The sequence below is a fragment of the Alcanivorax sp. MD8A genome (genome assembly GCF_002888555.1).
GTDB lineage: Bacteria > Pseudomonadota > Gammaproteobacteria > Pseudomonadales > Alcanivoracaceae > Alcanivorax.
On sequence record NZ_AQOQ01000009.1, the window covers coordinates 1 to 56,989 of the forward strand.

Sequence of the window (56,989 nt, forward strand, 5' to 3'; positions counted from 1 at the left end):
GGCCGCACCCGGAATCCGGGCGCGGCCTCATGCGTTGAAGTCACACCACTGTCGCTTATCGCGACACTGTTAACTATTCACTGTTAACTCCAAAAGGCGCGGATGCCTGCGACGCCCACTGCGCCATGCTCACGGGCAAGGCAGATGTCCTCCGGCCCCACCCCTCCCAGCATGTAGCAGGCAAGGGGCAACCCGGAGGCCCATTGGCCCGCTCTCTCCCAGCCCAGAGCGGGCTGGTCTGGATGGGTCGTTGTCGGGTTAACGGGTGAAATCAGTGCGCTATCCAGACCCAGGCTGACCGCTTTATCCAGCGCCTGCTGATCATGGCAAGCCGCCGAGACCACACCGGAAAAGTCGGGACGGCGGGAGCAATCCATCAGCACACTGGCCGGCAGATGCAGACCGAACACACCCTCCGGCATTCCCCCTGCCATACCGAGGGGAGAATCTGCCCGCAACCAGACGCGCACCCCGGCACGACGACAGGTCTCCAGAATGCGCTCGCGGGCAGGATGCTGACTCCAGCCGCGCAAATAGAGGCCGGTTTGCATACTGTCCAGACGCTCGATACCTGTCAGCAACGTATTCAGCTCAATAGTATCGGGCACAATGGCAAGGCACGGGGGGAGCAGAATTGCCGTCACCACTGGCTGGTTAGCCGCCGGAAACGACAGATCTGCCAGGTCACTCAAGGCAAACCAGGCAACTTGCTGCCCTTCCTTGCCCGTGGGCACTCCTCGCCACCCGGTCACATCCCTAAAATGCAGGGTCACGTGCAAATCAGGGTACTGATGCGCAATGGTCATAAAAGGAGAAGAGAGGGACGACTCCATGCCCAGCTCCTCATAGAGCTCACGAGCCAACGCCTCATCAAGCCGCTCCCCCGGCTCCACTTTGCCACCCGGGAATTCCCAGCGGCCGCCCTGATGCTTGTGGTCCGGACGCTTGCTGAGACAGATACGCCCATCTTCGCCACGGATAATGGCGGCAACAACGGTAATGGCGGGGGTAGGTTCAGTGCTCATTTGTCTGGGTCCATTCGCTCTGGCAGCAGCCGGGTTAATGTCGGAGCGTGCTTGCACGCGAAGCAGTGGACTGGCCGGCCCAGGCAAATTCACTCTCGCTTGCAAGCAAGCCCCTACAGGGCGATGAAGCCACAGCCTCTAGGTTCGGTATTCCGCGTTGATCTTCACATAGTCATAGCTGAAGTCACAGGTCCAGACCGTGCATTCGGCCTCACCGGCATTGAGTTCAGCACGGATGGAAATGTCAGGCTGGGCCATGACGGCCGCCCCTTTGGCCTCCTGATAGTCCTCCGCTACGCCCCCCTGCTCGACCAGCAACACATCACCCAGCCACACACTCACCTTACTAACGTCCAAGGCAGCAATGGGAGCGCGGCCAATGGCCGCCAGAATCCTGCCCCAGTTAGGATCCGATGCAAACAGGGCGGTCTTGACGAGCGGAGAATGGGCGATAGTTTCCGCCACGATACGGGCATCCGCTTCGCTATCTGCCCCCGCCACCGTAATGGCCACAAACTTGGTAGCACCTTCACCGTCGCGTACCAGCGCCTGGGCAAGCTCGACGAAGACCTCTTCCAGTGCATTGAACAACAACTGACTGCTGGCATTCAGCTCGGTGATTTCCGGCATCTGTGCCTTTGCCGTGCTGATCAACATGCAGGCATCGTTGGTGGAGGTATCACCGTCTACCGTGACCCGATTGAAAGATTTGTCCGCCAATGCCTTTACCCACTGGTCCAACAGCGGCTTGGCGATGGGAGCGTCTGTGGCAATGTAGCCCAACATGGTCGCCATATTCGGCTTGATCATGCCCGACCCCTTCGACATGCCGGTCACGGTCACAGGAACACCCGCCATCTCCACCCGGCGGCTGGCCACTTTCGGGTAGGTGTCGGTAGTCATGATGCCTTCTGACGCTCGGCCCCAATGGTGTTCATCCAGGTCGGCCAAGGCCATTGGTAACCCTTTCTCGAACGCCGGCAGCGGGAACTGCTCGCCAATCACTCCGGTGGAGTACGGCAGGATTTCGTCTTCCGCACAACCCGCTGCTTGCGCCAGCAATCGACAGCTGGCCAGGCAGTTTTCCATACCCTTCTGGCCGGTGCCCGCATTGGCGTAGCCCGTATTGATCATCAAATACCGTGGTGTGGTTGTTGCCAGTCGCTGCCTGGCCACCTGCACCGGTGCGGCGCAGAAACGATTCAGGGTGAACACCCCGCTGACACGGGAACCTTCCGCCAGTTCCAGCACAACCAGATCCTTACGGTTGGCTTTCTTGATGCCCGCTTCCACGGCCGCAAGCCGGATACCGGGAACAGGTAACCACTCAGTCTGTGTCATAACCCTTTCCTCAAAAAAACAGCTGCGAGCTACCAGCCTCCAGCTGCCAGACCAAAACAAAGAAAAGCACCGGCATTACCGGTGCTTTTGTCTTTACTCACAGCTGAAAGCTCATAGCTCGAAGCTGATTTATTCAATCCTGCCGTGACACTGCTTGTATTTCTTGCCAGACCCGCAGGGGCACGGCTCGTTACGACCTACCTTGCGACCGTCACGGACGACGGTTTTGGGTTGCTGGGCCTCGCCCTCACCCGCGGCCCCGGCCGTTCCATCAGTACCCGGCTCGGCCACCGCCTGCATTTTCATTTTTTCTGCCTGACGCTGGGCCTCTTCCTGGCGCTGCTGCTCCATACGTTCCAGCTCATCATCACGGCGCACCTGGAAACTGTGTAACACGCGAATCAGCTCGTGCTGAATCTGGTTTAGCAGGGTCTGGAAGAGCTCAAACGCTTCTTTCTTGTACTCCTGCTTGGGATTCTTCTGGGCGTAACCGCGCAAATGAATCCCCTGACGCAAGTGATCCATGCTGGCCAGATGTTCTTTCCAGTGCCGATCCAGAATCTGCAGCATTAGATGCTTTTCGATACGACGCAAGTCCTCGACGCCGATCTCCGCCGCTTTACGTTCATAGTCCTCTTCCAGATTCTCCACCAGCTTCTCGACCACCCCATCGATATGGAGCTGGTTGTCCTCATTCAACCATTGGCCGACCGGTGCATGACTCTGGAATTCGGCTTCGAGCATTTTTTCGAGACCAGGGATGTCCCACTGATCCTCCACGGAGCCCGGCGCCATATAATTGTGCACCACTTCCTGAACCACATCGTAACGGATGCCTTTCACGGAGTTGGTCAGGTCATCCGTCTCGAGAATCTGGTCACGCTGGCTGTAAATAACCTGACGCTGATCGTTGGCCACATCGTCGTATTCCAGCAGATTTTTGCGGATGTCAAAGTTGCGACCTTCCACTTTACGCTGCGCATTTTCGATTGCACGCGTCACCCAGCGGTGCTCAATGGCTTCACCGTTTTCCAGGCCCAGCGAACGCATCATGCCGCGGATGCGATCCGAGGCGAAGATACGCATCAGGTCATCTTCCATGGACAGGAAGAAACGGGTGTAACCCGGATCACCCTGACGGCCAGCACGCCCGCGCAGCTGGTTATCGATACGGCGGGATTCATGACGCTCGGTGCCAATGATGTGCAGACCACCTGCTTCCATCACCTTGTCATGGTTGGCCTGCCACTCTGCACGGATCTTTTCGGCCTGGGACTCGGACGGCTCATCCATGTGTTTGATCTGCTCTTCCGGGTTACCCCCAAGCATGATGTCGGTACCCCGGCCAGCCATGTTGGTGGCGATCGTCACCGCACCAGGGCGGCCCGCCTGGGCAATAATCTGGGCTTCACGCTGGTGGAACTTGGCGTTAAGGACTTCGTGATGAATCTTGTCCTGCTTGAGCCGCTTGGAGAGATACTCCGAGGCCTCAATCGTGGCAGTGCCCACCAGCACTGGTGCACCTTTCTCTACCGCCGTTTTGATCTCCTCAACGATGGCGTCGAATTTTTCCTGCAGGCTCAGATACACCAGGTCATTGGCATCCACCCGCACCATCGGCTTGTTGGTGGGGATAACCACCACATCCATGCCGTAAATCTGGCGGAATTCCAGCGCTTCGGTATCTGCCGTACCGGTCATGCCGCCCAGCTTGTTATACAAACGGAAGTAGTTCTGGAAGGTGGTGGACGCCAGCGTCTGGTTTTCCTGCTGAATGTTCACCCCTTCCTTGGCTTCGATCGCCTGATGAATACCCTCTGACCAGCGGCGGCCTGGCATGGTACGGCCTGTATGCTCGTCCACAATCACAATCTGGCCGCCCTGAACAATGTAGTCCCGGTCGACATGGAACAAGGCATGGGCTTTCAGTGCCGCATGCACATGGTGCAGCAGGGCAAGATTATGGGCTGCGTAAAGGCTCTCACCTTCTTCCAAAAGGCCATTGCTGACCAACAGGGCTTCGATCTTCTGATGGCCATCTTCGGTCAGTTCCACCTGCCGCTGTTTCTCATCGACGAAATAATCGCCTTCGTCTTCCTCTGTCTGCCCTTTCAGATTTGGCATCAACTTGTTGATGGCCATGTACAGCTCGGAGGAATCCGACGCCGGGCCGGAGATGATCAGCGGTGTACGCGCTTCATCAATAAGAATGGAATCCACCTCATCGACAATGGCGTAATTCAACCCACGCTGAACCCGGTCTTCCAACCGGAAAGCCATATTGTCACGCAGGTAATCGAACCCGTACTCGTTATTGGTGCCGTAGGTTATGTCGGAATTATAGGCGACACGCTTCTGCTCGGAGGGCTGCTGGGACAAGATCACCCCAACCGACAGACCCAGGAACTCATAGAGCGGACGCATCCAGTTGGCATCCCGCTCGGCCAGGTAATCATTCACCGTCACCACGTGAACACCATGGCCGGACAAGGCGTTAAGATATGCTGGCAGGGTCGCGGTCAGGGTTTTACCCTCACCGGTGCGCATTTCAGAAATTCGCCCTTCATGGAGGGAAATCCCTCCCATCATCTGAACGTCGAAGTGACGCATGCCCATGACCCGGGTTGAAGCCTCACGGACCACCGCAAATGCTTCAGGCAGCAACTCATCCAGAGTCCTGCCTTGCTGGAAGGCGTCGCGGAATTCTGTTGTTTTGTGCTGTAACTCGCCGTCAGTCAGATTCGCCAGCGCTTCCCCATGGCTACCGATCGCTTCCACCAGCTTCGCCATGCGCTTGAGTTCACGATCATTCTTGGTGCCGATAATTTTTTTTACGATGGTACCCAGCATAAAACTTCCGATTCAGTAAACAGTCAGGCCACTCCGTCACGTGCGGGAAAAACCGCCAGAACGAATTGTCGCGCACGCACGACCCCAGCGGACACGAGACGGACTCAGGCAAGGGAGCCATTCTAAACACAATAGTTTGGAGAGATAAGGTGGTATTCACGGTTATCAAGGCCTGCCCATGAAAAACGGCCCCTAAGGGGCCGTTTTCGCTGTCATTTCAGCGTCTTGCACGATAAATATAGGGCTGAGGGTTAACCTGGGCGCCATTTTTCAACACTTCGTAGTGCACATGCGGCCCTGTTGATCGTCCGGAATTACCGACTTTGGCAATGGTGTCCCCGGTCCTGACGATTTCCCCGGACTCAACCACCAGTTCCGCAGCATGCCCATAACGGGTGGTAATGCCGTTACCGTGGTTGATCTCCACCATTTTACCGTAACCAGATCGCTCGCCGGAAAATGTCACTACACCGGAGCCAGTGGCAATGATGGGAGTTCCCACCTTGCCTGCAAAGTCCACCCCCTTGTGCCAGGCCACACGACCTGTGAAGGGATCTGAGCGGCGACCAAAGCGGCTGGACATCCAGCCTTTACTAAGAGGGCGACCGGACAACCAGGTCTGGTCTTCAATCTGCTTGTCAGCGAGCAGATCTTCCAGGATCTCCAACTGACGTTCGCGCCGCTCCAGGGTTGCCGTCATCTGGTCCACAGCCTCCATAAAGGAAGGCAGCTCATAGCTGGCACCTTCATCCGCAGACTCCGGACCACCCAGCCCGGGGATGGTACTGAAATCGAACTCGTCGCTGCCCACATCGGCCACTTCTACAAGCCGCTCGCCCAGCGCATCGAGACGCACCAGCCGCGCCTGGGCCTGGGCCAGTTTCAGGGTCAGGGCGCGAAACTGCTCCTGGCTCAGCTGATCCAGATCCGCCAGCGCCAGCTGTTGCTCATGGAGCTGTTCGGCAAAACGCTCGGTCATCACCGGGGTGAATTCGGGCTGATCGCTGACATGATAGATGAGTTGGTAAGTGCCCACTGCCACCAGTACCGGTAACAGCAGAAACACCCCCGCCAACATCCACGGCCAATGGCGGGGGACAGGCAGGGTACGCGAATGGCCGCGCTTGCTGTTAAGGACTATGATATTCATAAATTCGTGTAACGCACCGGTAAAAAGCCGCTTATTTCGACTAAATTCAAATAGTTACGCCCAACTCTTTATAATCTTTTTTACAATTGGCAGGCTAGTCTAAGTAAAAGCCATGAGCAAGACAACTTCGCCCAAAGCCCTCCTCTCACTGCTCAGCGGTAACGCCACCCTGTCAGCACTGATGCGAGAGGCAAGAAAATCACCCTCCCAGGCCGAGCAAAACCCGCTCGATTGCCTACCCCCCGCCCTGCGCGAGCGGGTGACGCTGATCCGGGATCAACAGCGCTGGCTAGCGCTGGTAGAAACCAGCGCTACCGCCCAGCTGCTGCGATTCCATCTTCCTCGGCTCCAGCAGGCACTACCCGGCGAACAGGTAAAGATTGTCGTGGGCGGCAAACGTCAGCCCGGACTGTCTGCCCACACTTATGCAGGCAAGGCGCGTGCCAACATTCCCAGACTTAGCCAGGAAAGTGCCCGACACATTCAGGCTTTGGCTGACACTATCGAGGATGACGGCCTAAAGGCATCACTGGAGCGCCTGGCCAGCCGCGGAGAAAGCGACTAAACCGCCATTAAACTCGCGATCCAGGCTCACGTCCGTTTGAAAAATGCTGTCACCGTGTAAACGGTGAGGGTTGATGCGCTGAAATTGCGCTCCCGTCGTTGCGGGTAATGAACCTCCGGCATAGCGGAGAGAGGCCCGAAGGGTACCAGCCAGCGGCGGGAGAACCGCCGGCTGGTCACAGGGCTTCGACGTGTGGCGGCCTTATTCGGCTGCCAGCACCGGTCGCATGTAAGAGACAGGTGCGTCGGTGGCATCTTCGAAAGTGACCACCTCATAGGAGTCCTCCTGACGGAGAATTTCCCGCAGTAGCGCGTTGTTGAGGGCATGGCCGGACTTGTGGCCAATGAACTCGCCAATCAGGCTGTGCCCCAGCAGATACAGATCGCCAATGGCATCCAGCATCTTGTGCTTGACGAATTCGTCCTCGTAACGCAGACCGTCCTCGTTAAGGATCCGGTATTCATCCACCACAATCGCGTTGTCTACGCTGCCGCCCAGCGCCAGGTTCTGGCTGCGCAGGAATTCGATATCCCGCATGAAACCGAACGTTCGGGCCCGCGCCACTTCTTTTACGAACGAGGTCGTAGAGAAGTCGATGCTGGACACCTGGTTTCGGTCTTCAAATACCGGGTGATCGAATTCAATGGAGAAAGTCACCTTGAAGCCATCAAAGGGCACGAACGTTGCCGTCTTGTCCCCTTCCCGCACCGTCACTTCCTTCTTGATGCGGATAAACTTCTTGGCGGCTTCCTGTTCCTTGATACCGGCTGACTGCAGCAGGAAGACGAACGGACCGGCACTGCCATCCATGATCGGCATTTCCGGTGCGGAGAGTTCCACAAAGGCATTATCAATGCCCAGGCCCGCCATGGCGGACAGGAAATGCTCCACAGTACCGACTTTCACGCCATCCTGAACCAGGGTGGATGAGAGTGTGGTTTCGCCCACCGCATCGGCGGCGGCCTTGATCTCCACCACCGGCTCCAGGTCCACACGCCGGAACACGATGCCGGTATCAACCGGTGCCGGGCGCACAGTCATGTAAACCTTTTCGCCGGTGTGAAGGCCCACGCCAGTTGCGCGGATCACGTTTTTCAGTGTTCGTTGTCTGATCATCTGTCTGTCACACAGCTGCGGGTATCCTCGGGATACCGCTTTCCTCAACACAAAATTAGGGCGCAATTATACTGCAACTCCCTGATTTTGCACCAATGCCGCCAGACCGTTAGTCGGCCTGACGACGCAGGAAGGTCGGAATATCAATGAAATCCAGATCTTCCGCGGTGTTTACCGCCTGCTGGCCACGACCGCTGGCTGCCTGCTGAGCGGCGCGTTTGCGCTCCACAGCGGGACGATCCAGATCACTGTAGTCCACTCGACCATCAGCGGCGACAGGAGTCTGACGGCCACGCACCACTTTTAGTTCCTGCTGGGCAGCACCCAGACCGGTGGCGACGACAGTCACACTGATGTTATCGCCCATATCCGGGTCGATCGCGGTACCGATGATCACGTTGGCATCTTCACCGGCCAGCTCACTGACGATCTCGCCCACTTCAGAGAACTCGTCCAGCGCGATGGATTCGTTAGCGGTGATGTTGACCAGAATGCCACGGGCGCCGCGCAGGTCCACATCTTCCAGCAGCGGGCTGGAAATGGCCGCACGAGCTGCATCAGCTGCACGTTCCTCGCCACTGGCGGTACCGGAGCCCATCATCGCCGTACCCAGCTCGCTCATTACTGTACGAACGTCGGCGAAATCCACGTTGATCATCCCCGGACGCACGATCAGATCGGCAATCCCTTTCACCGCACCCTGGAGTACGTCGTTGGCCGCCTTGAAGGCATCCAGCAGGCTGGTGGAACCACCCAGAACAGACTGCAGTTTTTCGTTGGGGATGGTGATCAGGGAGTGAACATGCTCCTTGAGCTCCTCGATCCCTTCCTGCGCAGAGCGCATGCGCTTCTTGCCTTCGAAGGGGAACGGCTTGGTCACAACCGCCACGGTGAGGATACCCAGCTCCTTGGCGATTTCCGCCACGACCGGAGCGGCACCGGTACCCGTACCGCCGCCCATGCCAGCGGTCACAAAGACCATATCGGCACCGTCCAGCAGTTCGGCAATGCGATCGCGGTCTTCCAGCGCAGACTGACGACCGATTTCGGGGTTAGCACCCGCACCCAGACCCTTGGTCACCTGGCTTCCCAGCTGAATCACGGTCTTGGCTTGAGCATTACGCAGGGCCTGTGCATCGGTGTTGGCGCAGATGAAATCCACCCCCTCAACTCCGGAACGCACCATGTGGTCCACGGCATTACCGCCGCCACCACCGACACCTACCACTTTGATTACCGCGCCATGGGGCACGCTGTCTTCCAGTTTGAATTGCATGGTTGATCTCCCGTTTGTTGCTTCCCTGTTTACTTCATAACGTCACGTCGAATGTTCCGGTGGTGTTACCGCGGCCCGGAACCGCCGCTTGCGCTCATTGGCGGTGATGTCGCGTTTCCAACAACACCGCCTTAAAAATTGCCTTTAAACCAGTTCTTGAAGCGCTCCATCCAGTCCACCTGTCCGCCACCGGCCTGGGCGCGAGCACTGCCACCGTCTTTTTCCATACGCTGGCCGTACAGCAACAGGCCCACCGCCGTGGAATAGATCGGGTTACGCACCACATCGGTGAGCCCGGCGATCCCCTGGGGCGCCCCCAGGCGTACCGGCATATGGAAAATTTCTTCTGCCAGATCTACCGCACCTTCGATCTTGGAAGAGCCACCGGTGAGCACGATGCCGCCCGGGATCAGGTCCTCAAAACCGGAGCGGCGAATTTCCGCCTGCACCAGCGTGAACAACTCGTCGTAACGAGGCTCGACCACTTCGGCCAGATTCTGGCGGCTGAGGGTCCGTGGTGGACGGTCGCCAACGCTGGGCACCTTGATGGTTTCGTCGGCACCGGCCAGTTGGGTCAGCGCGCAGGCGTACTTGATCTTGATTTCGTCGGCATGCTGCTTGGGGGTACGCAGGGCCATGGCGATATCGTTGGTCACCTGGTCACCGGCAATCGGAATATTGGCGGTATGACGAATCGCCCCTTCGGTGAAGATGGCAATGTCTGTGGTGCCACCGCCGATATCCACAATACAGACACCCAGTTCACGCTCATCTTCCGTCAGCACCGCATGGGCACTGGCCAGCTGTTCGAGAATGATGTCGTCCACTTCCAGGTTGCAGCGACGCACACACTTCTCGATGTTCTGGGCCGCATTGACCGCACAGGTAACCAGATGCACCTTGGCTTCAAGACGCACGCCACTCATGCCAATGGGCTCACGGACACCTTCCTGATTGTCCACCACATATTCCTGTGGCAGCACATGCAGGGTCTTCTGGTCGGCCGGAATCGCTACCGCCTGGGCGGCATCAATGACCCGGTCGATATCAGCCTGAGCGACCTCACGATCACGAATGGCGACAATGCCGTGGGAGTTGAGGCTTCGCACATGAGAGCCGGCAATACCTGCGTAGACAGTGTGAATGTGACAGCCCGCCATCAGCTCTGCTTCTTCGACCGCGCGCTGAATGGAGCGCACCGTGGCCTCGATATCCACCACCACGCCTTTCTTCATGCCGCGAGAGGGCTGTGAGCCAATGCCGACGATTTCCATGGTGCCATCGGCAGATGTCTGCCCGACGATGGCCACCACCTTGGAGGTGCCAATGTCGAGACCGACAATCATGTTTTCCGTTTCTGTTGCCATGTCACCTAACTCCTAACTCTGCTCGCCCCAGGTCACCGCCATGCCATCTGCATAACGCAGATCCACGCGGGTGACGCGGCGACTGTCCGTGCTCAGCACACCCCGATAAAGCCGCACAAAGCGGCGAAGTTTGGTGGTGTACTGCTCACGGTCGACCACCAGTTGCATGTCATTATCCAGCGTCAGCCGCGCGGTCAGTCGTGCGTTGACGTCCATACTGCGAATGCCCAGATCCACATCCGCCAGCATCTTGCCCATGCTGTGATAGAAAGCCATGACTTCCTCCAGCCGTTGTTCAGGGCCATTCAGGTGTGGCAGGCCGCTCAGGTCGTACTGCTTGAGCGCCTTAAAGGGCTCCCCGCTATCCGACACCAACACGGTTTCGTTCCACACCGCCACCGGGCGCCGCTCTTCCACGGTCAACACCACGGTGTCGGGCCACTGGCGGCGCACTGACACGCCTTCTACCCAGCTCAGCCCCTGCGCCTGCTGGTAGATCTCTTCCAGCGGCACAGAAAAATAGTTTTCATCTCGCACCAGCGCCGCCAACGCGGTCTGGATCTGCTGCTGACGACGCACGTCTGTCACACCGTCAACGCCCACTTTGCGGATGGGATAACCATCCAGTGCGGCGGGCAGATAAATCACACCCAGCAACAGCACCACCGCCACACTGCCCACCAACATCCACGGCACCGCGGCAGACAATCGCTCCTGCAGCGGCACGCCCGCCTTTTTGGCAGGCTTGCGGCGAGCGCCACGGGGCGCCGGGGCATTTTTAGCCACCGGTCTGCTCCACCGCCAGCAGCAGGATCTCACCCACCAGGGCATCGAAATCACGGCCCGCCGCTTTCGCTGCCATGGGCACCAGGGAATGGTCTGTCATCCCCGGCACGGTATTCACTTCCAGCAACTGCCACTGGCCCTCGGCGTCGCGCATCACGTCCACACGGCCCCAGCCCCGGCAACCAGCCACACGGAAAGCGGTCAGCGCCAGCTGGCGGATGGCCTTTTCGTCAGCTTCGTCCAGCCCTGCCGGACAGAGGTATTCGGTGCTGTCAGACTGGTACTTGGCCTCGAAGTCATAAAAGGCATGGGGCGTCTTCAGACGAATGGCCGGCAACGCCTCATCGCCCAGCAGCGCCACGGTATACTCCGGGCCGTTTACCCAGGCCTCGACCAGCACATCAGAATCGAACTTGCCCGCTTCCTCGAGCGCGGCGGCCAGCTGTTCCGCGTTATCGGCCTTGGCCATGCCAATAGAAGAACCCTCATGGGCAGGCTTGATCATCAGCGGAAAACCCAGCTCCAACTCCTCACGACCGGCCACATAAAATGCCGGTGTCGGCAGCCCCGCGCCTTTCCACAATTGCTTGGTGCGCACCTTGTCCATGCCAATGGCCGAGGCCATTACCCCGGAGCCGGTGTAAGGGATGCCCAGGTGTTCGAGTACGCCCTGGATCACACCGTCTTCACCACCACGGCCATGCAGGGCAATAAAGGCGGCATCGAACCCCTTGAGGGTATCCACACTCTTGTCCGCAGGATCCACCAGCTCGGCAATCAACCCCAAGTTGCGCAACGCCTGATGCACGGCAGCACCACTTTTCAGTGACACCGGACGCTCGGCGGATTTGCCGCCTGCCAGTACCGCTACCCGGCCAATGCTGGCCAGTTGCTTCTTCAGCAGCACCTTATCCACGCTTGGCGCCTCCCTGTTCAGCCAGTTCCTTCGCAATGGCACCGACGTTGCCGGCCCCCTGAGTGACCAACAGATCACCATCACGAAGTTGGGTATTCAAAATAGTCGCCAATTTGGCCGGGTCATCGACAAACACCGGCTCGACCTGACCACGCTTGCGGATGCTGCGACACAGCGCCCGGGCATCAGCGCCAGGAATCGGATCTTCACCCGCGCCATACACTTCCAGCATCAGCAACACATCCACCCCGGACAGGACCTCCACGAAGTCCTCATAGAGATCCTGGGTGCGGGTATAGCGATGCGGCTGGAACAGCATGGCAAGACGACGGCCTGGCCAACCGGCACGAATCGCGTCAATGGTCACTCCAACCTCGCTGGGGTGATGACCGTAATCATCCACCAGGGTCGCGCTGCCACCGTCAAAGTGATATTCGCCCTGCACATCAAAGCGGCGCCCCACTCCCGAGAAATTATTCAGGCCACGAACGATAGCCTCGTCATCGGCGCCTTCGTCAGCCGACACCGCAATGGCCGCCAGGGCATTCAGCACATTGTGCTTGCCCGGCATGTTCAGAGAGATCTGCAGCGGCTCCCCTTCCTTTCGGATGACCCGGAATGTGGTCGTCATGCCTTGCTGCTGAACGTCTTCGGCACGCAGGTCCGCATCTTCGCTGAAGCCGTAACGAATCACCTGACGATTCACCCGTGGCAACAGTTTTCGCACCACGGGATCATCCACACACATCACCGCCACACCGTAAAACGGCAGATTGTGGAGGAATTCAACAAAGGTGTTTTCCAGTTGCGCGAAATCACCACCGTAGGTGTGCATGTGATCGGCTTCGATGTTGGTGACGATGGCGCTCATGGGCTGCAGGTGCAGGAAGCTGGCATCGGATTCGTCGGCTTCTGCCACCAGGTAGCGACTCTGGCCAAGACGGGCATTGGTCCCGGCACTGTTCAGGCGCCCGCCAATAACGAAGGTGGGATCAAGCCCGGCTTCTGCCATGATCGCCGCCGTCATGGACGTCGTCGTTGTCTTGCCGTGGGTGCCGGCGACGGCGATGCCATGGCGGAAACGCATCAGCTCCGCCAGCATCTGTGCACGCGGCACCACCGGCACTCGCCGGGCATGGGCCTCGGCCACTTCCACGTTCTCGGTGTTGACCGCCGTCGACGTCACTACCACGTCGGCACCATCAATATTCTCGGCTCGATGACCGATTTCGACGCGCACACCAAGGCTGCGCAGGCGAGCGACCACCGGCGATTCCTTGATGTCACTGCCACTGATGGCATAGCCCTGATTGGCCAGCACCTCAGCGATACCGCACATCCCTACACCACCGATACCCACAAAATGGATACCGCGAATTCGGCGCATCTCCGGCACCGTATGGATGTTGTCGTTATCGGCCATTGGCCACCTCCTCACACAGCGTGGCCGCGCGCTCGGCGCTATCGACCACGGCCTGCTCACGGGCTCGCTGTGCCATTTGCGACAGCGCACCCCGTTCTGCAACCGGTTTCAGTGTCGCGGCCAGGGTGGCCGCGCTCAGTTCCCGCTGGGGCAACAGCAGGGCCGCGCCCCGGTCTGACAACCAACGGGCGTTCAATGTCTGGTGGTCGTCCACTGCCGTGGGCAATGGAATGAACAGTGCCGCCACACCTGCAGCTGCCACCTCAGCCACCGTCAGGGCACCGGCGCGACAGATCACCAGATCCGCCCAGCCGTAGGCCTCTGCCATGTCATCAATAAACTCACTGACCTGGGCATTCATGCCCAGCGCGTCGTAAATCGGCGCGGCCTCGGCCGTGCGTCCCGCGCCACACTGATGGCGAACCTGAATATCGCGGCCCAGCACCGCCAACAGCAGTTCTGGCAGGTCTTGATTAAGCACCAAGGCTCCCTGACTGCCACCGACGATCAGTACCCGCAGGCCACCCTGATGCCGGGCATAGCGATTGACTGGTTCGGCAATGGCCGCAATGTCAGCCCGCACCGGGTTACCCACCCAGCACGCCTGCTTGCCAATGAACGCGCCATCGAACCCTTCCAGCGTGACGGTGGCCATTTTGGACAGCAGTCGATTGGTCAATCCCGGTACGGCGTTCTGCTCATGCACTACCACCGGCACCTTGCACAGTCTTGCCGCCAACCCACCAGGGCCACTGGCAAAACCGCCAAACCCCACCGCCAGCACAGGCTGGCGCTGACGAATAATCTGACGCGCCTGCAGCACCGCACGTAGCAGGTTGAACGGCGCCGTCAGCTTGCGCTTGAGACCACCACCGCGCAGACGCGATACCGACAACTCGGCAATGTCATAGCCATGTCGCCGCACCAGCTGGCCTTCCATTCCGTGCTCCGCTCCCAGCCAGAGAATGTCGAAGCCTCGCGCGCGCAACTGGTCTGCGACGGCAAGGGCAGGGAACACATGCCCCCCCGTGCCGCCAGCCATGATCAGGATGGTCCGACTCATCGCGCCGTCCTCCCTCTGGCTTTCAACTGTTCGGCTTCGGCCCCGGCCCGCAGGATCAACCCGATCATGGCGGCAGACACCAGCAGCGAAGAGCCGCCATAGCTGATAAAGGGCAGCGTTAGTCCCTTGGTCGGCAACATGCCCATGTTCACGCCCAGATTGATAAAGGCCTGGGAACAGAACACAAACGCACAGCCATAAACCAGGTAGGCGTGATACAGAAAACCGCGCTCTTCCAGCGAATGGCCCAGCCGGAAAACCCGCCAGCCCAGCAAGATAAAGCCGCTGATCAACGCGATATTTCCCAACAGCCCCAGTTCTTCTGCCATCACGGCATAAACGAAGTCGGTATGGGCTTCCGGCAGGTAAAACAGTTTCTGCACGCTGTTACCCAGCCCCACCCCTGTCAGGTGCCCACGGCCGAAGGCAATCAGGCTCTGGGTCAACTGATAACCCGCCCCGAACTGGTCAGACCAGGGATCGGTAAAGGTCATCAGGCGCGCCACACGGTAGGGTTCGGCCACGGCCACCAGCGCCCCCAGCCCCACCGCCATCAGACCAATCAGCAGAAAACGCAGGGTCGGCACGCCAGACAGGAACAACATGCCCATGGCGGTAATACCCAGCACCACCACTGCACCAAAGTCCGGTTCCAGCAGCAGCAACAGCATCAATACGCCCAACAGCCCCAGCGGCAGCAAAAACGCTTTCCACTCTGCCTCCAGCGCCGCCTTGCGTTCTGCCACGTAGCCAGCCATGTACAACACGAAGCACAGCTTCACGATTTCCGATGCCTGGATTGTTAGGCCCGGCAGGGCAATCCAGCGAGTCGACCCGTTCACGGTGCGTCCCAGCCCCGGGATAAACACCATCACCAGCACCACCAGCGCCACCGGCAGCATCACAAAACGCAGGCGCTCCAGCAGGGCCAGCGGGACCGCGTAATACACGAATGCGCCCACACCCAGCCCCAGGGCAAGGTAAATGCCATGGCGCAGGGCGTAATAGAACGGGTCACCGAGACGGGTTTCGGCAATCTGCAAGCTCGCGGAGGACACCATCACCAGACCGGCCAACGCCAGCAGGATCGCGGTCCACAGCAACGGTTTGTCGACCCCTTTGCTATCCAGTTTCAGGATCATGCGCTCAGTCATGGCACACCTCCCGAACCCGTGATGCGAAATCATCCCCACGTGCCGCGAAGCCACTGTACATATCGAACGAGGCGCAGGCGGGCGACAACAACACGGCATCACCGGGTTGGGCCAGAGCATGGGCCCGGGCCACGGCAGCCTGCATGTCAGCCACCAATTCACAGGGCGCCGCAGACATGCCTTCGGCCAGTACGTTTCGGTCTTCACCCATCAGCAAGGCAGCACGCAGATACTGACGAGCAGGTTCTGCCAGCGGCGAGAAATCCTGCCCTTTGCCCTGCCCGCCTCCGATCAGGATGACCTTGCCCTCAATGCTTTCGCCAATCCCTGTCAGCGCCGCCAGCGTGGCACCCACATTGGTCGCCTTGGAATCGTTGAACCAGCGCACGCCGCCAGTATCGGCAACCAGCTGACAACGGTGGGCCAGCCCGGTGAAGGTTTTTACCGTGGCCAATGCCTTGTCACGGTTCAGCGCCAGCGCATCGCTGATGGCCAACACCGCGAGGATATTCATGGCATTGTGATGGCCGGTGAGCGCCAGCTCCGACAATTCCAACAATGGCTCACCACGGCACAGCAACTGTCCGCTCTCACTATCGAGGCGGTAATCGGCTTCCGGGTGTGCACCAAAGGTCACTTGTCTCGGCACCGTCGCAGGCGGACGGGTTGCCGGATCATCCCGATTCCATACCGCCACCTGACACCCGTCGTAAATGCGCTGCTTGGCCGCCAGGTAATCGGCAAAGCTGGCATAGCGGTCCAGATGGTCCTGAGAGACGTTAAGAATGGTGGCCACATCGGCGCTCAGGCTGTAGGTGGTTTCCAGCTGGAAGCTGGACAACTCAAGCACATAGAGCCTGGCCTGATCACTCAACAGATCCAGTGCAGGCACACCCAGATTGCCGCCGATGCCGGGATTCATTCCACAGGCATCCGCGACCTGACCCAGCAACGTCGTCACGGTGCTCTTGGCATTGGAACCGGTAATCGCCACGACGGGCTCACTGGCAGCGCGCGCAAACAGCTCCACATCACCAATGACTTCCTTGCCAGCCACAACCTGCTCGGCGATGGCGGGCGTAGAGACCGCCACCCCGGGGCTGACAATCAACCGACGGGCCTTTTTCATCCAGCCGGCCTTGAAGCCGCCGGTGTGAATTTTCACCTCAGGGAAGTCGGCACGCAGGGCATCCAGACCCGCCGGCTCGGCACGGGTATCCAGCGCACGCACAGGCATCCCCTGATCCGTCAGATAACGGATCACGGAACGCCCGGATACGCCGAGGCCGATGACCAGATCGAAACCGTCTTTCGCCATATGCCTAACTCAAGCCCCTATCGGATCTTCAGGGTCGCCAGACCCACCAGTACAAGAATCACGGTGATGATCCAGAACCGCACAATAATCTTCGGCTCCGGCCACCCTTTCAGTTCAAAGTGGTGATGAATCGGCGCCATACGGAAAATCCGCCGGCCGGTAAGCTTGAACGAGCCCACCTGCAACATCACCGAGACCGTCTCCATCACAAACACACCGCCCATGATGAAGAGCACAATTTCCTGGCGGACGATCACCGCCATCACACCCAGCACGGCACCCAGTGCCAATGCCCCCACATCGCCCATGAACACCTGAGCGGGGTAGGCGTTGAACCACAGAAAACCCAGCCCGGCCCCACACAGTGCCGCAGAGATAATCACCAGCTCACCGGCACCGGCGACGTAGGGGATCTGCAGGTAGGTGGCAAATTCGGTATGCCCACCGGCATAGGCAAAGATGCCCAACGCACCACCCACCAGCACGGTAGGCATGATGGCCAGCCCATCCAGCCCGTCGGTAAGGTTCACCGCGTTGCTGGTGCCGTTGATCACAAAGTAAGTCAGCACGATGTAGAACCAGCCCATGTTGATGGCCACGTTCTTGAAGAACGGCACAATCAGCTGGGTTTCCACGGGGCTTTGGGCCGTAAAGAACAGCGCAAACGCCGCCCCCAGCGAACCCACTGATAACCACAGATACTTCCACCGGGCGGGCAGACCGCGCGGGTTCTTTTCCACCACCTTGCGCCAGTCATCTACCCAACCCACGGCACCAAAAATGAACAGCACCCCAAGGGTGATCCACACAAAGCGGTTGCTCAGATCCGCCCACAGCAACGTGGAAATGACAATGGCCACCAGAATCAGCGCCCCCCCCATGGTCGGGGTGCCGGCCTTGCTCAAGTGGCTCTTGGGACCATCCTCACGAATTGCCTGCCCGACCTGCTTTTCACGCAGCTTGCGGATCATGATCGGGCCTACCCAGAAGGCGATGAACAACGCCGTCAGCACGCTCAGGATGCCGCGCAGGGTGATGTACTGAACCACCAGAAAACCGTTATGGAACTGCGCCAGGTATTCAGCCAGCCAGAGCAACATCAGTGCGTCCCCTTTGTTTGTGTATGAGGGCCAGCGCCCAGTGTCAGTTGTTGCACCACCGCTTCCATGCCGGCCGTGCGCGAACCTTTCACCAACACGGTGCCGCCGTCTTGCAGCACCGGGGCACTCCAGTCCACCGCCTGTTGATGCTCATCGGCAATCAATGCCTGATCGCCAAATTCACTGGCCGCCGCTTGCGCGCCGCGCATGACGACCAGTCTGTCCAATCCTTTTTCACGGGCATACGCCCCCAACTCTGCGACCAGAGTGTCGGCCTGCGGCCCCAGCTCGCCCATGGCACCCAGCACCAGCATCCGTGGCGCCGGTTGACTGGCCAGCCAGTCGATTGCCGCACGCACCGAACCGGGATTGGCGTTGTAGGTATCGTCAACCAACATGCCCTGCGCTACCGGGTGCAGGTTCATACGCCCTGGCACCGGTTTGAGCGTAGCCAGCCGCGGCAGCACTTCGGCCAGCTCAACACCCAGCGCACGAACCGCTGCACATGCCATCAGGGCATTGTTGACCTGGTGGGCACCCGGCAGTGGCACAGTGACCGTTTCCCCCAGCGGTTGCAGGACAAATTCAGCACGGTCCTGATGCAGAACAATTTGTTCGGCATACAGGTCTGCCGCCCCGCGGGTGCTAATGCGAATCACATTGAGCCCGGCCTTGATGGCTTCGCCCGCAAAAAACTCGGCGAAGGAATCATCGTTGTTGATGATGGCCCGACCACCCGGCACACAGCCGCCAAAAATTTCCGCCTTGGCATTGGCAATGCCCTGCATGGAGCCAAATCCTTCCAGATGGGCACCGGTCACATTGGTCACCAGCACCACCTTCGGTTTGGTCAGTTGACTGGTCCAGGCGATTTCCCCCGGAGCATTGGCTCCCAGCTCAATCACTGCATAACGGTGCTCGGCCCGCAGCCGTAACAGGGTCAACGGCACACCAATGTCATTATTGAAGTTGCCCGCGGTGGCCAGGGTGTCGCTACCCAACATGGCAGCGGCCATTTCCTTGACCGTGGTTTTCCCGGCATTACCCGTCACCGCCAGGCGCTCGGCAGTAAATTGATCGGCATAACCACTGGCCAGACGGCCCAGCCCCTGACGGGTATCGGCTACCTGCACCGCAGAAGCAAAGACCTCCTGCTCACGATCAACCAGCGCCGCACTGGCACCGTTTGCCTGCGCTTGCATCAGGAAATCGTGGGCATCAAAGCGGTCGCCCTTGAGGGCAACGAACAAGCTGCCCGGGGTCATGTTGCGGGTATCCGTGACGACCGCGGGCACGATCAGGTCTTCACCCTGCAACCGGCCACCTGTCCACTGTGCTACCTGGGAAAGTCGCATCACTGCACACCCCCCGGTTTGCGGTAAGCGGCCAGCGCATCACGGGCCAGCAGGCGATCATCGGAAGGATGTCGCACGCCGTTAATTTCCTGATAATCCTCATGGCCCTTGCCGGCCACCAGAATCACATCCTGTGCAGAGGCTGCTGACACCACTTGCGCAATGGCCGCTGCCCGGTGGGTATTCTCTTTCACGCTGTCGGGGGCACGCAGTCCTGCGCGCATCTGATCAATGATGGTTTGAGGGTCTTCACTGCGTGGATTGTCGCTGGTAAGCATCACCGCATCGGCCAGGCGCTCCGCCACCGCCGCCATTTGCGGACGTTTGCCGCTATCCCGATCGCCACCGCAGCCCACAATGCAATGCAGCTTGCCATCGAAATGGGCGCGGCATGCCTGCAGGGCTTTTTCCAGGCCATCGGGAGTGTGTGCATAATCCACGATGACGGTCGGACCCTCATCGGCGGTCACAGGTTCCATACGTCCTGGCACCGGGGTAATTGCCGACAAGGCCCCGCCCAGTGCGGCAGCCTCGACACCCTGCCCATGCAGGATGCCCGCCACCGCCATGACATTGCTGAGATTGAATGGGCCAAACAGCGGCAGCGCAATCGAGACACTCTCGCCTCCCACCATCAGAGTGGCGTGCATACCGCTGTCGTTATAGGTCACGTCGTCGCAACGCACGGTAGCGCCCTGCTGGGCACCGTAGGTCACGCAGCGAACGCCATCGGCCAGGCAACCCACCAGTGAGCCCGCAGCATGATCATCGCAATTGATCACTGCCAACTTCACCCCGTCACGGGTGAACAGCACCGATTTGGCTGCCAGATAGGCTTCCATATCGCCGTGGTAATCCAGATGGTCACGGCTGAGATTACTGAACACCGCCGTCATGACCGGAGTGTTGCCAAGCCGCCCCTGGTCCAGAGCATGGGAAGAGACTTCCATGGCCACCGTATCAGCACCCGCGTCACGGGCGCTGGCCAGTGCGGCCTGCAGGGTCACAGGATCCGGGGTGGTGTGGCCGGTCTGCTGCTCTTTTCCCTTGAGCCCAACGCCAAGCGTGCCAACCAGGGCGCAACGGTGGCCCAGTGCATTCAAGGCATCACGCAGAAACCAGGTGATGCTGGTTTTGCCATTGGTGCCGGTCACCCCGGTAATTGACAGTCCTTTGGCCGGCTCACCGTACCAGCGCGCTGCCACATCACCCACCTTGTCAGCCAGCCCTGGCACCTGCACACAGGGCACCTGCTGCTCGAATGACAACGTAAAGGTATCGCCTTGTGCCAGCACCGCAGCGGCACCGGCGCGAATCGCCTCGGCGATATAACGGCGACCATCGCTGGCCACACCCGGCACGGCAATGAATGCATCACCAGAACCCACCCGACGGCTGTCGAGTTGCAGCCCGGAAACGACAACGCCTGCCGCATCGGCAGGCAGGGTGTAGTCAGGAAGCAGCTGCTGCAGACTCATCATGAACGGTCCTCCGGATCAGGACCGCCAGCCAACAGGCCTTCAGGCTTGTCTGGTGGAACATGCAGGGTACGCAGAACCCCACTCATGATGTTGGAGAAAGCGGGCGCCGCCACCAGCCCCCCGTAATAATCTTCACCGCGGGGGTCGTCGATCACCACCACCGTAACAATGCGCGGGTCCGTGGCGGGTGCCAGCCCGGCAAACAAGCCAATGTAATTATCGTCGGCATAACCGCCCGCGACGACCTTGTGTACAGTTCCGGTCTTACCAGCCACCTGATACCCGGGCACCTGCGCACGGCGCGCAGTCCCCACACGGCTTACCACGGTTTCCAGCATCTGCACCAATTGACGGGCTGTGGTCTTGCCCAGCACCTGTTCGCCCTGGGGAATGCCGTCAACCTTCTTCAGGGTCAGCGGCACTTTGACACCGTCATTTGCCAACACGGCATAAGCCTGGGCCAACTGAACTGCTGACACGCTCAGGCCATAGCCGTAGGAGAGCGCCGCGCGCTCCACATCCCGCCACTGACTGCGCAGCGGCAACAAGCCGTCACTCTCTCCGGGAAAGGAGATCCCGGTCGCGCGCCCAAAACCGAAGCGCTCCAGATAATCCGGCAAGGCTTGCTGGTCCATGGCCAACGCCAGCTTGCTGGTACCCACATTGGAGCTCTTGGTCAGCACGGTAGTGATATCGATGACCCCGTAATCCCGGTGATCACGAATCGTCTTGGACCCCACGCGCAGAGTACCCGGATGGGTGTTGATCGTAGTAGACGGCGTCACCATGCCCATTTCCAGGGCGGCGGCTACCGTAAACGGCTTCATGGTTGAACCCGGCTCGAACAAATCGGTTACCGCGCGATTACGCAGTGCTGCCGTATCCAGGTTGCCTCGGTTGTTGGGGTTGTAGGCTGGCTGGTTGACCATGGCGAGCACTTCACCGGTGCGCACATCCACCACCACCGCACTGCCGCCACGGGCCTTGTGTTTTTGCACGGCGCCCAGCAATTCGCGATAGGCCAAGTACTGCAGGCGCAAATCGATACTCAGGGTGATATCTTCACCGGGCTCTGCCGGCTCCAGCACCTCGATATCCTGGATGACACGCCCCAGCAGATCGCGGACCACCTTCTTGCGGCCACTATGACCGGACAGGTGGTCATCCATGGCCAACTCCGTCCCTTCCTGGCCTTCGTCATCGATGTTGGTGAACCCCACCACATGACTGCTGACTTCACCGGCAGGATAGTAACGGCGATATTCCGTCAGCGAGTGGATCCCGGGGATATTCAGGTCCAGTACCTGTTTGGCTGCTTCAGGTGCCAACCCGCGCTCCAGATAAACGAACTCGCGGCTCTCGTGCCGGCGCACCTTGCGGGCGAAGTCTTTCTGGGTGACCACACTGTTACCTGCAAGGCGCGACCACTGCTCCGGGTGCTCCAGCGCCTCCCGGGGGTTGGCCCACAGGGTCACCACCGGAGTACTCACGGCCAACGGGCGCCCGGCACGATCACGGATCACACCACGGTGCGCCGCCAACGGCTCAACCCGCAGGTTGCGGATGTCACCCTGATGCGCCAAGAAATCATGCTGAACAACTTGCAGGTCAACGGCCCGGGCCAGCAAAAGACAGGCACAGACCATCCAGAACCCCAGCACAAAGCGCCAGCGCATCCGGTGGTTAGGTTGCCGTGTCTTGCGGGCCTGTTTTTTCATGGCCGTATCAACACTCTCTCATCGGTCTTCGGTAACTTCATGCCCAGCTCTTCTCTGGCCAGGCGCTCAACCCGGGCATAGCTGCCCCAGGTGCTGTGCTCCAACAACAACTGACTCCACTGACTCTCAAGACGGGTCTGTTGTTGCTGTAATTTCTGGCTTTCGTCGGTCAGACGGCGTGCTTCGTGAACGCTGTAGCTCACCGCCAACGCGGATACCGCCACCGCCACAACCAGAAAGCGAATAACCCAGGGGGCTGTCACGCCACCTTCTCCGCCACCCGCAATACCGCACTACGCGAGCGAACATTCACTTTCAGCTCGCCCTTGCTGGCGCGTATGGCCTTGCCTACTGGCTCCAACCGCTGGGGCATTTCCTCACCCAACGGCAAACCGCCGCGCCCCTTGGGGGCCCGACCGGAATGATCGCGAATAAACAATTTCACGATCCTGTCTTCCAGAGAATGGAAGCTAATAATGGCGAGACGCCCGCCGATGGCGAGCGTCTCGAGGGACTGTTCGAGCACTTTGTTCAGCGCATCCAGTTCCCCGTTTATATGTATCCTTAATGCCTGAAAGCTGCGTGTCGCCGGATGCTTGCCGGGCTCGCCGCGCCCCAGCACCGACTCAATCAACTCCGCCAGCTGCAAGGTGCGAGTGATAGGCTGCTCGCCGCGCACCTCACAAATACGTCGTGCGATACGCCGCGATTTGCGCTCTTCACCGTAGCGATACAACACATCGGCAATCGCCTTTTCTTCTGCCCGTGCCAGCCATTGCGCGACACTTTCACCACTGGTGGGATCCATGCGCATATCCAGAGGACCATCGCGCAGGAAACTGAACCCCCGGGCGGCATCATCCAACTGCGGCGACGACACACCCAGGTCCAACAACAGACCATCAATCGGACGGCCCAACGCTGCCACCGCCTGCGGCAAACAGTCGAAGCGATTGGCGACAATCTGGAAACGGCTGTCTTCAGCCGCCAGCGCGTCACCGACCGCAATGGCCTGGGGATCACGATCGATACCCACCAGACGCCCCTTCGGGTCCAGCTTGGCCAGCAGCGCGCGGCTGTGCCCACCTCGTCCGAAGGTGCCGTCTACATAAGCTCCATCGCTGCGGCTGAACCACATTTCCAGCACCTCTTCCAGCATCACCGGCTGGTGTTCGTACTGCGTCCCTGTGTCGGTCATCAGAAGGACAGCTCCTGCACACTTTCCGGAAGGGCTTCCGGATCCAGCGTGCTGTCCTCTTCCAACCAGCTTTCCGCTTTCCAGATCTCAAAACGATGCATTTGGCCAATCAGCATGGCCTGCTTTTCCAGGCCGATGGCGGTGCGCAACTCCGGCGGCACCAGCAGGCGGCCATTGCTGTCCATATCAATTTCCACCGCCTGCCCCAGGAAACGTCGCTTGAGCTGGCGCACCTGCGGACTGGAGTCACGCTGGGCTGACAGCTTGCGAGCGGTTTCCATGAATTCGTCTCGTGGGTAGAGCGCCAGACATTCGTCATAGGGGTGACGAGTAAGCACAAGCTGGCCGCCGCAGGCTTCGTTCAACGAAGCACGGTAGCGGGTCGGCATGGTAAGCCGCCCCTTGGCATCCAGATTGAGTGATGTGCTCCCAGTAAACACTGGCTGTCCTCGGTCTCTTGGTTATGCGGTTCCTTCCCGGGCATCGGCGCTTTCGCCCCACTTCATGACACCCGCCAATCGAAATTTCCCACTTTTTCCCACTTTTCACCACATTGCGACACTCTAGGACTTCTGCAAACCCCAAGTCAAGCGAGAGACAGACAGCAAACGTAAAAGAATTTCCAGACAAATCAGCCTGTTAGACGAACAAGTCAGCCTTCAATGGCGAAATGGGAAGTGACGAATGGAAGGAGTTTCGAGACGAATCAGAGCGCTGGGGCGCGCAAGTGAGAAAGCACTTTAAGTGTTAGACAAATTAGTTATCACTAACAACGATTTAAATTCCATAAAAGACTAAAGAGCCGCCAGGGTAGAGCCCGGCAGGACTCTCGCCCACTCAAACCACCCTCAAATCCAGAGCACTCTCTGCCGGCAAGCGATAGTCATCTTCCGCCAGCAGATCCACTCCGCAATCCAGCTCTGCCAGCCAATCCAGAAATCGACCAACCTGCGCACCCGCAAAATAGCCCCCATGCTGCGGCACAATCTTGGCAGGCCCGAGCTTTCGCACCATGGAAACCCACAGCCGGCAGGCACGATTGCTTGCCATGTAGCGACGATGGAAGCCAGCCATACTGTGGATGTGATCCGAAAAATCGGTTACCTCACCTTCTTCTCCCCCCAGAGAGGCTCCAATATCGCCGGAAAACAGAATTCGACTGATCGGGTCATAAAAGCTGAAATTACCCACTGAATGAAGAAAATGCGCGGGCAGCACCCATAGCTCGCTGTCGCCGAACGGCAGCACCTTGCCTCTGTCTGCAATCCCGAGGATTCGCGACTGCAGCGCTTCGCCCATTTTACCAGTGACATAACTGGACGCCAGATGAGGCAAAAATCGCGACCACAGCCGGCTCACCACCACCTGACACCGGGTATGCATCAACCAGCGGGGAAGCGAAGCGATAATATCCGGGTCCTGATGGGAGGCGAGAATATACTCCAACCCCTCGAGCTTGATCAGTCGGCTCAAGGCGATATTCAACGGGGTGTAAGTCAGATCACCCCCGGGATCAATAAGCGCAGCACGCTCGTGGCGGCGAATACAAAACTGATTGGCCTGGACCCCCTCCCCCACCACGAGATCGGCAAATCGCAGCACCTCGTGCTCTCCCTCTTTAAACAGGATATCTACCTGAGCCATGCGCCGCTCCTCTGGTCTTTTCGCAAAGAGAGGCACCATAGCAAGGCGCCAACAAAGCGCCCTGACCCAGGTCAAACAGGTGAGAGTCCATAGCAAAGAGCCCGATACGCTTTCACGTATCGGGCTCTTCAAAAAAGGTGGATCGGTCGATAAGCCGGGTTCTGTCGTGGACAGTCATTCATCTGGGGCTGGCGTCGCCACCAGCCTCTAGCAACCTACCCGGATCCAGCGCGGGCCACGCCATAGGATCCCTATTTGGTCTTGCTCCGGGTGGGGTTTACCCTGCCACCACTGTTACCAGCGGCGCGGTGCGCTCTTACCGCACCTTTTCACCCTTACCTGATCACCCAAGGTGGAACAGGCGGTATCTTCTCTGTGGCACTAGCCGTAGCCACACCGTCACCAGTGTGGCCCCCAGGCGTTACCTGGCACCCTGCCCTGCGGAGCCCGGACTTTCCTCCAGCATCCCCTTCCTAGAAAGGCGCTGCCAGCGACTGTCTGACCGATCCGGAAGCGATTTTAATCAGTTAATAATTAATAGTGAATAATTAATAACTGCGCGATGCCGCTTTTCTGTCTCTGAAACGCAGGAGGCCGCGCCCAACAAGTAGGCGCGACCTCCTGTGTCCGAAACAATGACAGCCCAGATCGCGAACTATTAATTATTCATTATTAACTATTCATTGCCTCGAGAAGCGCATACACCGCCTGCCGTTTGAGCCCCGTGTGGGCCGCGAGGATCTTGGCCGCGCGGGAGGCCGGGAGTTCGGCAAGCAGCAGCTTGGCCAGCGCCTGGTCCCTGTCACTCCAGCCCGCCGTATCCGCTGCGGGAGAGAGCACCAGCACCAGCTCTCCGCGTTGCTGGTTGCTGTCCTGGCTGACCCATTCGCAAAGTTCGGAAACCGGTCCTCGACGAATCGTCTCGAATTGTTTGGTGAGCTCGCGGCACAGGGTAATTTCACGGTCTGGTTCCACAACGCCAGACAGGGCCTGCAAAAAACTCAATACACGGTGGGGCGCCTCATAGATGATGCTGGTCACCGTGGCGGCCGCCAACCGCTCGATCGCCTGCTGCCGCGGAGCTCCCTTGGAAGGCACAAAGCCTTCAAACACAAAGCGATCTGACGGCTGCCCTGCCGCCGCCAACGCTGCCAACAGCGCAGACGCCCCCGGCACCGGCACCACTGCAATACCCGCGTCCTGGCAAGCACGCACCAACCGGTAGCCGGGATCACTGACCAGCGGCGTTCCCGCATCACTGATCAACGCACCTTTTTCACCATTTTGCATTCGCTCAACAAGCTCGGCACTGCGCTGACTTTCATTGTGGTCATGACAGCTGATCAGTCGGTTACGAATACCCAGCTGTTCCAGCAAACGCTGGCTATGCCGCGTATCCTCTGCCGCTACCCAATCCACACTTTCAAGCACCGTGACGGCACGGCGGGTAATATCGTCAAGATGACCGATGGGTGTGCTCACCACATACAGGACAGAGTTCATAATTGTCGCGCTTCCTCGGAGTGGGTCGCTGGTGACCCCGGTACGAAGCGCCTACAATAGCCGCTCCATTCTGGTAATACGACTCTCAACATGATCAGAAAGCATTTCGTAGTACTGGTTGTTGCTGCAACCCTCGCCGGCTGTAATACCTCTCCGGTAGAGCCCCGACGCCCCGCCGCCGAACTACCGGCGGAACCGGCGGCGGCTGACATCGCCCCGGCACCGGAATCGCTTTCCGCGGCTCGCACACAATTGAGCGGCATGACCGCTGAGAATCGCATCACCACCACTCTGGCATGGGCCAGCGAGTACCTGCAGCAGGAACGCGCCGAAGACGCCAAACAGCTACTGGCGGAAATGAACCCGCAAACGCTGGAGCAAGAGCAACGCTTTCGTCTGATACTGCTACACGGCCGTGCCACACTGGCACTCCAGCAGCCCCAGGAAACACTGGCTCTTCTGGCCAAGCATCAGGATGACATTCTTCAATACCCCGCCGACCAGCAAGCCCAACTGGACCTGCTTCGCGCTGACGCGCTGGCCATGAGTGGCAAACTGGTCGACAGCCTGCAGCAACGGGTCGCCGCCCATCCACTGCTGAGCGACAAGGACCAGGAATACAACCACAACATGATCTGGCAGCTGCTCATGCAACTGCCCGCCACAGATCTGGCCAACGCCATCGACCAGAGCAGCGGCGACCTGCTGGGCTGGCTGACCCTGGCACAGCTCTACCGTGATCCTATTGCCGACCTTGATGCACAGGTCACCCGCCTCAATCAGTGGAGCGCGCAGTGGCGCACCCACCCGGCCGTCAACGATGTGCCGGTCATGCTCGAAGCCCTGGAAAAAGCCGCCAGCCAACGCCCCAGCCAGGTTGCCATTCTGCTACCGGCGAGTGGCCCACTGGAAACCGTGGGGGCCACGCTCAAACAGGGCATCATGACCGCCTACTACCAGCACAAGCAGGATAACCTCACGCCCACCCTGCGCTTTTACGATTCATCCGGCGACGACATTCTTGCTGTCTATCAGCAAGCCATCGCCGAGGGTGCCGATTTTATTCTCGGCCCACTGGCCAAGGAAAAAGCCGCTACCATCGCCAGCCAGGGCACATTGCCCGTCACCACTCTGGCACTGAACTACGTGGACGAAGAACAGCCGCTCCCGGATAACTTTTTCCAGTTCGGGTTGGCGCCGGAAGATGAAGCACGCCAGATTGCCCTGCAGGGCTTCCAGCAAGGCGACACCCAGGCCGGCATCCTCTACCCCAAAGGGGAGTGGGGCCAGCGTGTTGCACAGGCATTTGCCGATGAATGGCAAGCGCTGGGCGGCACAGTCACCGCCTGGTCGGAATACCAGGAAGGCCCCACCATTGGCGACACCGTCGAAGAACTGTTGCTGGTTGCGCAGAGTGAACAGCGAGGCAAGGCCGTCAGCCGTTTCACCAATCTGAAAGTGGATGAGCGCCCGCGCCGCCGCCAGGATCTGGACTTCCTGTTCCTGATTGCCAACCCGGACCAGGGCCGCCAGGTCAAACCAGCGCTCAACTTTCATTACGCAAAGGATCTGCCGGTTTATGCCACCTCGCTGATTTACAGCGGCACACCGAATCCCCGCCGGGATCAGGATCTCAATGGCATTCGCTTTGTCGAAACCCCTTGGCTGCTGGGCAACGAAAACAGCGAATTGCATCAGCTAGCCGATGAACAATGGCCGGATGGCCACGGTCGCTACGAGCGTCTTTTTGCCATGGGCATTGATGCTTATCGCCTGCAAGGACGCCTCTATCTCCTCAACGCCCTCCCCTCCAGTGAAATGCCGGGCGTTACTGGCCGGTTACGCATGCAGCAACAGCGTATCGTCAGGGAGCTGAACTGGGCGGTCTTTTCCCGTGGCGAAGCCCGCGCCCTGCCACAGGTCAGCGCCCCGGCAAGCCTGAGCAGCAGACCCAGCAGTGCCGTTACTGCGCCGTAAATCTGACCGCGGCCAGCAGGCTGAAAACGCGGCAGCACAGTGGTTGCAGCAGCAGGGGTTGTCGCTATTGCAGCGCAATTATCGCTGCCGCCAGGGTGAGATCGACCTGATAATGCAGGACAATGACGATCTGGTATTCGTGGAAGTGCGCTGGCGCAAGCATCACAGCCATGGCGGCGCCCTTGCCTCGGTGGATTATCACAAGCAGAAACGCTTGATACTGGCCGCCAGGCACTTTCTGGGCAGCCACCCGGCACACCATCATCGCGCCTGCCGCTTTGATGTTCTGGGCATGGAACCGGACAATAACGATTCTGTCTGTTATCAATGGATACAAAATGCCTTCTACAGCGAATAAGCTGTAGCGGACAAGACTGTTACGAGGTTGGTTATGAGCGTGGACCGTATCCGGCAATTGTTTGCCGAAAGCATCGAAACCAAAGCCAAGGCAGGCGAAGTCCTGCCAGCCGTGATTGAGGCTGCCGGGCAGGCCATGGTGGAATGCCTGCTGAATGGCGGCAAGATTCTGACTTGTGGCAATGGCGGTTCCGCTGGCGACGCCCAGCATTTTTCCTCCGAGCTGCTAAACCGCTTTGAAATGGAGCGGCCCGCTCTGCCTGCGGTGGCCCTGACCACTGACTCATCAACGCTGACCTCCATCGCCAACGATTACAGCTACAACGAGATTTTCTCCAAGCAGGTCCGCGCCCTGGGCAATGGCGGCGATATCCTGCTGGCCATCTCAACCAGCGGCAATTCCGCCAATGTGATGCAAGCAATCCAGGCGGCCCACGATCGCGATATGCGAGTGGTAGCCATGACCGGCAAGGAAGGCGGTGAAATGGTGAATCTCTACAGCCCTGACGACATCGAGATTCGCGTGCCCGCCAACTCCACCGCACGCATTCAGGAAGTGCACCTGCTCGTCATCCATGCCCTTTGCGATCATATCGACCAGCAATTGTTCGGAGGTCAGTAAGCTTCATGCGTCATCTGATTCCCGCCCTGCTGGCCAGCGCTTTCCTGCTGATAGCACTGCCCGGCTGTACCAGCATGTCCAAGGGCATGTCCGATCAACCTACCGATCAAGATCACGGCTCACGCACCTTTGGCGCCTTCGTAGAAGACGGCAACATCGAACGTAAGGTTTCCGTCAATCTGGCGCGAGCCAGTGAGGAACTGGATCAATCACGTATTGTTGTGGTCAGCTTCAACGGCAATGTCCTGCTGGCAGGACAGGTTGCCAGCGAAGACCTGAAAGCCCAGGCCGGCAATATCGCCGACCAGGTTCGCCATGTTCGCCACGTGCACAACGAGCTCCAGGTGATCGGCAACAATTCTTTTCTCGCACGTACCAATGACACCTGGCTGACCAGCAAGGTCAAAAGCCGCCTTTTGGTTAATGGCGACGCCCCGGGCTGGCGCACCAAGGTGGTCACAGAAAACGGCGTGGTCTATCTGATGGGACTACTGAGCCGCGACGAAGCCGAGGCAGTGGTATCGCAGGTGCAAAAAGTCTACGGCGTACAAAAAATCGTCAAGATCATCGAGTATATCGACTAAGGCGCAAGGGCAGACATCGCGCTCGGCGCAGCGAGCAATAAAAAACCGGCTTTCGCCGGTTTTTTATTTGACCACCTTGAGGTGATTGACCTTGTTTGCCTTTGCCTCATCTTTCTTCTTGACCGGCTCGGGCGGGGTGCTGGGCGGCTCAGGGGGATCCACGGGATCAAATGCCATCCCCTGACCGTTCTCGCGGGCAAACACCGCGACCACCGCATTGATTGGCACTCGAATCGACATCGGCACACCGCCAAAGCGGGCCGAGAATGCGATTTCATCGTTGTCTGCCACAAAATTCGTCACGGCACGAGGGGCGATATTCAGAACGATCTGGCCATCCTGAACAAAGTCCTGCGGCACTTCCACACCAGGGAAAACAGCATTAACGGCCAGATGCGTCGTCAGGCCGTTATCACAGATCCACTCGTGAATCGCCCGTATCAGATACGGGCGATTGGAGGTCATCTCACTCATCAGAGCGGATTGCGCAGTTCGCGTTCAGCGTCGGTCAGGCTGGCCTGGAAGGCATCACGGTCAAACAGGCGCTCGGCATAATCCAGCAACGGCTTGGCCTGCTTGGCAGGGAGCTCAATACCCAGTGCCGGCAACCGCCACAGGATCGGGCCCACAACACAATCCACCAGAGTGAACTCTTCGCTCATGAAATACGGCAGCTCGCTGAAGATCGGCGCGCAAGCCAGAATGGCCTCGCGCAGCTCTTTACGGCGCTTGTTCAGGCTCGCCTCTTTCTCTTCACCGGCCAGAATAGCATCCACATGCCCACACCAGTCACGCTCGATACGGTGAATCAGCAAGCGGCTCTGGGCACGGGCTACCGGATAGACCGGCAGCAGCGGGGGGTGCGGGAAACGCTCGTCCAGATACTCCATGATGACAGTGGACTGATACAGGGTCAGCTCACGGTCTACCAACGTGGGCACTTCGTTGTACGGATTCAGTGACGCCAGATCTTCCGGCTTGTTGTTGCTGTCCACATCAACAATGTCCACCGTGACCCCTTTTTCCGCCAGCACAATACGTACGCGGTGGCTGTAATGATCTTCCGGGGAAGAGAAGAAAGTCATTGAAGAACGCTTGGTCACCACACCCATTGTCGAGTCATCTCCACTAATCATCTATAACAGAAACAGGGTAACCGCTTTCGCGGGTACCCTGTTCATCGCTGGACATTGTACCACAGAAGCTGCGGGTGCTGGCGTCAGCGTTAAACCGGGCCAGCCGCGAGCTTAGTGGACGTCTTTCCAGTATTCCTTCTTGAGCAGGTATGCCGGGATAAACAGAATCCCCAGGAATACCAGCACATACACACCCAGACGCTCACGCAAGGGGCGAATCGGCTCGGCAGTGTAAGTCAGGAAGTTGGTGATATCACCCATGGCTTCCTTGAACTCGTCTTCACCCAGCTCCTGCTCCAGCCCGGCCATCACGTGCGGCATGCCCACGTTTTCGAAGATACGGTTGTTGTAACCGAACGGACGGGACTCATCTTCATAGAAGTTGATCAGGTAGGAATACACCCAGTCCGAAGAGCGGAAGCGGGTCACCATGGTCAGGTCCGGCGGAGCCGTACCAAACCATTTCTTCGCCTCACCCGCCGGCATGGCAGTGTGCATCTGATCACCAAACTTGTCGCTGGTGAAATTCAGATTCTCCATAACCAGCTCTTCAGAGATTTCCAGGTCCTCAGCCAGACGGCTGTAGCGCTGATACTGAAGGCCATGACAACCCATGCAATAGTTCACGAACAACTTGGCACCATTCTGCAGGCTGACTTTGTCCTGCAGGTTTACCGGTGCCGGCACTTCGTGCTCACTTTTGCCACCGCCAGCCGCGAACGCGACCAACGGCAGGCAGCTGAAAAGAATTACCGCTAGTTTCTTCATCAGTGTCCCCCCGTTACCCGTTCCGGAACCGGCTTGGATTTCTCGAATTTATGCACGAACGGCATGATCAGCAGGAAGTAGCTGAAGTAATAAACTGTGCCGAACTGCGCAATCATGGTCTTGGTCGGGGTCGCAGGCTGGGTACCCAGGAAGCCCAGGACCAGGAAGTCCACAACGAAGATCGTCATGAAGATCTTGCTCCAGATACCACGATAACGAATGGACTTGACCGGGTGGCGATCCAGCCACGGGATCACGAACAGGATCACGATTGCACCACCCATGGCCACCAGACCCCATGCCTTGGAAGACATGATGATGTCGATGGTTGTGGCACGCAGCATGGCGTAGTACGGACCGTAATACCAAACCGGGGCAATGTGATCAGGGGTTTTCAGCGGGTTGGCCGGCTCGAAGTTCGGCTTCTCCAGCAGGTAACCACCACCGTCGGGGAAGAAGAAGATCACCACAGAGAAGATCATCAGGAAGACGATCACACCCGGCAGATCTTTCACGGTGTAGTAAGGATGGAACGGGATACCGTCAACCGGAACACCGTTTTCATCTTTGTTCTGCTTGATTTCAACGCCGTCAGGGTTGTTGGAACCCACTTCGTGCAGCGCCAGGATGTGCAATACCACCAGTGCCAACAGCACGATCGGAATCGCGACAACGTGCAACGCAAAGAACTTGTTCACGGTCGCAGTGGACAACAGGTAGTCGCCACGAACCCAGGTAGTCAGTCCTTCGCCGATTTCCTTGGCCTCTGCCGCAGAGATAAAGGGCAGCAGATCAAATGGAATCGCACCCGCCAGGGAGATGATTACCTGTGCACCCCAGTAGGACATGTTACCCCAGGGCAACACATAACCCAGGAAACCTTCTGCCATGAGCGCCAGATAGATCAGCATACCGAAGATCCACACCAGTTCCCGCGGCGGCTTGTAGGAGCCATACATCAGACCACGGAACATGTGGATATAGACCACGGCAAAGAATGCCGATGCACCAACCGCATGCATGTAGCGGATCAGCCAGCCCCACTCCACATCACGCATGATGTATTCAACGGAGGCGAAGCCTTCGTTGGGAGAGAAGAACATGGTCAGCCAGATACCGGTGAGGAGCTGGTTGATCAGCACCACCAGAGAAAGCACACCGAAGTAGTACCAGAAGTTGAAGTTCTTCGGCGCATAATATTCGGACATGTGACGCTTGTAGGCGTCAACCACGGGCAGACGGGCATCTACCCAATCGACAACGCGATTCACCATTCCCATCATGCCTTGGTCTCCCCTTCTTCAGAGCCGACGATGACGACGCCTTCACTCAGGTACGAATGCGGCGGCACGACCAGGTTGGTCGGTGCAGGCACACTCTTGTACACACGCCCTGCCAGATCGAACTTGGAACCATGACAAGGACAGAAGAAACCGCCGTGCTCCAGTTCTACGGTGGGCTGCTCTTCAAACAGAGGGGAGCACCCCAGGTGAGTACAGGTACCTACCAGCACAAGATACTCTTTTTTGATGGAGCGCCACTCATTCTTGGCGTATTCCGGCTGCTGATCCGCTTCCGACGCAGGGTCGCGCAGCTTTTCATCCAGCTGAGGCAGGGTATCCAGCATGTCCTGGGTACGACGAACCACCCAAATGGGCTGTCCTCGCCATTCCTCGACTACACGCTGCCCGGACTCCAGTTTGCTGATGTCAATCTTTACCGGCGCACCGGCATTCTTGGCTTTAGCACTGGGTTGCCAGGATTTTACGAATGGAACAGCCACACCGACCGCACCCGCAGCACCAATTGCCGAGGTCAGGCCGATCAAAAACGTGCGGCGGCTGCTATTTACGCCGTCGTTGCTCATTGAGTTATTCTCCCCTTAGATCCCACGCTCGGGGTTTGTCCGCGACCCGAGGTCCATCCTCGTGCTACGGGCGGAGTAAGGCGGCGGAAATGGTAAAGAAAAAGCCCACACCTGACAACCGGTTATTCCTGACCGGAAAGACCTAAATGACTGATTTAGACACAAAAAAGCCCAGCATTGCTGGGCTTTTTTGTGAACCGGTTGGCCGGAAGTATTAACGCTTGGAGAACTGCGGACGACGACGCGCCTTACGCAGACCAACCTTTTTACGTTCCACTTCACGGGCATCACGCGTCACGTAGCCGGCACGACGCAGCTGACCACGCAGCTCACCGTCATATTCCATCAGCGCACGGGTGATACCGTGACGGATGGCGCCAGCCTGACCGTTGTTGCCACCACCGCTAACGGTAACCAGCACATCAAACTTGTCAGTCGCCTCTACCAGCTCGAGAGCCTGGCGAACAACCATCTGATTGGTCTTGCGACCAAAGTAGACATCCAGGGGACGACCATTGATGGTGATGTTGCCGCTACCCGGGCGCAGGAAAACGCGCGCGGAAGAGGTCTTGCGGCGACCGGTGCCGTAGTTGGTTTCTACAGTTGCCATCGTCTAAAACCCCTTAGATTTCCAGCTGCTGCGGCTGTTGAGCAGTATGAGGGTGCTCAGTGCCAGCATAGACTTTCAGTTTGCGGTACATGGCGCGACCCAGCGGGTTACGCGGCAGCATACCTTTAACCGCCTTCTCAATGATCATCTCAGGCTTTTCGGCCTGCAGAGTCGCAAAGTTGGCTTCTTTCAGGCCACCCGGGTAACCGGTGTGACGGTAATACATTTTGTCGTTCGCCTTGTTACCGGTAACGGCCACTTTATCGGCATTGATTACGACGATGTAATCACCGGTATCGACGTGTGGAGTGTACTCCGGCTTGTGTTTACCGCGCAGACGGTTTGCGAGTTCGGTCGCCAACCGACCCAGCGTTTTGCCGGAGGCGTCTACCACATACCAGTCGCGCTTTACGCTTTCCGGTTTTGCGCTGTAGGTCTTCATGGAATTCTGCCCTAAAATCAATATGTTACGGGTAGCAAACACCCGCCGGCGTCAGTTCCGCCGGGCAAGAGAGCGCGAATTCTACCCAAGCCCCCCACAGAACACAAGCCATTGAGAGGGATTTGTTGGCATTGACGCACTCAGCAACCAGCAGGTCCGGATTCGCCCTTGTGGGCAGTCGGACCCCGTGGTCAGATTGGGCGCCATCATCCCTTATATTGTCGCCGCAGTAAAACAGGAGCCAACCATGGAATACCGCCGTCTGGGTCGCACCGATCTGAACGTTAGCAGCCTCTGCCTGGGCACCATGACCTGGGGCAGCCAGAACACGGCCGAAGAAGGCCACGCCCAGATGGATATGGCGCTGGACCACGGGATCAACTTTTTTGATACCGCCGAAATGTATGCCGTCCCGGCCAGCCCGGAAACGTCTTTTCGCACCGAAACCATCATCGGCGAGTGGTTTGCCAAAACTGGCCAGCGCAACAAGGTCATCCTTGCAACCAAGGCCGCGGGACCCGGCGACTATGTCAAACATATCCGTGGCGGCCCGCGCTTTACCGCTGCCAGCCTGCAGGAAGCCGTGGAGGGCAGCCTCAAGCGCCTGCAAACCGACGTCATTGATCTCTACCAATTGCACTGGCCGGAACGCACTACCAACTTTTTTGGCCGGCTGGGCTACAAGCACCGTGATGGCGAAGAGGGCATTGCCATTAGTGAAACGGTTGCCGGCCTCAAGGCGTTGATAGATGCAGGCAAGATTCGTCACTGGGGCCTGTCCAACGAGACCCCCTGGGGACTGATGACCTTTATCCACGAAGCGGAAAAAATCGGCCTGCCGCGCCCGGTCAGCATCCAGAATCCTTATTCCCTGCTTAATCGCAGCTATGAAGTCGGCCTTGCCGAAGTGAGCCATCGTGAAGACGTGGGCTTGCTGGCCTATTCGCCGCTGGCGTTTGGCATGCTGACCGGCAAATACCGCAACGACCAGTGGCCGGAAAAGGCGCGACTGACCCTGTTCAAGCATTTCTCCCGCTACACCAACCCGCAAGCGACCGCGGCAACGGAAGCCTATTACACCCTGGCACAAGAGCGCGGCGTCAGCCTGACCCAGCTGGCGCTGCAGTTCGTTACCACCCGGCCGTTTGTCACCAGCAACATTATTGGCGCCACCGATCTTGCGCAGCTGGAAGAGAACCTCAACAGTGTAGACCTGCCTTGGGACAAGGAACTGGAGAAAGCCCTGGAAGCGATTCATACCCGTTTCCCCTACCCCGCACCGTGATAACGGAACCCGTCGGGCGTCATGCTGCCCCCTTAAACCCCCTCCAAAATAGCCTCCCTCCCACTTGCGGGAGAGAGGCTGGGAGAGGGAGCCTTTGAAATTCAAAAACACCCTGATCCCAAAGACCCGTCTCCCTCTGACCCTCCTCCCTCGGGAGTGATCAGTGATCGCCCGGCCGCCATTGTCGATTCGCGGTATAACCATCACCTCCACGGTTCCGGCACCCCTGCCAGCCAGCAGCGGCGAGGCTTGATCTTGCGCCATCGCTGCCACCAGCTCGCAACAGCTGAACCCGGACTCTTGACGCCAGCATGTCGCTCATGCCAATGTTAACACCGTTAACTTGTAGCGATGGACATCTATGGCACGCACCGCTTACCACCACGGCGATCTCCAGCAGCAGGTCCATGACCAGGCGCTTGCCGTGGTACGCGAGCACGGTGACAGCGCCATCAGCCTGCGGGCCCTGGCCAAGCAGATTGGCGTCAGCGCTCCGGCGCTATATCGCCATTTTGCCGACCGGGAAAGCCTGTTGGCGGAACTGGCGATCAGTGGCTTCGAAGCATTACGCCAACGCCTGCTGCAGGTGAAGCACACCCCGCCACGGCAAGCACTGATTGGCATTGGCCTCGCCTATGTTCGCTTTGCCCAGGACGAGCCCAACCTGTACCGGCTAATGTTCGGCGGGCAGGTGCTGCCCCGCGGAGTCCACCCACGACTGGACGACGCCGGCAAGGCAGCCTTCCAGGTTTTGGAGGACACCGTAGAACGGGCGCGCCACAGCGGCTATCTGAAACCCATGCCGCTGGCACTAATGACCGCCACCGCCTGGTCACTGGTCCATGGTCTGTCCCAGCTGACTATTGACGGCCATCTGCCGAACGCCGATGCCGAACCCCATCTTGCCGAAGGCATCACCAGCCTGTTGCTGGAAGGGGCCATCGCCGACACCAACCGCGCTACCGATAATAACGAGGATTCCCCATGAGCAGCCCACAACCCAGCACCCTACGCCTCGGACGACGCTATCGCGCCAACCGACTGGAGAGCGGCTATGACGCCATCGTCATCGGTTCCGGCATTGGTGGTCTGACCGCCGCCGCCTGCCTCAGCAAGCTTGGCAAAAAAGTGCTGGTCCTGGAGCAGCACTACACCGCAGGGGGATTCACCCACAGTTACGACCGCAATGGCTACGAATGGGATGTGGGGGTGCATTACATTGGCGATATGGGCAGCAGAAAAACCATGGGCCGTCGCCTGTTTGATCTGGTCACCGACAACCAGCTGCAATGGGCACCGATGGACCCGGTCTACGATCGACTGTTTATCGGGGAGCGCCAGATTGATCTGGTTGCAGGCCCGAAAGCCTTTGCCGACGAGCTAAAGAAACAGTTCCCGGATGAAGAACGCGCCATCGACACTTATCTTGGCTATCTGTCACAGGTCTCTGCTGCCATGCCCGGCGTCACCCTCGCCAAAGTCATGCCCGACCTTCTGGCCAGTCCCTTCCGCTTCCTTGCCCGCCGCAAGGCACCGGACTTCCTGAACTGGCCGACCCGCGACGTGCTGCTGACCCTGACCCGCAACGAAGAGCTGATTGCCGCGCTCACCGGTCAATGGGGAGACAACGGCCTGGTTCCCAACGATTCCAGCTTTATCATTCATGCCCTGATTGCCCGCCATTATCTGCATGGTGGTTACTACCCTGTCGGCGGCGCATCGGAAATGGCCAAAACCATCATTCCGGTGATCCAGCAAAGCGGCGGCGAAGTCTTTACCTACGCCGATGTACAAGAAATCCTGATCGAAAAGAGTAAAGCCGTCGGGGTGCGCATGGCTGACGGCACAGAGATCCATGCCCCCGCTATCATCAGTAACGCCGGGGTATTCAATACCTTTGGCCCCCTGCTGCCAGAGAGCGCCCCCCACAAGGATTTCTATCAAATGAAGCTGGGCCAGGTGCAGCGCTCAATGGCCAGTGTATGCCTGTATATTGGCCTGCAGGACACCGCAGAGAACCTGCAGCTACCGAAGACCAATTTCTGGATTTACCCCGGCACCGATCACAAGCAACAGGTTGAGCAGTTTCTGGCCGACCCGGATAACCACGATATTCCACTGACCTATATTTCGTTCCCCTCTGCCAAGGATCCCAGCTTCACGGAACGTTACCCCGGGCGCGCCACCATCGAAATCGTCGCCCCCGGGCCCTTCGAGTGGTACCAGCAGTGGGCCGACAAGCCATGGGGCAAACGTGGCGACGACTACGAGGCGCTCAAGGAAGAATACGCCCAGCGCTTGCTGGAGAAACTCTACGAAAAAATGCCCCATCTGCGAGGCAAGGTAGACTACTACGAGCTCTCGACGCCGTTATCAACGGATTATTTCTGCCGCTATCCCAGCGGCGAAATCTACGGTCTTGACCACACACCCCAGCGGTTTGAGCAGGACTGGCTAAAACCGAAAACCCGCATCCCCGGCCTCTACCTGACCGGCCAGGACATCATGACCTGCGGGGTGGTTGGCGCCATGATTGGCGGCCTGCTCACGACCGTCGCCGTCGGCGGCGCCAAAAGCCTGCCGCTGGCCAAGAAAGTGTTCGCAGGCTAATGCATCTGCCCTTCTGGCTGTGCACCGGCCTGCTAAGCCCTGTACTGATGGCACAGGCCCTGCACACTCGCCGCACCACCCTGCGCCTGCCTGAGGCCGACGGGGCCCGTCATGGTCAGTGGGGGCACGGGGCCCCCTCACAACGGCTGTTGGTGATAGGCGAATCGACTGCTGCCGGGGTCGGCGTGGAGTACCAGCGTCAGGGATTGGCGAGCCAACTGGCGCTTCAGATCTATCAGAGCAGGGGCGTATCGGTGCAATGGCACACCGCCGGAGTCAACGGCGCGCGCGCTGGAGCGCTCATCAATACCGCCAACGACCTGCGCATCGCGCCGGTGGATCACATCTTTATCAGTCTGGGCGTCAACGACACCACCGGCCTGACCCGCCGCCAAGCGTATTATCATCAGCTCCTGACGCTAAGCCATGCCCTCAAGCGACACAGCCCCGCCGCCAGACAATACCTTCTTGCCGTGCCGCCCATGCACCGCTTTACCGCCTTGCCAAGCCCACTTCGGCAACTACTGGGCTGGCGCGCCCGGCAACTGGATGAAAAACAGAAACAGCTGGCCAGGCAGAACTCAGGACACCTTCAGCATATCCATTACCCCCAGCTGGAAGACCCCGCGTTATTGGCTGTAGATGGCTACCATCCTGGCGCTCTGGGTTATCAGACCATGGCTCGGGCGGTCGCAGCGCAGCTCGCGGACTAACCCTGGTGCCGCATACGGGACGCACATCCGGCCCGCAAGAAAAAGGGCGGCTATCGCCGCCCTCTTCAATCGCTACCGAAAGAACCAGCCGACGCCGAAACGCCACAACCCCTGATCCAGCGTATCGACACCCCGATCCACGTCCAGCCACTGCTGGCTGTAACCGCCCCGCATGAAGAGTCGATCATTCACATCCAGGCGCACACCTGCACCGACCTCATAACTGAAGACCGTGTCGGACAGCGTCGGCGTGTCGAAACCACAGTAATAGCCCCACCAGGGATCCCACCAACACACTGGCACTGAAGGCCCAGTAGGCACATTGGTGTCCAGATAGGTCGCGCCAATCGCACCTTGCACATAGGGCGTTAACGCCTTGCGGAAAAAGTGATAAGTCCCGTTCAGGTTCATGGTGGTCATTTCCAGCTCACCACGACCATCAAAACGCCCGGTGGGATCCACCTGGTTGGTGGTACGGAAATCGGTGTCCACCCATTCCAGCGCGAACCCCATCTGCACGTGCTCATCCAGGTTATAGGCAAAATCGAACCCGAAGCCGATATCGTCATCAATACGCACTTGAGAGCTGCGATCCCCGTTCAGGGTCTGGCCCTGCAACCCGAGGAAACGAAAGCCCCCTTCCCATCGCTCCGTACGATAACTGTTGGGGATTTCGGCTATCGCATTCAGCGACACGGTTGCCACCAGCAACCCCAGCAGACTACGACCCCTCATCACATCCCTCTCCTTGCTCTATAAAAAAGGCGAACCCATTATCGGATTCGCCTTTTATATCACGAAGTTGCCTTGGGCATCAGAATCGGTAACTCATTTGTGCGCCAATGACATCTGCCTCGAGCTCGTAGGTGCCTTTCAGTTGAGCTCCCTTTTCAGAGCGGTTGATATCCGCATCATCAACAAAGATATGGGCATATCCTACATCCACTGTCATGTTGTCGGAGAGGTTGAACCCGGCGCCAAGGGTGGCCCAGATACGGTCGGAGTCCGGTGAAATGGCCGAACGGTTATTAGTCCCCTGGGTAGAATCTTCCTTGGCCACACCGAATCGGAGCACAGTGCCGCTATTCAAGGTGTGATTCAGGCCCAGGGAATACCGCGCGGTATTCTCCCAGTCGAATTCTTCCGTTGGATTGAATGCCAGACTGGGGCTCTCTACGACCAGAGCATCCAGAGAGCTCCATTCCATCCATTCGACCCCCAGCAGCAATTGGGTTCGGTCCGACAGATCGCCGGCATAGGACAATTGAAGCGTTGCGGGCAAATCGATTTCGGCTGTACCGGAATAGGCACCTGGCGCCACGGGATTCCCTGCTGCGGTGGACAACCCCGCACCAACGGTGGAGAAGGTAATATCCCCTTCCACTTCGTAACTCATTTCAGAGCGGTAGGCGACACCGAAGTGGTTGTTGTCATCCGGGCTGTAGGTCAGACCAAGGTTCCAGCCATAGGCGTCATCATCCCCTTCCAGACGAGTCGCGGCATTGCGGATATCCGCATCCAGCGTCTGGTAACTGATCCCCAGGCCCACATTGAGGTTATCGGTGACCTGAATGGCAAGGGAAGGATTGATGTTCACGGTTTGCAGATCCGATTCCGTGGCGTAAAGATCACCCGCGGTCACCGTACCTAACGGGGTCCCCGCATAGGCATTACCCCAACCGCTTTCATATTCAATCTTGGTGCCAAAGGGAGACACCACACTCAAACCAAATGTCATGGTGTCACTGATCGGAACGGCGAGAAACGCGCTCCCCACAAACGGTTCAACATCATCAAAATCCCCGGGGCCGGTCCCGGCCTGGGGGATCACACCAGCAAAAGTGCCATCGCTGTCCGCCTTGAAGGTCGTGTCGACCCACACCTGATGGAGCGGAATGGAAATTTCGGTTTTGCGCAGTTCTGCCAGTGTTGCCGGGTTAAACCATTGATTGGAGGCGTTATCACTGAGTACACCTGCCCCGGCATAAGCGTTGCCCATGGCAGACACTGACTGATAGGACACACCAAAGCCGCTGGCCATGACATGGCCCGACAGTAATCCCATAGCAGAACCGACGATGAAAATACCTGTTCTTTTCATTGTTGCTCTCCCTCTTCCTTAAAATGGAATTGTTCTCGCAAGGCCAATCCGGGGCCCATTACTCCTTATACACCTTCTGGTGCAGGCAGCAACATTCACCCTATGCATAACCTTTACGGTCAAACAGCGTTTTTTTGTAAAAACTGAAGGGAGTTCAAGATGTCAGCCGCATCAGCGGCCAGGCGTCATCATTCGCCCACAAAAAAGGGCTGCCGAAGCAGCCCTTTTCTGTATTGGGCGAAACCGGAATCAGTCCGCCAGTACCGCCTTGGCGATAATGGTCTTCATGATCTCGTTGGTACCGCCATAGATGCGCTGGACACGGGAGTCAGCGAACATGCGGGCAATCGGGTATTCCCACATGTAACCGTAACCACCGTGCAACTGCAGACATTCGTCAATCACTTCGCACTGCAGATCAGTAATGTAGTACTTGCCGGCAGCGGCAGTGGGAATATCCAGCTCTTTCTTCAGGTGCAGCTCAAGACAACGGTCCACGTAGGTACGGGCCACCGCCAACTTGGTGTGCATCTCGGCAATCTTGAACTGGGTGTTCTGGAAGTCCGCAATGGATTTACCAAACGCTTTACGCTCTTTCACGTACTGGATGGTCTGCTCCAGGGCCGATTCGGCCATGGCCAGGCCACCGATGGAGATACCCAGACGCTCCTGCGGCAGTTCTTTCATCAGGTAGATGAAGCCCATGCCTTCTTCACCCAGCAGGTTTTCGGCAGGCACCTTAACGTCCTGGAAGAACAGCTCGGAAGTATCCTGGGCCTTCATGCCCACTTTCTTCAGGTTGGTGCCCTTCTCGAAGCCTTCTGAATCGCAATCAACCACGAACAGGCTGATACCTTTCGCGCCCTTGCTGGGATCAGTCTTGGCCACCACGATCACGATGTCCGCGTTCTGTCCGTTGGTGATAAAGGTCTTGGAGCCGTTCAGGACGTAGTGATCGCCCTGCTTCACCGCGGTGGTCTTCACGCCCTGCAGGTCGGAGCCCGCACCCGGCTCGGTCATGGCGATGGCGCCAATGCACTCACCGGTAACCATCTTCGGCAGGTACTTTTCTTTCAGAAATTCGCTACCGTTGTTCTGGATGTAAGGCGCCACGATCTCGGTGTGCAGACCCCAGCCGATACCGGTCAGACCGAGACGGGAAATCTCTTCGTTGATGACCACGCTGTACAGGAAGTCCGCTTCGATTCCACCGTACTGCTCTTTTACCATCGGGCACAGGAAGCCCTGCTCACCCGCTTTGAGCCAGATTTCACGGGGCACAACGCCTTGCTTTTCCCACTCTTCATTGTTGGGAACGGCTTCAGCCTCGAGGAACTTGCGAACGGTATCGCGGAAGGTTTCGTGGTCGGAATTGAACAGCGTACGGGGGATCATGAATCTCTCCGGTTTCGTGTTGGGGAAGTGGCCCCGAAACCGGAAATGGCCGGGGCACAGAATATCCCCATGATGTTCACTGATACTGCCATTGGGCAATGACCGAATTGATCAATGCCTTTTCGCCCTGAGACATACGGCCAATAGTAGTGAAAGCGTCGTGAGCAAGCTCCGGGGCTCAAGCCCGGTGTTCACGCCCAAGATACTCCGACGACTGCATTTCCTGCAGACGGGAACGGGTACGTTCGAACTCGAAATCCAACCGCCCCCCGGCATAAATATCCTCAATAGGGGTTTCTGCCGTCATCACCAGTTTGACTGCCCGGTCGTAAAACTCATCGACCATGTTGATGAAGCGACGTGCCATGTCATCCTTGGCCGCCCCCATCTGTTCCACGTTGGCTACCAGAACGGTGTGAAATTCCCGGGCGATTTCGATGTAGTCAGTCTGGCTGCGAGGCCCATCGCACAGCGCCTTGAACTCAAACCAGACCACATCATCGGCACAGACCACCGTCGGAATCTTGCGCCCCTCAATCAACACATTGCCTGCATCACGGTGACGCGAGTGATCGGGCTCCAGGGTATGAAAACGCTCGTGCAGATAGGCCTCTGCCGTTTCACCCAGCGGACAGTGATACAGCTCCGCCTGCTCCAGCAGCCTCAACCGGTAATCGGTGCCGCCATCCACATTCATCACCTGGGTATGCTGTTTGAGCAGGGCAATGGCAGGCAAGAAACGCGCTCGCTGAAGACCGTCACGATAAAGCCCATCGGGCTCAATATTGGAGGTCGCGACCAGAGTGACGCCATTGGCGAACAGTTCTTCCATTAACCCGGCCAGAATCATCGCATCCGTGATGTCGGTGACAAAGAACTCATCAAAACACAGCACCCGAGCCTGGCTGGCGAACTTCCGGGCAATGCTGATCAACGGATTCTTCTCGCCCTGCCGTTCCCGCATTTCACGGTGCACCTTCTGCATGAACCGGTGAAAGTGCATGCGGCGCTTCTGATCAAAGGGTAACGACTCGAAGAACACATCCATCAGGTAGGTTTTGCCGCGCCCAACGCCCCCCCACATATACAGCCCCATCTGTGGACGAGGCTTGCGAAAGCGCCCAAACAAGCCTCCTCCGGAGGGCTCCGCCAGCAAGCGATGATACAGATCATCCAGCGCTTCCACGGCCCGCAACTGGGCGGCATCCTGGAAGAAATCCTGGCGCTGAAGGTCGGCCTGATATTGCTCAAGAGGAGTCATAGTCATTGTGGCAGCAGGTGGAGCGGGCCAATGTAGCGCCGGGGCCCGGCGCTGACAAGCGGCAGCCGGCGTGTCGTTAACCGGATACCGGCAGGTGACTGGCCGCAGCTTCCTTCAGTTCCACCAACCGACCGTGGAAGAAGTGGCCGCAATCAGGGAAACGAATCAGATCCGGGGTCAACGGTGTTTGCTCGGCCCAGCGGAACACTTGCTCCGCCGGCACCACCTCATCGTCGTCACCCTGTACTACCGTCACGGGACAACCCGTGGTCTCGATATCGGTGAACGGATAATGGTGAACTGGCGGCGCCACTAGCAGCAAGGTACTGACGGGCATGCCATTGGCATTGAGGATTTCAGCCCCCCGACAGGCGACAAAACTGCCAAACGAAAAGCCCGCCAGCCACAGGGGGGCCTGAGGGAACTGTTCGCGTAACCAGCTGTGAATCGCCAGCAAGTCTTCGGTTTCACCGATGCCATCGCTGTAAGCACCCTGACTGTCCCCCACCCCGCGAAAGTTGAAGCGCACTACCGCGCCCCCCTTGTCCCGGACCAGCCGCGTCAATGTGGTCACCACCTTGTTGTCCATGGTGCCACCAAACAAGGGATGAGGATGGCAGACAATGGCAACAAAAGGTGGCGCATCGCTGCCCTGTTCGAAAACAGCTTCCAGTTGCCCACTCGGCCCTGCCAGCTGTAGCCGTTCAGCCATGTGCCACCTCCATCGATGAATTGTTACGAGTTGTCCCCTTGGCGACCTCGCGGCACTGTGCTGCAATAGTCCGCAGTTGTCGTCAAAGACTGACGACAGTGTACAGGAGTATGCCATGGATATGCTGACAACCGGGGTATTGAGCTTTGCTGCCGGCGTCATTGTTGGAGCAGGCTTGCTGTTCTGGCTGTTACCGGCCCGCCGTCAGGCCGGGCAACTGATTCGTGACCGTGACGAGGCCCGTCAGGCACTGGAGCACTACCGCTCGCAAGTGGATGACCACTTCCTGCATACCGCAGAACTGGTCAACGATATGACCCAGGCCTACCGCACTGTCCATGAGCATCTTTCCAAAGGCGCCCAGGCACTGTGTTCCGAGGGAGGGCGCAAACGCGCAGCGGCCAAATCCCTGGATTCTGCCCCGAACCGTGACAATTCCGACCCGATCAACCCCCCACTGGACTACGCCCCCAGCGCCCAGGGAACGCTGGCCGAGGACTTCGGGCTGCGACGCAAGCCGGAAGGCCCCTTCGAGCCTGTTGATGTAGACAACCCTGCCCCTGACGCCATTGTTGAACCCCCTCGAGATTATGCCGAGGGCATGGACGACAACAACGAAGACAGCCCCCGCAAGGACAAGTAGTTCCGAAGCGAAAACGGATTGCGGGCAACCCTGCTTTGGGGCCGGCAATCCGCGCCAACCTACGGAAGAAATGTCTCCGGCACCCGCATCGGCACAGGCGCGTCATCGACAACAATCTCGGCGGGAAGATGCCCCGCGGGATCCCCATCCGCCTGCACAGGCTCTGCAGCCTGCTCACACTGGATATGGACTTTTTCTGCCCGTAGCGAGGCGACCCCGTCCACCCGCTCCATTCGGCCCAGTAACAGGGCGCTCAGGCAACGCAGCAAGAACCGTACTCCCGGTTTCTGGAACAGCAGCACCTGTACCTGTGGACGCAGAATGTTCGCTTCCCGACTGAGCACAAAGCTGCCGCCATAATGGCGACCATTGGTCACGATCGCCGAGAAACAATCCAGCGGACGACCGTCCACAGTGACCCGGTATTGCCGTTCACCATAACGACGAATCTGTCCAAGCATGGCCAACACATATGCCAGCTTGCCAAAACGCTCCTTGATACCGAGATTGACCCCGTCTACTACCCAGGCGTCATAACCAATGCCACACATCATGATAAAACGGCGGCCATTCAGACGAGCCGGTGTCACTGACACACTTTTTCCACAGACCACCACCCGCGCTGCGGCTTCCGGCTTTTTCGGCAGGCCAAGCTCCCTGGCCAGCACGTTGGCGGTCCCGGTGGCGAACACTCCGAGCGCAACCCCGGGCGCCAGGCCATTGAGCACTTCATTGGTGGTGCCGTCACCGCCCACTGCCACGACACAATCGCCCTGATCCTCGAGCTCATTCAGGTAGCGCGTCGCGTCATTGGGCCCGGTGGTGTGATACAAGCGCACCCTTGCTCCCAGTTGCTCCAGCTCGGCCACAAAACGGCAAAGCAGTGCCTCCCGGCCACCCCCGGCCGCCGGGTTGTAGATAACGGTGATCTTCATGTTGGAAAGGAAACCCTCGTACTGCTCCCGGTTCAGGCCGGGTTATCGATGTCGATAAAGGTGTGCTCAATGCCGTAATTGTCGCTGAGCCATTGCCCCAGCGCCATGACCCCATATCGCTCTGTGGCATGATGACCACAGGCAAAATAGTGAATGCCGGTCTCGCGGGCGAAATGGGTGGTAGGCTCGGAAATCTCGCCACTCAGGTAGGCATCCACGCCCTTGAGTTGCGCCTTTTCAATAAATCCCTGAGCACCGCCCGTGCACCAGCCAATGGTCTCAATCTCGTCGCCGGGATCCCCCACATGCAGAGGGGTACGCCCCAACACCGCTTCGGCATGGGCACTGAACTCTTCGGCAGACATGGGGCTATCCAGGCGACCGATGTTACCGACCGGAAGCGGCGAATCGTCCAGTCCGCCCTCGGTGATCAGCCCCAACCGGCGGGCCAGTTGCGCATTGTTGCCAAGGGTGGGATGGGCATCCAGCGGCAAGTGATAGGCAAACAGGTTGATATCGTGGCGCAGCAAGGTCTGCAGGCGCTGTTTTTTCATGCCGCGTACTCGCTGATCTTCCCCTTTCCAGAAATAGCCATGATGGACCAGGATCGCATCCGCATCCTCGACAATAGCGGCATCAATCAGGGCCTGGCAGGCCGTCACGCCACTGACCACTCGCCGTATCTGCTCGCGCCCTTCCACCTGAAGCCCGTTGGGGCAGTAATCCTGAAAGCGGTCCGCGGCCAGTTCCTGGTCGAGCAAGGACAACATGTAATCGCGCTTGAGCATGACACCTACCGGAAAAGATCAACATTCCTGACCCTGGAGCCCCCTCTATCACCCGAACGGCGGTAGAATTTCCACTCCACAGGCCCTACTATGCGCGCAGTTTACCTATCCGGGCCTGCACTTGTCTTGTCACCCGCCAAACGGGGCCACAGCCAAGCCAAGCCACGCCGGAATACGCACACCATGGGGGCACTGTCGGTGGTCAGAGTCTTTCGCTTTTTTGCCGGACCTATCTTTGCCGGGCTTGCCGTCGGTCTGGCTGTGCTGTGGTGGTATGAATGGGGTCCGAGCGCCCAGCCCGCACGCCACGACACCGGTGTTGCCAGCTATGCCGGCGCCGTCACCCATGCCGCTCCCGCGGTGGTCAACATCTTCACCAGTCAGGTCGTGACCAGCGACGACGATGCCGAATCGCCTCTCTTCAATCGGTTCATGGAGCAACCCCGCCGGGAACGCGCGCTGAGCAGCCTGGGGTCCGGGGTTATTGTGGACGATGCCGGCTATGTTCTCACCAGCCATCACGTGATCCGCGATGCGGACGAAATCCTGGTAGCACTGCGCGATGGTCGTGACGCACCGGCACGAGTCGTCGGGGCGGACCCGGAAACTGACCTGGCACTCTTGCACATCGCCCTGGAAAACCTGCCAGAGGTGGAGCTCAACGGTAACGGCCCGGTTCAGGTAGGCGACGTGGTACTCGCCATCGGCAACCCGCTGGGTGTCGGACAGACGGTGTCCATGGGTATTGTCAGTGCCACCGGTCGCAGCCATCTGGGCATTGCGACCTTCGAGAATTTTATCCAGACCGATGCGGCCATTAACCGGGGGAATTCCGGTGGCGCACTGATTGATACCAACGGCCATCTGATTGGCATCAACACCGCCATCCTCTCCGCTGACGGCTCCTGGCAGGGGATTGGCTTTGCCACTCCCGCCTCAATCGCCAAGGAAGTGATGAGCGACCTGATAGAACACGGCCGGGTTATTCGCGGCTATCTGGGCGTCACAGTACAGGACATCACCCCCTCACTGGCCGACACCTTTGGTCTGGAGGAAGTGCGCGGAGGGCTGATTGCAGAGGTCGTCGTGGACAGCCCCGCCCACAAAGGGGGACTGCAGCCCGGGGACGTCCTGGTCGGCATTAACGACCAGCCCATGAAGGATGGCTATGAGGCCATGAATCGTATCGCCGGAATGAAGCCCAATGCCGAGGTCACGTTGAATGTGGTCCGCAATCGCCAGCCCCTGGCTGTCGAGGTGGTGATCGGCACACGCCCCCCTGCCGAGACCGATTAACCTCTGGATAACGCCTTGCGGAGCAAGGCGTGACCCGATGCGCCTATCTGCCCACAAGGGGGCTCTCAGGCCTTCAGGCTTACCGTCCTACAGCAGCGTATCCAGCGCTTCAATCAAGGCCTGATTTTGCTCCGGGGTGCCGACGGTAATCCGCAGGTAGTCGGCGATGCGTTCAGGCTTGCCAAAATGGCGCACGATCACTCCCTGTTCCCGCAATCCCCTGGCCAGGCTTTCGCCGCTGTGTTGCGGATGACGGGTGAACAGGAAATTGGCCGCAGAGGGCAGCCCCTCAAAACCGCGCTGGCTCAACGCCTCATCCAGCCACTCCCGTTGCTGGATCACCAGATCGCAGCCTTTTTCGAACCACTCCCGGTCGTCAAATGCCGCCTTGCCAGCGGCAATGGCCAGCCGGTCCATGGGATAGGAATTGAAACTGTCCTTGATCCGGTTCAGCCCGTCGATCAGGGCCGCATCGCCCACCGCCAGACCGATACGCAGACCGGCCAGGGAACGGGATTTGGACATCGTCTGGGTCACCAGCAAATTCGGGTAGCGGTTGACCAGCGCAATGGCCGTGTCACCCCCGAAATCGATGTAGGCTTCGTCCACCACCACCAGTGATTCCGTATTGGCCTGCAACAGGCGTTCAATCTCACCTAGAGGCAACAACTGTCCGGTTGGTGCATTGGGGTTCGGGAAGATAATCCCGCCATTGGGCTTGAGATAGTCGTCCACCGAAATGGCCAGCGCCTCGTTCAAGGGCACCGCGTCATACTCGATCTGGTATAACCCGCAATACACCTTGTAGAAGCTGTAGGTGATGTCCGGGAACAGCAGCGGCTTGTCCTGCTTGAAGAACCCCAGAAACAGGTGCGCCAATACCTCATCGGAACCATTGCCGACAAAGACCTGATCACGGGTAATGCCGTAACCCTTATCCGCGTAGTACCCGGCGATGGCTTCCTTCAGCTGCCCGCTATCCGGATCCGGATACAACCGCAGACGCGCATCCGCCTGCTCCCGAATGGCCTCGATCACCCGGGGTGACGGGCCCAACGGGTGCTCATTGGTATTCAGCTTGACCAGCTTGCTCATCGTCGGCTGCTCACCCGGCACATAGGGCTCCAGCTGATGAACAAAGTCACTCCAGTATTTGCTCATAGTTTTTCCGTCCGACGTCGGACGTCAGACGTCTGACGCCTTGTTGATTCTGAATTCTGCGCTGCGGGCATGGGCGGTGAGGCTTTCGCCGCGGGCAAGGGGTGAGGCAATGGCAGCCAAGGAGCTGGCCCCTTCCGGGGAGCAGCCAATCAGGGAGCTGCGCTTCTGGAAATCATAGACCCCCAACGGCGAAGAAAACCGCGCGGTGGCACTAGTGGGCAAGACGTGGTTGGGGCCGGCACAATAATCCCCCAGCGCCTCCGGGGTGTGACGCCCCAGGAAAATGGCGCCAGCGTGGCGGATTTTTTTCGCCCATTGCTCGGCATCGTCGATGGATAGCTCCAGGTGTTCGGAGGCAATCACATTGGCAATGTCGATGGCCTCATCCAGATCTTTCACCTGAATCAGCGCCCCCCGGTTTTTCATGGAGGTCCGGATGATGGCCTCACGCTCCAGCGTCTGGGCCAGTGTTTCCATAGCGTCAGCGACCTGCTTGAGGTAATCCGCGTCCGGGCACAAAAGGATCGCCTGAGCCTCCTCATCGTGTTCCGCCTGGGAAAACAGGTCCATGGCAATCCAGTCCGGATCGGTTTTGCCGTCGCACACCACCAGAATTTCCGACGGGCCGGCGATCATGTCGATGCCCACCTTGCCAAAAACCTGGCGCTTGGCTTCCGCCACGTAGATATTGCCGGGGCCGACAATCTTGTCCACCGCCGGCACGGTGTCCGTGCCGTAGGCCAGGGCCGCCACCGCCTGGGCGCCACCCACCGAAATAAACCGGTCTACCCCGGCGATGGCCGCCGCCGCCAGCACCATATCGTTGAGCTCGCCCCCCGGCGCCGGAGATACCATGATGATGTCCTTCACGCCCGCCACCTTGGCGGGCAAGGCATTCATCAACACCGAGCTGGGATAGGCCGCCTTGCCACCGGGCACATAGATCCCTGCACGGTCCAGCGGCGTCACCTGCTGGCCCAGCAAGGTGCCATCGGCCTCGCGGTAAGACCAGGAATCCTGTTTCTGCTTTTCGTGATAGCTGCGCACCCGTGCCGCTGCCGCTTCCAGCGCCTCACGCTGTTCTGTCGGAATCCGCGCCAGGGCGGCCTGCAACTGGTCCTCACCCACCACCAGATCTGCGGCGGCACTGACCTCGCGGCGATCAAACCGCGCGGTGTACTCCACCAATGCAGCATCACCGCGTTTGGCCACATCCCGCAGGATGCCCTGAACCCGCTCGGCCACTTCCGCATCGCGCTCCTCGGACCAGGCAGTCAGGGCCGCCAGCCGGGCATCGAAGTCAGCGTCTTGAGTGTTGAGCCAGGTGGTTTCCATGTTTGGGTACCGTAAGAGTCAAAATCAAAGTCCAGTTTTACCACAGAGGGCACAGAATTCACTGAGGGAAAAACCGGGAATTTTCTATCAGCGGGATCAGCAGAACCTTTCAACCACGCCAGGGTAGAAAGGTCTTACTCTGCCGGTCTCTGTCGCTTCTGAGGTAAAAGCAAAAACGGCGTCTAGTCTTTCCGCGAGGCGACTGCCGCTTCCAGCTTGTCCAGGATCGCCTGGATATCCGCATGCCGGGTCTTCATGCTGGCGCGGTTGACGATCACCCGGGTAGAGATATGCGCAATCAGCTCGGTAGGTTCCAGACCGTTGGCTCGCAGGGTATTCCCCGTATCAACGATATCCACGATACGGTCAGCCAGCCCCACCAATGGCGCCAGTTCCATGGCGCCGTACAGTTTGATCACTTCGGCCTGCTTGCCCTGCTCGGCAAAATACGCCTTGGCCACATTGACGAACTTGGTGGCGACACGCAGGCGGCTCCCCACTTCCGGGGCATCATTGAGGGCAGCGACCATCAACTTGCAACGCGCGATGTTCAGATCCAGCGGCTCGAACACACCGTCCGCGCCATGCTCCATCAGGACATCTTTACCAGCCACGCCGATATCGGCGGCACCGTGCTGCACATAGGGCGGCACGTCGGTGGCGCGGATAATGATGATCTTCACGTCATCACGGGTGGTGTCGAAGATCAGTTTGCGTGACGCAGAGGGATCTTCCAGCAGCTCAATGCCTGCCGCCTTCAGCAGCGGCAGGGTTTCCTTGAGAATGCGGCCCTTGGAGAGGGCAATGGTCAACGGTTTGGTCATGAGGCTTCCGTTATCGGGGCACACGGCGAATCACCGCGCCCAGCGATTGCAGTTTCTCTTCAATACACTCGTAGCCACGATCAATGTGGTAGATGCGATCTACGATGGTTTCCCCTTCTGCCGCCAGCGCCGCAATCACCAGCGATGCCGATGCTCGCAGGTCAGTGGCCATCACCGGTGCGCCCGTGAGCTGCTCGACACCCCGACAGATGGCGGTGTTGCCTTGTACTTCGATGTCGGCGCCCATGCGATTCATTTCCTGCACGTGCATGAAGCGGTTTTCAAACACCGTCTCGACAATGGTGCCGGTTCCCTCGGCAATCAGGTTCAGGGCCATGAACTGGGCCTGCATGTCGGTGGGCATCGCCGGGTACGGTGCGGTGCGCAGGGACACCGCCTTGGGGCGGCGCCCTTCCATATCCAGCTCGATCCAGTCGTCACCGGTGGTAATGGTGGCGCCCGCCTCTTTCAGCTTTTGTAGCACCGCGTCCAGAATCCCGGGCACCGTATCCTTGGTCTTGATACGTCCGCCCGTGATGGCCGCTGCAATCAGGTAGGTCCCGGTTTCGATTCGGTCCGCCACCACCTGGTGGTGGCAACCGCCGAGGCGCTCGACCCCTTCAATGGTGATGGTATCGGTTCCGGCACCGGAGATTTTGCCACCCATGGCGTTGATGAAATTGGCCAGATCCACCACTTCCGGTTCGCGAGCCGCGTTTTCCAGGTAGGTGGTGCCTTCCGCCAGCGCGGCGGCCATCATCAGGTTTTCGGTGCCCGTCACTGTCACGGTATCCATGACAATTCTCGCACCCTGCAGGCGACCGTCCACGCTGGCGTGAACATAACCATTGGTCACCTCGATCTCGGCCCCCATGGCCTCCAGACCGCTGAGGTGAATATCCACCGGACGGGAGCCAATGGCACAGCCCCCGGGCAGGGACACCGTGGCCTTGCCGAAATGCGCCACCATCGGCCCCAGCACCAGAATCGAGGCCCGCATGGTTTTCACCAGCTCATAGGGTGCCACCAGTTCCTTGATGGTGCTGGCATTCACCTCCACGTGCATGCGGTCATCGATCACCACTTCGACCCCCATACGACCGAGCAACTCGATCAGGGTGGTGACATCCTGCAAGTGAGGCAGGTTGCCCACGGTGACCGGCTCATCGGCCAGCAGGGTGGCAGCCAGAATCGGCAGGGCGGCATTCTTGGCGCCGGAAATCCGGATCTCGCCGTCAAGGCGGCGGCCGCCAGTGATGATCAATTTATCCATGAACGGTCTCTAGACGTGTCTTGAAGGGCCCATGGGCTGACTCAGGCCAGCCCCATCTTCTGGGCTTTTTCCCACTCGGCAGGGGTAAAGGTGATGATCTGCACCGCGTGGATAGTATTACTCTGGATTTGCGCATTAATGGTGGCGTACACCAGCTGCTGCTTCTTCACCGGCATCAGACCCTCGAAGGCATCGGACACCACGCGAATCTGGAAACGGTCACCGCCACCTTCCACGGCCACATCGGCACCGTCGAAACCGGCTTCCACCAGCGCTTTTACCTCTTCCGGATTCATGATTGCTCCTTTTCCCGGGCGCAATGGCCCCAAACGGCACAGGAGCGGGATGAAACCCGCTCCTGTCAAAGGCGCAATAATACGCGAGCCGCGGCGAGCTTGCCACGGCACGGCCGGAGTCAGCCCTTGGCTTCGTCCTTCAGGCCGGTGTCGATATTGGTATCCGCCGACCAGTTATCGATCACCTTGTCGATATCGTTGTACTGCTGCATGCCTTGGGCAAACTGGCTCTTGAAGGTATCCGCCAGGTCCAGGCCATTCACGTACACATTGATTACCTTCCACTGGTCATCGCGCAGGAACAGGGTGTAGTAAATTGGTATGGTCTTGCCCGAGTTGGTCCGGATTTCCATGCGTACGCGGGCGTAATCGCCGCGACGGTCACCGTCTTCCATGGGCAAGGTACTGATCTTCTGGCCATCATAGAGGGTAATGCCCGAGGCATAGGTATTGATCAGGCTGTTCTTGAACACGTCCAGAAACCGGTATTTCTGCTCCTTGGATGAGGGCCCAAAGTAGTCCCCCATCACCATCCGCGTGATGCGCTTGAAATCCACCATATCCGCCAGTTCTTCGCGCACCAGCTGCCGGGCCTTCTCCGGATTGGCTTCCAGCTGCGCACGCTCAGCTTCAATACGGGATGTCATGCGTTCGACGGCATCCTCTACCACTTGGCGAGGATCCGCTTCGGCACGCCCCAGCACCGCCAACATCATCAGCACCAGTGCCAGGCCTGTTCGGTAATAGTGACGCATTTGCATAGTAAACTCCCTGTGACAGTCGGGCGGTTTTACGGTGTTCCGGCCGCGCTGTCCAGAACCATCCTTCCTCCTTTGGAGTCGAAACGCTCCGAGCAGTTCCAAAAGAAACAGATTTCCGATCAACGCGTTGCAACATGTATAATCGCCGCAACCAAGGAGATTGCATGAGTCACGACCACATTGCTGTCGGCCAGCGGGTACTGGATATCGAAGCCCGCGCCGTCGATGCCCTGAGGGAAAGCCTCGACGACGACTTTGCCACCGCCTGCGATCTGATGCTTCAGGCCCGTGGTCGCGTCATTGTCACCGGCATGGGCAAAAGTGGCCACGTGGGCGGCAAACTCGCCGCCACCCTTGCCAGCACCGGCACCCCGGCATTTTTTGTCCACCCTGGCGAAGCTTCCCATGGCGACCTGGGCATGATCACCCAGGACGACGTGGTCCTTGCCCTGTCCAACTCGGGCGAAACGGCCGAAGTACTGGCCATCCTGCCGGTCATCAAGCGCAAAGGCACGCAACTGATCGGCATGACCGGCAGACCGCAATCCTCCCTGGCGCAACTGTCCAATGTGCACCTGACGGTAGCCGTGACCGAAGAAGCCTGCCCACACAACCTGGCGCCAACGTCTTCCACCACCGCCGCCCTCGCCATGGGTGATGCGCTGGCTATTGCCCTGCTGGAAGCCCGGGGCTTCACCGCCGAGGATTTTGCGCTCAGCCACCCCGGAGGCAGCCTGGGGCGCCGACTGCTTCTGAAAGTGGATGACATCATGCACTCCGGTGAAGACTTCCCGCAGGTCAGCTCCACCACCGCGCTCACAGAAGCTCTATTGGAAATGACCCGCAAGGGTCTTGGCATGACCGCCATCACGCACCCGGACGGCACCCTCGCCGGCATCTTTACCGACGGTGACCTGCGCCGCATGCTGGACAGGGACATCGATATCCGTAGCGCCACGATCGCTGACGTGATGATTACCGACCCGATTACGATTGAACCCGGCCACCTGGCCGCTGAAGCCCTGCAAATCATGGAAACCCGTAAAATCAACGGGCTGGTGGTATGCAATGCCCAGCGGCAACCAGTGGGCGCCTTTAACATGCAGGACCTGCTACGAGCTGGAGTGGTGTAATGCTGATTTCCTCCATTGATGCCCAGAACCTGCGGCTAATGGCCTTTGATGTAGATGGCGTCATGACCGACGGCCGCATCTACTTCACCCCTGACGGCGAAGCCCTGAAAGTCTTCAACACACTGGATGGCCACGGTCTCAAGAAACTGGCCGCCAGCGGTGTCACGCTGGCCATCATTACCGGCCGCAACACTCCGATGGTGGCCAAGCGGGCCGCCGACCTGGGCATCCAGCACGTTATCCAGGGCCGAGAGGACAAGGGCGTTGCCCTGCAAACCCTGGCGGCAGAGCTGGGCGTTGATCCCTCCGAGACCGGCTATGCCGGTGACGATGAACCGGACGTTAGCGCGCTGGAATGGGCGCGCCTGAGCTTTGCCCCTGCCAACGCACACGATTGCGCACTTCAGGCAGCCGACCACCACACTGCGCGCCGTGGCGGCGAAGGCGCCGTGCGTGAAATCTGCGACGCCATCCTGCTGCAACGAGGCGCGCAATGAAACGTCAGGGGCTGCTGAGCGCCACTGGGATCCTGCTATTGGGACTGGTGATGCTGATGACGCTGCACGAATGGGACGACTCGCTTCCAGGTCAGGACCTTGCCGTCGAAACGGCACCCGCCATTCTCGCCACTGGAGTGACCGCTCGGGCCTTCAGTGAGAAGGATGGCCAACTGCAGTACCACCTGACAGCAGATGACCTGGTGCAGTACGATCACAACCCTCTCACTGAAATGAAAAACCCGGCGCTGGAAATGA

56 protein-coding genes and 1 other RNA gene (1 of these 57 cut by a window edge) are annotated in these 56,989 nt (G+C 58.8%); 14 read left to right on the plus strand and 43 right to left on the minus strand.

The window, feature by feature from the left end:
* Positions 1-83 precede the first annotated feature (83 nt).
* The 4 genes from A15D_RS06315 to A15D_RS06330 all read right to left on the minus strand — a co-directional run bounded on the left by A15D_RS06315 (position 84) and on the right by A15D_RS06330 (position 6,366).
* Positions 84-1,025, minus strand: a complete 942-nt coding sequence (locus A15D_RS06315) for a Nudix family hydrolase (RefSeq protein WP_102791252.1) — start codon at positions 1,023-1,025, stop codon at positions 84-86.
* Between the two features lie 138 nt (positions 1,026-1,163).
* Entirely contained in the window at positions 1,164-2,366 is a 1,203-nt protein-coding gene (gene argJ / locus A15D_RS06320) for a bifunctional glutamate N-acetyltransferase/amino-acid acetyltransferase ArgJ (RefSeq protein ID WP_102791253.1), read from the minus strand.
* 129 nt (positions 2,367-2,495) lie between these two features.
* The gene (gene secA / locus A15D_RS06325) at positions 2,496-5,216 is read right to left on the minus strand and encodes a preprotein translocase subunit SecA (protein WP_102791254.1); all 2,721 of its coding nucleotides are present in this window, start codon (positions 5,214-5,216) and stop codon (positions 2,496-2,498) included.
* A 217-nt stretch (positions 5,217-5,433) separates the two neighbouring features.
* Positions 5,434-6,366 carry a M23 family metallopeptidase gene (locus A15D_RS06330; protein WP_031226263.1) on the minus strand — a complete coding sequence of 311 codons (933 nt, stop codon included), beginning with the start codon at positions 6,364-6,366 and terminating at the stop codon, positions 5,434-5,436.
* 112 nt (positions 6,367-6,478) lie between these two features.
* Here A15D_RS06330 and A15D_RS06335 point away from each other — a divergent pair, with 112 nt between their 5' ends.
* On the plus strand, positions 6,479-6,931 hold the full coding sequence (locus tag A15D_RS06335; protein ID WP_022984995.1) for a hypothetical protein: 453 nt from the start codon (positions 6,479-6,481) through the stop codon (positions 6,929-6,931).
* A 201-nt stretch (positions 6,932-7,132) separates the two neighbouring features.
* Here the strand turns inward: A15D_RS06335 and lpxC are convergent, their stop codons facing one another.
* The 19 genes from lpxC to rsmI form a co-directional block, all read right to left on the minus strand.
* A complete protein-coding gene (gene lpxC, locus A15D_RS06340) occupies positions 7,133-8,047 on the minus strand; it encodes a UDP-3-O-acyl-N-acetylglucosamine deacetylase (protein ID WP_022984994.1) in 915 nt (304 codons plus the stop codon).
* Between the two features lie 109 nt (positions 8,048-8,156).
* Positions 8,157-9,323: a cell division protein FtsZ gene (gene ftsZ, locus A15D_RS06345; protein WP_022984993.1), complete on the minus strand. Its 1,167-nt coding sequence runs from the start codon at positions 9,321-9,323 to the stop codon at positions 8,157-8,159.
* Between the two features lie 131 nt (positions 9,324-9,454).
* Positions 9,455-10,690 carry a cell division protein FtsA gene (gene ftsA, locus A15D_RS06350; RefSeq protein ID WP_022984992.1) on the minus strand — a complete coding sequence of 412 codons (1,236 nt, stop codon included), beginning with the start codon at positions 10,688-10,690 and terminating at the stop codon, positions 9,455-9,457.
* 12 nt (positions 10,691-10,702) lie between these two features.
* Positions 10,703-11,476 (minus strand): cell division protein FtsQ/DivIB, encoded by a 774-nt coding sequence (locus tag A15D_RS06355; protein ID WP_102791255.1) that lies wholly within the window; start codon positions 11,474-11,476, stop codon positions 10,703-10,705.
* Positions 11,469-12,392 carry a D-alanine--D-alanine ligase gene (locus A15D_RS06360; protein WP_022984990.1) on the minus strand — a complete coding sequence of 308 codons (924 nt, stop codon included), beginning with the start codon at positions 12,390-12,392 and terminating at the stop codon, positions 11,469-11,471. The genes A15D_RS06355 and A15D_RS06360 overlap by 8 nt, the downstream gene beginning before the upstream one ends.
* Positions 12,385-13,815, minus strand: coding sequence for a UDP-N-acetylmuramate--L-alanine ligase (gene murC / locus A15D_RS06365; RefSeq protein ID WP_022984989.1), 1,431 nt, complete (start codon positions 13,813-13,815; stop codon positions 12,385-12,387). The genes A15D_RS06360 and murC overlap by 8 nt, the downstream gene beginning before the upstream one ends.
* Positions 13,805-14,878, minus strand: a complete 1,074-nt coding sequence (gene murG, locus A15D_RS06370; RefSeq protein WP_102791256.1) for an undecaprenyldiphospho-muramoylpentapeptide beta-N-acetylglucosaminyltransferase — start codon at positions 14,876-14,878, stop codon at positions 13,805-13,807. The genes murC and murG overlap by 11 nt, the downstream gene beginning before the upstream one ends.
* The gene (gene ftsW / locus A15D_RS06375; RefSeq protein WP_102791257.1) at positions 14,875-16,032 is read right to left on the minus strand and encodes a putative lipid II flippase FtsW; all 1,158 of its coding nucleotides are present in this window, start codon (positions 16,030-16,032) and stop codon (positions 14,875-14,877) included. Before ftsW ends, murG begins: the two co-directional genes overlap by 4 nt.
* A complete protein-coding gene (gene murD, locus A15D_RS06380) occupies positions 16,025-17,350 on the minus strand; it encodes a UDP-N-acetylmuramoyl-L-alanine--D-glutamate ligase (RefSeq protein ID WP_102791258.1) in 1,326 nt (441 codons plus the stop codon). The genes ftsW and murD overlap by 8 nt, the downstream gene beginning before the upstream one ends.
* A 17-nt stretch (positions 17,351-17,367) precedes the next feature.
* Positions 17,368-18,450: a phospho-N-acetylmuramoyl-pentapeptide-transferase gene (gene mraY / locus A15D_RS06385; protein WP_022984985.1), complete on the minus strand. Its 1,083-nt coding sequence runs from the start codon at positions 18,448-18,450 to the stop codon at positions 17,368-17,370.
* Positions 18,450-19,805 carry a UDP-N-acetylmuramoyl-tripeptide--D-alanyl-D-alanine ligase gene (gene murF, locus A15D_RS06390; RefSeq protein WP_102791259.1) on the minus strand — a complete coding sequence of 452 codons (1,356 nt, stop codon included), beginning with the start codon at positions 19,803-19,805 and terminating at the stop codon, positions 18,450-18,452. Before murF ends, mraY begins: the two co-directional genes overlap by 1 nt.
* Entirely contained in the window at positions 19,805-21,286 is a 1,482-nt protein-coding gene (locus A15D_RS06395; RefSeq protein WP_102791260.1) for a UDP-N-acetylmuramoyl-L-alanyl-D-glutamate--2,6-diaminopimelate ligase, read from the minus strand. Before A15D_RS06395 ends, murF begins: the two co-directional genes overlap by 1 nt.
* Entirely contained in the window at positions 21,283-23,004 is a 1,722-nt protein-coding gene (locus A15D_RS06400; RefSeq protein ID WP_102791261.1) for a penicillin-binding protein 2, read from the minus strand. Before A15D_RS06400 ends, A15D_RS06395 begins: the two co-directional genes overlap by 4 nt.
* A complete protein-coding gene (ftsL, locus tag A15D_RS06405; RefSeq protein ID WP_022984981.1) occupies positions 23,001-23,267 on the minus strand; it encodes a cell division protein FtsL in 267 nt (88 codons plus the stop codon). The genes A15D_RS06400 and ftsL overlap by 4 nt, the downstream gene beginning before the upstream one ends.
* Positions 23,264-24,202 carry a 16S rRNA (cytosine(1402)-N(4))-methyltransferase RsmH gene (rsmH, locus tag A15D_RS06410; protein WP_102791262.1) on the minus strand — a complete coding sequence of 313 codons (939 nt, stop codon included), beginning with the start codon at positions 24,200-24,202 and terminating at the stop codon, positions 23,264-23,266. The genes ftsL and rsmH overlap by 4 nt, the downstream gene beginning before the upstream one ends.
* Positions 24,202-24,642, minus strand: coding sequence for a division/cell wall cluster transcriptional repressor MraZ (mraZ, locus tag A15D_RS06415; RefSeq protein ID WP_022984979.1), 441 nt, complete (start codon positions 24,640-24,642; stop codon positions 24,202-24,204). The genes rsmH and mraZ overlap by 1 nt, the downstream gene beginning before the upstream one ends.
* Positions 24,643-25,039: 397 nt before the next feature.
* Complete coding sequence (locus A15D_RS06420; RefSeq protein WP_102791263.1) at positions 25,040-25,846, minus strand: MBL fold metallo-hydrolase; 807 nt, start codon at positions 25,844-25,846, stop codon at positions 25,040-25,042.
* Positions 25,847-25,980: 134 nt separating this feature from the next.
* Positions 25,981-26,356, minus strand: an RNA gene (rnpB, locus tag A15D_RS06425) — RNase P RNA component class A.
* Between the two features lie 162 nt (positions 26,357-26,518).
* Positions 26,519-27,349, minus strand: a complete 831-nt coding sequence (gene rsmI, locus A15D_RS06430) for a 16S rRNA (cytidine(1402)-2'-O)-methyltransferase (RefSeq protein ID WP_102791264.1) — start codon at positions 27,347-27,349, stop codon at positions 26,519-26,521.
* Between the two features lie 90 nt (positions 27,350-27,439).
* Between rsmI and A15D_RS06435 the strand changes: the two genes are divergently transcribed.
* The 4 genes from A15D_RS06435 to A15D_RS06450 are packed head-to-tail and all read left to right on the plus strand — an operon-like array spanning position 27,440 to position 30,889.
* The gene (locus tag A15D_RS06435; RefSeq protein WP_102791265.1) at positions 27,440-29,326 is read left to right on the plus strand and encodes a penicillin-binding protein activator; all 1,887 of its coding nucleotides are present in this window, start codon (positions 27,440-27,442) and stop codon (positions 29,324-29,326) included.
* Complete coding sequence (locus A15D_RS06440) at positions 29,307-29,684, plus strand: YraN family protein (protein WP_102791266.1); 378 nt, start codon at positions 29,307-29,309, stop codon at positions 29,682-29,684. Before A15D_RS06435 ends, A15D_RS06440 begins: the two co-directional genes overlap by 20 nt.
* Positions 29,685-29,717: 33 nt before the next feature.
* Positions 29,718-30,305: a phosphoheptose isomerase gene (locus tag A15D_RS06445; protein ID WP_022984974.1), complete on the plus strand. Its 588-nt coding sequence runs from the start codon at positions 29,718-29,720 to the stop codon at positions 30,303-30,305.
* Between the two features lie 5 nt (positions 30,306-30,310).
* Positions 30,311-30,889 (plus strand): BON domain-containing protein, encoded by a 579-nt coding sequence (locus tag A15D_RS06450; RefSeq protein ID WP_102791267.1) that lies wholly within the window; start codon positions 30,311-30,313, stop codon positions 30,887-30,889.
* Between the two features lie 63 nt (positions 30,890-30,952).
* Here A15D_RS06450 and A15D_RS06455 read toward each other — a convergent pair whose 3' ends face one another.
* From A15D_RS06455 to rplM, 7 genes are all read right to left on the minus strand, one after another.
* A complete protein-coding gene (locus tag A15D_RS06455) occupies positions 30,953-31,363 on the minus strand; it encodes a ClpXP protease specificity-enhancing factor (RefSeq protein WP_102791268.1) in 411 nt (136 codons plus the stop codon).
* Positions 31,363-32,001 carry a stringent starvation protein SspA gene (gene sspA / locus A15D_RS06460; RefSeq protein ID WP_022984971.1) on the minus strand — a complete coding sequence of 213 codons (639 nt, stop codon included), beginning with the start codon at positions 31,999-32,001 and terminating at the stop codon, positions 31,363-31,365. The genes A15D_RS06455 and sspA overlap by 1 nt, the downstream gene beginning before the upstream one ends.
* Before the next feature lie 135 nt (positions 32,002-32,136).
* Positions 32,137-32,793 (minus strand): cytochrome c1, encoded by a 657-nt coding sequence (locus tag A15D_RS06465; RefSeq protein WP_022984970.1) that lies wholly within the window; start codon positions 32,791-32,793, stop codon positions 32,137-32,139.
* Positions 32,793-34,076, minus strand: a complete 1,284-nt coding sequence (locus tag A15D_RS06470) for a cytochrome bc complex cytochrome b subunit (RefSeq protein ID WP_022984969.1) — start codon at positions 34,074-34,076, stop codon at positions 32,793-32,795. Before A15D_RS06470 ends, A15D_RS06465 begins: the two co-directional genes overlap by 1 nt.
* Positions 34,073-34,660, minus strand: coding sequence for a ubiquinol-cytochrome c reductase iron-sulfur subunit (gene petA, locus A15D_RS06475; protein WP_022984968.1), 588 nt, complete (start codon positions 34,658-34,660; stop codon positions 34,073-34,075). The genes A15D_RS06470 and petA overlap by 4 nt, the downstream gene beginning before the upstream one ends.
* Positions 34,661-34,874: 214 nt before the next feature.
* Positions 34,875-35,270, minus strand: a complete 396-nt coding sequence (gene rpsI, locus A15D_RS06480; protein WP_022984967.1) for a 30S ribosomal protein S9 — start codon at positions 35,268-35,270, stop codon at positions 34,875-34,877.
* Between the two features lie 13 nt (positions 35,271-35,283).
* Positions 35,284-35,712, minus strand: coding sequence for a 50S ribosomal protein L13 (rplM, locus tag A15D_RS06485; protein WP_022984966.1), 429 nt, complete (start codon positions 35,710-35,712; stop codon positions 35,284-35,286).
* A gap of 247 nt (positions 35,713-35,959) precedes the next feature.
* Between rplM and A15D_RS06490 the strand changes: the two genes are divergently transcribed.
* The 4 genes from A15D_RS06490 to A15D_RS06505 all read left to right on the plus strand — a co-directional run bounded on the left by A15D_RS06490 (position 35,960) and on the right by A15D_RS06505 (position 40,320).
* Positions 35,960-36,997 (plus strand): aldo/keto reductase, encoded by a 1,038-nt coding sequence (locus A15D_RS06490; RefSeq protein WP_102791269.1) that lies wholly within the window; start codon positions 35,960-35,962, stop codon positions 36,995-36,997.
* 361 nt (positions 36,998-37,358) lie between these two features.
* Positions 37,359-37,985, plus strand: coding sequence for a TetR/AcrR family transcriptional regulator (locus A15D_RS06495; protein ID WP_022984964.1), 627 nt, complete (start codon positions 37,359-37,361; stop codon positions 37,983-37,985).
* A complete protein-coding gene (locus A15D_RS06500; protein ID WP_102791270.1) occupies positions 37,982-39,607 on the plus strand; it encodes an NAD(P)/FAD-dependent oxidoreductase in 1,626 nt (541 codons plus the stop codon). Before A15D_RS06495 ends, A15D_RS06500 begins: the two co-directional genes overlap by 4 nt.
* Positions 39,607-40,320 carry an SGNH/GDSL hydrolase family protein gene (locus A15D_RS06505; RefSeq protein ID WP_102791271.1) on the plus strand — a complete coding sequence of 238 codons (714 nt, stop codon included), beginning with the start codon at positions 39,607-39,609 and terminating at the stop codon, positions 40,318-40,320. Before A15D_RS06500 ends, A15D_RS06505 begins: the two co-directional genes overlap by 1 nt.
* Before the next feature lie 72 nt (positions 40,321-40,392).
* On the opposite strand, the gene A15D_RS06510 is transcribed toward A15D_RS06505, so the two are convergent.
* From A15D_RS06510 to A15D_RS06530, 5 genes are all read right to left on the minus strand, one after another.
* Entirely contained in the window at positions 40,393-41,055 is a 663-nt protein-coding gene (locus A15D_RS06510; protein WP_102791272.1) for an outer membrane protein, read from the minus strand.
* A 79-nt stretch (positions 41,056-41,134) separates the two neighbouring features.
* Complete coding sequence (locus tag A15D_RS06515) at positions 41,135-42,421, minus strand: OmpP1/FadL family transporter (protein WP_102791273.1); 1,287 nt, start codon at positions 42,419-42,421, stop codon at positions 41,135-41,137.
* A 249-nt stretch (positions 42,422-42,670) separates the two neighbouring features.
* Positions 42,671-43,816 (minus strand): acyl-CoA dehydrogenase family protein, encoded by a 1,146-nt coding sequence (locus A15D_RS06520; RefSeq protein WP_102791274.1) that lies wholly within the window; start codon positions 43,814-43,816, stop codon positions 42,671-42,673.
* 178 nt (positions 43,817-43,994) lie between these two features.
* On the minus strand, positions 43,995-45,077 hold the full coding sequence (gene zapE / locus A15D_RS06525) for a cell division protein ZapE (RefSeq protein ID WP_102791275.1): 1,083 nt from the start codon (positions 45,075-45,077) through the stop codon (positions 43,995-43,997).
* A 76-nt stretch (positions 45,078-45,153) separates the two neighbouring features.
* Positions 45,154-45,951, minus strand: coding sequence for an alpha/beta hydrolase (locus tag A15D_RS06530; RefSeq protein WP_369825827.1), 798 nt, complete (start codon positions 45,949-45,951; stop codon positions 45,154-45,156).
* Between A15D_RS06530 and A15D_RS06535 the strand changes: the two genes are divergently transcribed.
* Positions 45,905-46,432, plus strand: a complete 528-nt coding sequence (locus tag A15D_RS06535) for a YhcB family protein (protein WP_102791277.1) — start codon at positions 45,905-45,907, stop codon at positions 46,430-46,432. The two genes, A15D_RS06530 and A15D_RS06535, sit on opposite strands and share 47 nt — an antisense overlap.
* Positions 46,433-46,491: 59 nt before the next feature.
* Here the strand turns inward: A15D_RS06535 and A15D_RS06540 are convergent, their stop codons facing one another.
* Together A15D_RS06540 and A15D_RS06545 are read right to left on the minus strand one after the other, a co-directional pair.
* Entirely contained in the window at positions 46,492-47,367 is an 876-nt protein-coding gene (locus A15D_RS06540; RefSeq protein ID WP_022984955.1) for a diacylglycerol kinase family protein, read from the minus strand.
* Between the two features lie 32 nt (positions 47,368-47,399).
* A complete protein-coding gene (locus A15D_RS06545; protein ID WP_102791278.1) occupies positions 47,400-48,155 on the minus strand; it encodes a Nif3-like dinuclear metal center hexameric protein in 756 nt (251 codons plus the stop codon).
* Positions 48,156-48,338: 183 nt separating this feature from the next.
* Between A15D_RS06545 and A15D_RS06550 the strand changes: the two genes are divergently transcribed.
* Complete coding sequence (locus tag A15D_RS06550) at positions 48,339-49,451, plus strand: trypsin-like peptidase domain-containing protein (protein ID WP_022984953.1); 1,113 nt, start codon at positions 48,339-48,341, stop codon at positions 49,449-49,451.
* 87 nt (positions 49,452-49,538) lie between these two features.
* Here the strand turns inward: A15D_RS06550 and hisC are convergent, their stop codons facing one another.
* The 6 genes from hisC to A15D_RS06580 all read right to left on the minus strand — a co-directional run bounded on the left by hisC (position 49,539) and on the right by A15D_RS06580 (position 55,101).
* Positions 49,539-50,612, minus strand: a complete 1,074-nt coding sequence (gene hisC, locus A15D_RS06555) for a histidinol-phosphate transaminase (RefSeq protein WP_102791279.1) — start codon at positions 50,610-50,612, stop codon at positions 49,539-49,541.
* A gap of 24 nt (positions 50,613-50,636) precedes the next feature.
* Positions 50,637-51,947 carry a histidinol dehydrogenase gene (gene hisD, locus A15D_RS06560; RefSeq protein WP_102791280.1) on the minus strand — a complete coding sequence of 437 codons (1,311 nt, stop codon included), beginning with the start codon at positions 51,945-51,947 and terminating at the stop codon, positions 50,637-50,639.
* 182 nt (positions 51,948-52,129) lie between these two features.
* On the minus strand, positions 52,130-52,771 hold the full coding sequence (gene hisG / locus A15D_RS06565; protein WP_102791281.1) for an ATP phosphoribosyltransferase: 642 nt from the start codon (positions 52,769-52,771) through the stop codon (positions 52,130-52,132).
* Positions 52,772-52,781: 10 nt separating this feature from the next.
* Positions 52,782-54,044 carry a UDP-N-acetylglucosamine 1-carboxyvinyltransferase gene (gene murA, locus A15D_RS06570; RefSeq protein WP_022984949.1) on the minus strand — a complete coding sequence of 421 codons (1,263 nt, stop codon included), beginning with the start codon at positions 54,042-54,044 and terminating at the stop codon, positions 52,782-52,784.
* A gap of 41 nt (positions 54,045-54,085) precedes the next feature.
* Complete coding sequence (locus A15D_RS06575; protein ID WP_022984948.1) at positions 54,086-54,340, minus strand: BolA family protein; 255 nt, start codon at positions 54,338-54,340, stop codon at positions 54,086-54,088.
* A 119-nt stretch (positions 54,341-54,459) separates the two neighbouring features.
* Positions 54,460-55,101: a phospholipid-binding protein MlaC gene (locus A15D_RS06580; RefSeq protein WP_102791282.1), complete on the minus strand. Its 642-nt coding sequence runs from the start codon at positions 55,099-55,101 to the stop codon at positions 54,460-54,462.
* Between the two features lie 164 nt (positions 55,102-55,265).
* Between A15D_RS06580 and A15D_RS06585 the strand changes: the two genes are divergently transcribed.
* The 3 genes in view from A15D_RS06585 to lptC are tightly spaced (each overlapping or abutting the next) and all read left to right on the plus strand, a layout consistent with a single transcriptional unit that may run on beyond the window.
* Positions 55,266-56,234: a KpsF/GutQ family sugar-phosphate isomerase gene (locus tag A15D_RS06585; RefSeq protein ID WP_102791283.1), complete on the plus strand. Its 969-nt coding sequence runs from the start codon at positions 55,266-55,268 to the stop codon at positions 56,232-56,234.
* Complete coding sequence (locus A15D_RS06590) at positions 56,234-56,731, plus strand: HAD family hydrolase (protein WP_102791284.1); 498 nt, start codon at positions 56,234-56,236, stop codon at positions 56,729-56,731. Before A15D_RS06585 ends, A15D_RS06590 begins: the two co-directional genes overlap by 1 nt.
* Positions 56,728-56,989, plus strand: the 5' portion of a protein-coding gene (gene lptC, locus A15D_RS06595; protein ID WP_102791285.1) for an LPS export ABC transporter periplasmic protein LptC. 296 nt of this gene lie beyond the right edge of the window; the window shows 262 of its 558 coding nt (coding positions 1-262); it begins with the start codon at positions 56,728-56,730; the stop codon falls past the right edge of the window. Before A15D_RS06590 ends, lptC begins: the two co-directional genes overlap by 4 nt.

Bases quoted from the DNA above. Each gene is read 5' to 3' on its own strand.
- A15D_RS06315 (WP_102791252.1), bottom strand. From the start codon at position 1,025: ATGAGCACTGAACCTACCCCCGCCATTACCGTTGTTGCCGCCATTATC.
- argJ (WP_102791253.1), bottom strand. From the start codon at position 2,366: ATGACACAGACTGAGTGGTTACCTGTTCCCGGTATCCGGCTTGCGGCC.
- secA (WP_102791254.1), bottom strand. From the start codon at position 5,216: ATGCTGGGTACCATCGTAAAAAAAATTATCGGCACCAAGAATGATCGT.
- A15D_RS06330 (WP_031226263.1), bottom strand. From the start codon at position 6,366: ATGAATATCATAGTCCTTAACAGCAAGCGCGGCCATTCGCGTACCCTG.
- A15D_RS06335 (WP_022984995.1), top strand. From the start codon at position 6,479: ATGAGCAAGACAACTTCGCCCAAAGCCCTCCTCTCACTGCTCAGCGGT.
- lpxC (WP_022984994.1), bottom strand. From the start codon at position 8,047: ATGATCAGACAACGAACACTGAAAAACGTGATCCGCGCAACTGGCGTG.
- ftsZ (WP_022984993.1), bottom strand. From the start codon at position 9,323: ATGCAATTCAAACTGGAAGACAGCGTGCCCCATGGCGCGGTAATCAAA.
- ftsA (WP_022984992.1), bottom strand. From the start codon at position 10,690: ATGGCAACAGAAACGGAAAACATGATTGTCGGTCTCGACATTGGCACC.
- murC (WP_022984989.1), bottom strand. From the start codon at position 13,815: ATGGCCGATAACGACAACATCCATACGGTGCCGGAGATGCGCCGAATT.
- murG (WP_102791256.1), bottom strand. From the start codon at position 14,878: ATGAGTCGGACCATCCTGATCATGGCTGGCGGCACGGGGGGGCATGTG.
- ftsW (WP_102791257.1), bottom strand. From the start codon at position 16,032: ATGACTGAGCGCATGATCCTGAAACTGGATAGCAAAGGGGTCGACAAA.
- murD (WP_102791258.1), bottom strand. From the start codon at position 17,350: ATGGCGAAAGACGGTTTCGATCTGGTCATCGGCCTCGGCGTATCCGGG.
- mraY (WP_022984985.1), bottom strand. From the start codon at position 18,450: ATGTTGCTCTGGCTGGCTGAATACCTGGCGCAGTTCCATAACGGTTTT.
- murF (WP_102791259.1), bottom strand. From the start codon at position 19,805: ATGCGACTTTCCCAGGTAGCACAGTGGACAGGTGGCCGGTTGCAGGGT.
- A15D_RS06395 (WP_102791260.1), bottom strand. From the start codon at position 21,286: ATGATGAGTCTGCAGCAGCTGCTTCCTGACTACACCCTGCCTGCCGAT.
- A15D_RS06400 (WP_102791261.1), bottom strand. From the start codon at position 23,004: ATGAAAAAACAGGCCCGCAAGACACGGCAACCTAACCACCGGATGCGC.
- rsmH (WP_102791262.1), bottom strand. From the start codon at position 24,202: ATGACCGACACAGGGACGCAGTACGAACACCAGCCGGTGATGCTGGAA.
- A15D_RS06420 (WP_102791263.1), bottom strand. From the start codon at position 25,846: ATGGCTCAGGTAGATATCCTGTTTAAAGAGGGAGAGCACGAGGTGCTG.
- rsmI (WP_102791264.1), bottom strand. From the start codon at position 27,349: ATGAACTCTGTCCTGTATGTGGTGAGCACACCCATCGGTCATCTTGAC.
- A15D_RS06435 (WP_102791265.1), top strand. From the start codon at position 27,440: ATGATCAGAAAGCATTTCGTAGTACTGGTTGTTGCTGCAACCCTCGCC.
- A15D_RS06445 (WP_022984974.1), top strand. From the start codon at position 29,718: ATGAGCGTGGACCGTATCCGGCAATTGTTTGCCGAAAGCATCGAAACC.
- A15D_RS06450 (WP_102791267.1), top strand. From the start codon at position 30,311: ATGCGTCATCTGATTCCCGCCCTGCTGGCCAGCGCTTTCCTGCTGATA.
- A15D_RS06455 (WP_102791268.1), bottom strand. From the start codon at position 31,363: ATGAGTGAGATGACCTCCAATCGCCCGTATCTGATACGGGCGATTCAC.
- sspA (WP_022984971.1), bottom strand. From the start codon at position 32,001: ATGGGTGTGGTGACCAAGCGTTCTTCAATGACTTTCTTCTCTTCCCCG.
- A15D_RS06465 (WP_022984970.1), bottom strand. From the start codon at position 32,793: ATGAAGAAACTAGCGGTAATTCTTTTCAGCTGCCTGCCGTTGGTCGCG.
- A15D_RS06470 (WP_022984969.1), bottom strand. From the start codon at position 34,076: ATGATGGGAATGGTGAATCGCGTTGTCGATTGGGTAGATGCCCGTCTG.
- petA (WP_022984968.1), bottom strand. From the start codon at position 34,660: ATGAGCAACGACGGCGTAAATAGCAGCCGCCGCACGTTTTTGATCGGC.
- rpsI (WP_022984967.1), bottom strand. From the start codon at position 35,270: ATGGCAACTGTAGAAACCAACTACGGCACCGGTCGCCGCAAGACCTCT.
- rplM (WP_022984966.1), bottom strand. From the start codon at position 35,712: ATGAAGACCTACAGCGCAAAACCGGAAAGCGTAAAGCGCGACTGGTAT.
- A15D_RS06490 (WP_102791269.1), top strand. From the start codon at position 35,960: ATGGAATACCGCCGTCTGGGTCGCACCGATCTGAACGTTAGCAGCCTC.
- A15D_RS06495 (WP_022984964.1), top strand. From the start codon at position 37,359: ATGGCACGCACCGCTTACCACCACGGCGATCTCCAGCAGCAGGTCCAT.
- A15D_RS06500 (WP_102791270.1), top strand. From the start codon at position 37,982: ATGAGCAGCCCACAACCCAGCACCCTACGCCTCGGACGACGCTATCGC.
- A15D_RS06505 (WP_102791271.1), top strand. From the start codon at position 39,607: ATGCATCTGCCCTTCTGGCTGTGCACCGGCCTGCTAAGCCCTGTACTG.
- A15D_RS06510 (WP_102791272.1), bottom strand. From the start codon at position 41,055: ATGAGGGGTCGTAGTCTGCTGGGGTTGCTGGTGGCAACCGTGTCGCTG.
- A15D_RS06515 (WP_102791273.1), bottom strand. From the start codon at position 42,421: ATGAAAAGAACAGGTATTTTCATCGTCGGTTCTGCTATGGGATTACTG.
- A15D_RS06520 (WP_102791274.1), bottom strand. From the start codon at position 43,816: ATGATCCCCCGTACGCTGTTCAATTCCGACCACGAAACCTTCCGCGAT.
- zapE (WP_102791275.1), bottom strand. From the start codon at position 45,077: ATGACTCCTCTTGAGCAATATCAGGCCGACCTTCAGCGCCAGGATTTC.
- A15D_RS06535 (WP_102791277.1), top strand. From the start codon at position 45,905: ATGGATATGCTGACAACCGGGGTATTGAGCTTTGCTGCCGGCGTCATT.
- A15D_RS06530 (WP_369825827.1), bottom strand. From the start codon at position 45,951: ATGACGCCGGCAGCAAAGCTCAATACCCCGGTTGTCAGCATATCCATG.
- A15D_RS06540 (WP_022984955.1), bottom strand. From the start codon at position 47,367: ATGAAGATCACCGTTATCTACAACCCGGCGGCCGGGGGTGGCCGGGAG.
- A15D_RS06545 (WP_102791278.1), bottom strand. From the start codon at position 48,155: ATGCTCAAGCGCGATTACATGTTGTCCTTGCTCGACCAGGAACTGGCC.
- A15D_RS06550 (WP_022984953.1), top strand. From the start codon at position 48,339: ATGGGGGCACTGTCGGTGGTCAGAGTCTTTCGCTTTTTTGCCGGACCT.
- hisC (WP_102791279.1), bottom strand. From the start codon at position 50,612: ATGAGCAAATACTGGAGTGACTTTGTTCATCAGCTGGAGCCCTATGTG.
- hisD (WP_102791280.1), bottom strand. From the start codon at position 51,947: ATGGAAACCACCTGGCTCAACACTCAAGACGCTGACTTCGATGCCCGG.
- hisG (WP_102791281.1), bottom strand. From the start codon at position 52,771: ATGACCAAACCGTTGACCATTGCCCTCTCCAAGGGCCGCATTCTCAAG.
- murA (WP_022984949.1), bottom strand. From the start codon at position 54,044: ATGGATAAATTGATCATCACTGGCGGCCGCCGCCTTGACGGCGAGATC.
- A15D_RS06575 (WP_022984948.1), bottom strand. From the start codon at position 54,340: ATGAATCCGGAAGAGGTAAAAGCGCTGGTGGAAGCCGGTTTCGACGGT.
- A15D_RS06580 (WP_102791282.1), bottom strand. From the start codon at position 55,101: ATGCAAATGCGTCACTATTACCGAACAGGCCTGGCACTGGTGCTGATG.
- A15D_RS06585 (WP_102791283.1), top strand. From the start codon at position 55,266: ATGAGTCACGACCACATTGCTGTCGGCCAGCGGGTACTGGATATCGAA.
- A15D_RS06590 (WP_102791284.1), top strand. From the start codon at position 56,234: ATGCTGATTTCCTCCATTGATGCCCAGAACCTGCGGCTAATGGCCTTT.